Source organism: Streptomyces sp. NPDC004752, assembly GCF_053601275.1.
Genome location: NZ_JBSGBN010000007.1, coordinates 1 through 43087, shown reverse-complemented (window position 1 = coordinate 43087; position 43087 = coordinate 1). Strand labels below are relative to the sequence as shown.

Annotated in this window: 35 protein-coding genes and 2 pseudogenes; 9 read left to right on the top strand and 28 right to left on the bottom strand. The window is 71.6% G+C overall.

The annotated features are described in order from the left end of the window. Nucleotides 1-173: 173 nt before the first annotated feature. The 3 genes from ACWEKM_RS04975 (at nucleotide 174) to ACWEKM_RS04965 (ending at nucleotide 2710) form a co-directional block, all read left to right on the top strand. On the top strand, nucleotides 174-1286 hold the full coding sequence (locus tag ACWEKM_RS04975) for a PP2C family protein-serine/threonine phosphatase (protein WP_451619744.1): 1113 nt from the start codon (nucleotides 174-176) through the stop codon (nucleotides 1284-1286). Between the two features lie 97 nt (nucleotides 1287-1383). Next, a complete protein-coding gene (locus ACWEKM_RS04970) occupies nucleotides 1384-1971 on the top strand; it encodes an RNA polymerase sigma factor (RefSeq protein ID WP_451619806.1) in 588 nt (195 codons plus the stop codon). Beyond that, nucleotides 1961-2710: an anti-sigma factor family protein gene (locus tag ACWEKM_RS04965; RefSeq protein ID WP_451619743.1), complete on the top strand. Its 750-nt coding sequence runs from the start codon at nucleotides 1961-1963 to the stop codon at nucleotides 2708-2710. The genes ACWEKM_RS04970 and ACWEKM_RS04965 overlap by 11 nt, the downstream gene beginning before the upstream one ends. 45 nt (nucleotides 2711-2755) lie before the next feature. Here ACWEKM_RS04965 and ACWEKM_RS04960 read toward each other — a convergent pair whose 3' ends face one another. The 4 genes from ACWEKM_RS04960 to ACWEKM_RS04945 form a co-directional block, all read right to left on the bottom strand. Further along, nucleotides 2756-4657, bottom strand: a complete 1902-nt coding sequence (locus ACWEKM_RS04960) for an ABC transporter ATP-binding protein (protein WP_451619742.1) — start codon at nucleotides 4655-4657, stop codon at nucleotides 2756-2758. A 77-nt stretch (nucleotides 4658-4734) separates the two neighbouring features. Then, complete coding sequence (locus tag ACWEKM_RS04955) at nucleotides 4735-4914, bottom strand: hypothetical protein (RefSeq protein ID WP_451619741.1); 180 nt, start codon at nucleotides 4912-4914, stop codon at nucleotides 4735-4737. A gap of 304 nt (nucleotides 4915-5218) precedes the next feature. Then, nucleotides 5219-5701: a hypothetical protein gene (locus ACWEKM_RS04950; RefSeq protein ID WP_451619740.1), complete on the bottom strand. Its 483-nt coding sequence runs from the start codon at nucleotides 5699-5701 to the stop codon at nucleotides 5219-5221. A 270-nt stretch (nucleotides 5702-5971) separates the two neighbouring features. Beyond that, nucleotides 5972-6118, bottom strand: a complete 147-nt coding sequence (locus ACWEKM_RS04945) for a hypothetical protein (RefSeq protein ID WP_451619739.1) — start codon at nucleotides 6116-6118, stop codon at nucleotides 5972-5974. On the opposite strand from ACWEKM_RS04945, the gene ACWEKM_RS04940 reads away from it, so the two are divergent. Then, entirely contained in the window at nucleotides 6117-6350 is a 234-nt protein-coding gene (locus tag ACWEKM_RS04940) for a hypothetical protein (RefSeq protein ID WP_451619738.1), read from the top strand. The genes ACWEKM_RS04945 and ACWEKM_RS04940 overlap by 2 nt on opposite strands. Nucleotides 6351-6467: 117 nt before the next feature. Here ACWEKM_RS04940 and ACWEKM_RS04935 read toward each other — a convergent pair whose 3' ends face one another. The 4 genes from ACWEKM_RS04935 to ACWEKM_RS04920 form a co-directional block, all read right to left on the bottom strand. Next, nucleotides 6468-6893 (bottom strand): GNAT family N-acetyltransferase, encoded by a 426-nt coding sequence (locus tag ACWEKM_RS04935; RefSeq protein ID WP_451619737.1) that lies wholly within the window; start codon nucleotides 6891-6893, stop codon nucleotides 6468-6470. 178 nt (nucleotides 6894-7071) lie between these two features. Continuing rightward, complete coding sequence (locus ACWEKM_RS04930; protein WP_451619736.1) at nucleotides 7072-7581, bottom strand: O-acetyl-ADP-ribose deacetylase; 510 nt, start codon at nucleotides 7579-7581, stop codon at nucleotides 7072-7074. Further along, nucleotides 7578-8987 (bottom strand): phytoene desaturase family protein, encoded by a 1410-nt coding sequence (locus tag ACWEKM_RS04925; RefSeq protein WP_451619805.1) that lies wholly within the window; start codon nucleotides 8985-8987, stop codon nucleotides 7578-7580. Before ACWEKM_RS04925 ends, ACWEKM_RS04930 begins: the two co-directional genes overlap by 4 nt. A 143-nt stretch (nucleotides 8988-9130) precedes the next feature. Then, entirely contained in the window at nucleotides 9131-10075 is a 945-nt protein-coding gene (locus tag ACWEKM_RS04920; protein WP_451619735.1) for an inositol monophosphatase family protein, read from the bottom strand. A gap of 288 nt (nucleotides 10076-10363) precedes the next feature. Here ACWEKM_RS04920 and ACWEKM_RS04915 point away from each other — a divergent pair, with 288 nt between their 5' ends. Then, nucleotides 10364-11038 carry a hypothetical protein gene (locus tag ACWEKM_RS04915; RefSeq protein WP_451619734.1) on the top strand — a complete coding sequence of 225 codons (675 nt, stop codon included), beginning with the start codon at nucleotides 10364-10366 and terminating at the stop codon, nucleotides 11036-11038. Nucleotides 11039-11295: 257 nt separating this feature from the next. Here the strand turns inward: ACWEKM_RS04915 and ACWEKM_RS04910 are convergent. From ACWEKM_RS04910 to ACWEKM_RS04875, 8 genes and pseudogenes are all read right to left on the bottom strand, one after another. Continuing rightward, nucleotides 11296-11499, bottom strand: a pseudogene (locus ACWEKM_RS04910) (nitrate reductase); the annotation flags it as partial. Between the two features lie 6 nt (nucleotides 11500-11505). Next, complete coding sequence (locus tag ACWEKM_RS04905; protein ID WP_451619733.1) at nucleotides 11506-13023, bottom strand: NCS1 family nucleobase:cation symporter-1; 1518 nt, start codon at nucleotides 13021-13023, stop codon at nucleotides 11506-11508. 104 nt (nucleotides 13024-13127) lie between these two features. Continuing rightward, complete coding sequence (locus ACWEKM_RS04900) at nucleotides 13128-14147, bottom strand: TIGR03842 family LLM class F420-dependent oxidoreductase (protein ID WP_451619732.1); 1020 nt, start codon at nucleotides 14145-14147, stop codon at nucleotides 13128-13130. A gap of 142 nt (nucleotides 14148-14289) precedes the next feature. Continuing rightward, the gene (hydA, locus tag ACWEKM_RS04895; protein WP_451619731.1) at nucleotides 14290-15693 is read right to left on the bottom strand and encodes a dihydropyrimidinase; all 1404 of its coding nucleotides are present in this window, start codon (nucleotides 15691-15693) and stop codon (nucleotides 14290-14292) included. Between the two features lie 133 nt (nucleotides 15694-15826). Next, entirely contained in the window at nucleotides 15827-16669 is an 843-nt protein-coding gene (locus ACWEKM_RS04890) for a nitrilase-related carbon-nitrogen hydrolase (protein ID WP_451619730.1), read from the bottom strand. Between the two features lie 164 nt (nucleotides 16670-16833). Continuing rightward, the gene (locus tag ACWEKM_RS04885; protein WP_451619729.1) at nucleotides 16834-18399 is read right to left on the bottom strand and encodes a PucR family transcriptional regulator; all 1566 of its coding nucleotides are present in this window, start codon (nucleotides 18397-18399) and stop codon (nucleotides 16834-16836) included. Nucleotides 18400-18534: 135 nt separating this feature from the next. Next, nucleotides 18535-19818, bottom strand: a complete 1284-nt coding sequence (locus ACWEKM_RS04880; RefSeq protein ID WP_451619728.1) for an aspartate aminotransferase family protein — start codon at nucleotides 19816-19818, stop codon at nucleotides 18535-18537. Then, on the bottom strand, nucleotides 19815-20657 hold the full coding sequence (locus ACWEKM_RS04875) for a nitrilase-related carbon-nitrogen hydrolase (RefSeq protein ID WP_451619727.1): 843 nt from the start codon (nucleotides 20655-20657) through the stop codon (nucleotides 19815-19817). The genes ACWEKM_RS04880 and ACWEKM_RS04875 overlap by 4 nt, the downstream gene beginning before the upstream one ends. An 823-nt stretch (nucleotides 20658-21480) precedes the next feature. Between ACWEKM_RS04875 and ACWEKM_RS04870 the strand changes: the two are divergent. Next, nucleotides 21481-21879: pseudogene (locus ACWEKM_RS04870) on the top strand (SDR family oxidoreductase); the annotation flags it as partial. 176 nt (nucleotides 21880-22055) lie between these two features. On the opposite strand, the gene ACWEKM_RS04865 reads toward ACWEKM_RS04870, so the two are convergent. Beyond that, complete coding sequence (locus tag ACWEKM_RS04865) at nucleotides 22056-22307, bottom strand: helix-turn-helix domain-containing protein (protein ID WP_451619726.1); 252 nt, start codon at nucleotides 22305-22307, stop codon at nucleotides 22056-22058. A gap of 32 nt (nucleotides 22308-22339) precedes the next feature. Between ACWEKM_RS04865 and map the strand changes: the two genes are divergently transcribed. Both map and ACWEKM_RS04855 read left to right on the top strand, forming a co-directional pair. Continuing rightward, the gene (map, locus tag ACWEKM_RS04860; protein WP_451619725.1) at nucleotides 22340-23107 is read left to right on the top strand and encodes a type I methionyl aminopeptidase; all 768 of its coding nucleotides are present in this window, start codon (nucleotides 22340-22342) and stop codon (nucleotides 23105-23107) included. Nucleotides 23108-23492: 385 nt separating this feature from the next. After that, nucleotides 23493-26147 carry an ATP-dependent Clp protease ATP-binding subunit gene (locus tag ACWEKM_RS04855; protein WP_451619724.1) on the top strand — a complete coding sequence of 885 codons (2655 nt, stop codon included), beginning with the start codon at nucleotides 23493-23495 and terminating at the stop codon, nucleotides 26145-26147. 94 nt (nucleotides 26148-26241) lie between these two features. Here ACWEKM_RS04855 and ggt read toward each other — a convergent pair whose 3' ends face one another. Beyond that, a complete protein-coding gene (gene ggt, locus ACWEKM_RS04850; protein WP_451619723.1) occupies nucleotides 26242-28041 on the bottom strand; it encodes a gamma-glutamyltransferase in 1800 nt (599 codons plus the stop codon). Between the two features lie 105 nt (nucleotides 28042-28146). Here ggt and ACWEKM_RS04845 point away from each other — a divergent pair, with 105 nt between their 5' ends. Then, the gene (locus tag ACWEKM_RS04845) at nucleotides 28147-28902 is read left to right on the top strand and encodes a hypothetical protein (RefSeq protein ID WP_451619722.1); all 756 of its coding nucleotides are present in this window, start codon (nucleotides 28147-28149) and stop codon (nucleotides 28900-28902) included. 271 nt (nucleotides 28903-29173) lie between these two features. On the opposite strand, the gene ACWEKM_RS04840 is transcribed toward ACWEKM_RS04845, so the two are convergent. The 10 genes from ACWEKM_RS04840 to ACWEKM_RS04795 form a co-directional block, all read right to left on the bottom strand. Then, nucleotides 29174-30052 (bottom strand): amino acid ABC transporter permease, encoded by an 879-nt coding sequence (locus tag ACWEKM_RS04840; RefSeq protein WP_451619721.1) that lies wholly within the window; start codon nucleotides 30050-30052, stop codon nucleotides 29174-29176. Continuing rightward, the gene (locus ACWEKM_RS04835) at nucleotides 30049-30693 is read right to left on the bottom strand and encodes an amino acid ABC transporter permease (protein ID WP_451619720.1); all 645 of its coding nucleotides are present in this window, start codon (nucleotides 30691-30693) and stop codon (nucleotides 30049-30051) included. Before ACWEKM_RS04835 ends, ACWEKM_RS04840 begins: the two co-directional genes overlap by 4 nt. Nucleotides 30694-30704: 11 nt before the next feature. Beyond that, nucleotides 30705-31643, bottom strand: a complete 939-nt coding sequence (locus ACWEKM_RS04830) for a glutamate ABC transporter substrate-binding protein (protein WP_451619719.1) — start codon at nucleotides 31641-31643, stop codon at nucleotides 30705-30707. Nucleotides 31644-31661: 18 nt separating this feature from the next. Continuing rightward, the gene (locus tag ACWEKM_RS04825; RefSeq protein ID WP_451619718.1) at nucleotides 31662-32018 is read right to left on the bottom strand and encodes an ATP-binding cassette domain-containing protein; all 357 of its coding nucleotides are present in this window, start codon (nucleotides 32016-32018) and stop codon (nucleotides 31662-31664) included. A gap of 112 nt (nucleotides 32019-32130) precedes the next feature. After that, complete coding sequence (locus tag ACWEKM_RS04820) at nucleotides 32131-32550, bottom strand: DUF6278 family protein (protein WP_451619717.1); 420 nt, start codon at nucleotides 32548-32550, stop codon at nucleotides 32131-32133. A gap of 58 nt (nucleotides 32551-32608) precedes the next feature. After that, nucleotides 32609-33388, bottom strand: a complete 780-nt coding sequence (locus ACWEKM_RS04815) for an exodeoxyribonuclease III (RefSeq protein WP_451619716.1) — start codon at nucleotides 33386-33388, stop codon at nucleotides 32609-32611. 65 nt (nucleotides 33389-33453) lie between these two features. Next, complete coding sequence (locus ACWEKM_RS04810; RefSeq protein ID WP_451619715.1) at nucleotides 33454-34089, bottom strand: MBL fold metallo-hydrolase; 636 nt, start codon at nucleotides 34087-34089, stop codon at nucleotides 33454-33456. Between the two features lie 34 nt (nucleotides 34090-34123). Continuing rightward, nucleotides 34124-35419: a bifunctional 3-oxoadipate enol-lactonase/4-carboxymuconolactone decarboxylase PcaDC gene (gene pcaDC, locus ACWEKM_RS04805; RefSeq protein WP_451619714.1), complete on the bottom strand. Its 1296-nt coding sequence runs from the start codon at nucleotides 35417-35419 to the stop codon at nucleotides 34124-34126. A gap of 283 nt (nucleotides 35420-35702) precedes the next feature. Next, complete coding sequence (locus ACWEKM_RS04800) at nucleotides 35703-42254, bottom strand: thioester reductase domain-containing protein (protein ID WP_451619713.1); 6552 nt, start codon at nucleotides 42252-42254, stop codon at nucleotides 35703-35705. 61 nt (nucleotides 42255-42315) lie between these two features. Further along, the coding region (locus ACWEKM_RS04795) for a phosphopantetheine-binding protein (RefSeq protein WP_451619712.1) at nucleotides 42316-43087 on the bottom strand (772 nt) is incomplete at its 5' end.

Below are 43087 nucleotides of genomic sequence, written 5' to 3'. Positions count from 1 at the left end.
ACCACACCATCGTGGCCGATCGCGCAGTTCCCCGCCCCTACGCGGGCCGCCGTAGGGGGTTTCGGGTGGGGTTTCGGGGTGCTTGGGGGTGGGGTGGGGCGTCACTATGGGAGCGGTGTCGCGATGATTCGGCGCCGTCGGGCAACCCGGCCGGGAGTGAAGCCCGGGAGGTGATGGCGTTGGTCTCAAGGTGCGAACACCCGTGGCTCATCACCGGCGGGCTGATGTCGATGCCCGTCGTACTGCTGGTGGTGGACCAGACGGTGAGCCGGTCCATCGGGCTGGGTTCCCTGATGGTGGGGGCGCCCGCGCTGGCCGCGGTGTTCTGCACACCGCTCGGAGTGGTCGCCGTCGTCGCGATCACCATTCCCTGTGTGGTGCTGGCGGCGGCCGGGAATCTGGCGCTGGGCACCGCGAACTTCTGGGTCCAGCTCACCGCACTGGTGCTGATCTGCATGGGCGCCGTGGGTGCCAGCTGGATCCGGGAGCGCCGCGAGGACGAGCTGGCCCGCACCCGCGCGGTCGCCGAGGTGACCCAGCGGGTGCTGCTGAAACCCCTGCCGCCCAGCATCGGCGACCTCTCCCTCGCCTCGGTCTATCTGGCGGCCAACGAGGACGCCGCCGTCGGCGGAGACCTGTACGCGGTCGCGGATGTCGGCGGGCGGGTCCGGATCCTGATCGGCGACGCGCACGGCAAGGGCCTCGCGGCGGTGGAGACCGCGAGCTACGTGCTGAGCGCGTTCCGCCGCTGCGTCCGCCGGCGCGGACCGCTGCACGCCATGGTCACCGACCTCGAAGAGGACTTCAGGGAGGACCTGCGGGACGCCACGGCGGCCCAGCAGGACAGCGCGAGCGCCGCCCTCGCCCTGGAGGAGTTCGTCACCGCCGTGGTGCTCGAGGTGCCGGAGAAGGGCGACGGACCCACGTTCATGATCAACTTCGGCCACCCGCCGCCCCTTCTCATCGACCACGGGCAGGTCACCGTGCTCGATCCCGGGTCCTGCGCGCCGCCGCTCGGCCTGGGCGATCTCGACAGCGCGTATCCGCCCGTGGAGACGGTGGACTTCCCGCCCGGCGCCACCTTGCTGCTGTACACCGACGGTGTCATCGAGGCCCGCAACCGGGCCGGTGACTTCTACCCCCTCGCGGAGCGGCTTCCCGGTTGGGCGAGGCTGGCGCCCGAGGCGCTGCTCAGCGCCATCCACAGCGACCTGCGGCGGTACGTGGGCCGGGGCCTGAGCGATGACGTGACCATGGTCGCGCTGCACCGCACCCGCTCGTCCTGAGTCACAGAGGGAGACGAGGAATGTGATCTTCCAGGGTGGCCGTGGTCGCCGCGGTGGCCATGCAATCTCTCGCCGAGGGCGCACCGTACGTATGGATATGCAGAGATACCGGTTCTCTGCGGGACGCCTCCCGGACGAGGCCCTGCTGTCCGGGTTGGCCACGGGTGATCCAGAGTTGGCCGTCACCTTCGTACGCAGGTTCCAGCACACGGTCTTCGGTGTCGCCGTCGCCGTCACCGGGGACCCGCAGCTCGCCGAGGACGTCGCCCAGCAGACGTTCGAGCGTGCGTGGCGTCATGCCCAGGTCTATGACGCGCGCCGTGGTTCCGTGTCGACCTGGCTGACCACCATCGCCCGCAACCTGGCCATCGACGCCATCCGGGCGCGGCGGCCGGAGCCGGTGGCGCCCGAGGACCTGGACGCGGTCCTCGGTGCCGTCAGCACGACTCCGGAGCAGTACGCGCTGGCCGACGAGGCGTCGACCCGGCTGCGGGCCGCGGTGGCTCAGCTGCCGCGGGAGCAGGGCCGCGCGCTGGTGATGGCGGGCATCTACGGAATGACGGCCCAGCAGATCGCCGACTGGGAGAGGATCCCGCTGGGTACCGCCAAGACGCGCATCAGGACGGCGATGGGCAAGCTGCGGACCTCACTCGCATCCTCGAAGCGAGGCGACGATGGCCAGTGACGTGACCTGCCAGAAGCTGCGGGAGATCGGCGCCGAGCTGGCTCTGGGCGTACTGCCCGGCCGGGAACGGGCGGATGCGGTCGCCCATCTGGACAGGTGCGCGGAGTGCCGGAAGTACGTCGAGGAACTGACCTCGGTGAGCGACCGGCTGATCGGGCTGCTGCCCGGCAGCGAGCCGCCGGTGGGGTTCGAGGAGCGCGTGGCGCGGAGGCTGACCACGGCGGCGCGGGAGCGGCGTCCGCCGATGCGTGCCGCCGCCGCGTTCCCGGGCGGCCGCAGGCGGATTCGGGTACGGCTCGCCGCCGTCGCGGCCACGCTCGTCCTGGCCGTCGGATTCGGCGGCTGGGCGGTCGGCACGGCGATCGAGGACGTCGTGGTCGGCTCCGCCCCCACGGCCGGGACCAACGGCGGCATGCTGTCGGGAGACCTGTCCTCGGTCGTGGCGCACGGAAAGACGGTCGGCGAGATCTACGCCCACCCGGGCAGGCCCGGCTGGATCTACATGGCCGTCGACCTGGCCGGCGCGGGTGCTCCGCGCGACGGCAAGGTGACCTGTCTGCTGGTGCACAAGGACGGGAGCACCGTACGCGTGGGCACCTTCGCCCTGAAGCACGACGGAACCGGATACTGGGGCAGCCCGGCCATGATCGACCCCGGGAAGGTCTCCGGCGCCCAGCTGACCTCGACCGACGGCACGGTGCTCGCCACCGCGCACGTCACGGCGGGCGACCAGTCGTAGCGACACGGCCCGGCGCGATGCCGAGCAGATCCTGAGCGGGGCGCCTCACAGAACCGGGCCGAGCGGGTGATGCTCGGGGCATGACGGCAGCGCGCCGTGCGGTGCGAGGTCCGGCCGGGCCGGGCTGCGGGCGGCGGTCAGCCGGTGCAGCCGGGCGTATGCGCCGCGACGCGCCAGCAGGTCGTCGTGGGTACCGGACTCGACGACCCGGCCGTGATCGAGGACCACGATCCGGGTGGCGTCACGGACGGTGAGAAGGTTGTGCGAGATGACGACGGTCGTCCGGCCCGCCATGAGGCGCCGCAACGGGCCCATGATCCGCAGCCCGGACTCGACGTCGAGGCCGCTGGTCGGCTCGTCCAGGAGCAGTACCGGCGCGTCCCGGATCATCGCGCGCGCGATCGCCAGGCGCTGCCGCTGACCGCCGGACAGCATCCGGCCGCGCTGTCCGACCAGTGTGTCGTAGCCCTCGGGGAGCGACCGGATGAACTCGTGCGCGTCCGCCGCCCTGGCCGCCGCGACGATCTCCGCGTCCGTCGCCCCCAGCCGTCCATAGGCGATGTTCTCGCGCACCGTGCCGTGCAGGACGAGGGTTTCCTGAAGGACCACCGCGACGTTCTCCCGTACGTCGGTCAGCCGCAGCTCGCCCAGATCGGTCCCGTCCAGCCGGATGGCGCCCCGGTCGGGGGCGTAGAACCGCAGGAGCAGCTTGGCCGCCGTGGACTTGCCGGCCCCGCTGGCCCCGACCAGGGCGAGGATCTCGCCCGGGGCGACATGCAAGGACACGTCGGACAGCGCCTGGCGGGAGGTACCGGGGTAGCGGAAGCAGACGCCGTCGAACTCGATGTCGCCCCGCGCCCGGCCGATCCGCCGGGCGTCGGCGGCGTCGACGACCTGGGGCCGCTGGTCCAGCAGTTCGAGGATCCGTTCCGCGGCGGCGGAGGCCGTGTAGAAGGTGGTGGCGAGGCCGGACAGGTCGCTGACCGGGCCGTAGAGCTTGCCGATCAGCGCCAGGAAGAGCAGCAGCCCGCCCAACGTGAGCTGACCCTGCGCCAGCTTCCAGGTGCCGAGACCGAGCACGGCGAGGATGCCCGACACCTCGATGACCTCGACGAGCGGCGAGTAGAGGGCCCCGATCCGCGCCGACGCCATCGCCGCGTGGAACCTGCCGAGGTTCTCGCGCTCGAAGCGGCGCTCCTCCCAGCCCTGCCGGTTGTACGCCTGGACCAGGGCCACATTGCCCAGCGTCTCCTCGGCGACCGCGCTGAGCGAGCCGCTGCGCCGCCTGCGCTCCCGGGACGCCTCCCCGATCAGCCGGGAGAAGTGCCGGGCCACTCGCCAGAACAGCGGTACGACGGCCAGGGCGAGCAGGGTCAGATCCCAGCGGAGGTAGCAGAGCAGGCCGAGGAAGACGCCCAGCCGGACCATGTGGTAGAGGCCGTCCGCCACGCCCGAGAGCAGCAGCGTCTCGACGGCGTCCACGTCACCCGTCACCCGGGACAGCACATCGCCGAGCCGCCGCCGTTCGAAGAACCCGAGTGACAGCCCCTGGACGTGCCGGAACACATCGCGGCGCAGCGACAGCAGGAAACGTTCGCCGACCCAGGTGGACGTCACATCGTCGGCGAAGCCGAGGATGCCGGAGACGACGATGAGCCCCAGATAGGCGGGCGCGATCCAGAGAAAGGGCCGCGGATCGCGCGGCACGAGCGCATCGTCGATCACCGTCTTGAAGAGCCACAGTTCGGCACCGTCGACGGCCGGACCGATCAGGCTGAGCAGCAGAAGGGGGGCGAGCCAGCGCCTGCGGCCCCGCGTGTAGGGCCAGAAGCGCCGGAACACCTCACGCGGGGACAGCCGCGGCGCGAGCGCGACCACGGCGGCGGGGTCCCGCTCCCCGCTCGCCGAGAGCAGTTCCCGCAGAACCTGCCGGAGGACCCGCGTCATGGCACCGCTCCGTCGCAGTCGGACGGCGAAGCGGGCCGGCTCCCCCGGTCACCGACCCACTCAGCCTTCCCTCACTCTCAGTAATTGGAGCGGTGGTCGTGGTCGCGGCCGTGACCGCGGTCCCTGTCCTCGTCCCGTCGGTCCCGGCCGTGGTCACGGTGGTCGCCGTGACCGCCATGGTCCCCGTGGCCGCCGTGCCCACCGTGCCCGCCGTGGTCCCCGTTCCTGCTGGGGAAGAGATGACCGAAGACTGTCATGGCGTTCCTCCCATCGTTTCTCGTAGGAGGTACGCCGCACACTGAGAGTTGGATTGCGTCCGCCCGGAACTCGCGGTGACGCATCCGGCGGCCCGGATCCGGCGGCGGGGTCACACCCCGAGAAGAGTCGGTGCCGTACGACTTCGTCCGGTCCGCTTCGAGCGGCTCGGCGGCGAACCCGCGATCAGCGCCGTCGTCGGCCGCCCGCTCCGCCCCACCGGTGAGCACCGCAGGTCGATCGGCCCGCTCCGCACGGTCCGTTCCGCGCGGACCGGCGGCTCGGACTTCCCATCGTCCAGCGGCGTCAGGGGTGTTGGCGTGCCGCCCCGGCGGGCCAGAACACCTCCACGTCGATGCCGCTGCTGCGCGCGTAGGCCACCAAGTGGGCGGTGGCGTCACGGCCGTTGGACGGTGAGCCGTCCCATACCGCCACCAGACGGCAGCAGGTGAGCAGCAGACTCTCGTCGGCGCCCACGCACGCGCTGCGGTCGACGGGGTCGTACTCCAGCAGCCGCACCTGATCCGACAGCAACAGCAACTCCCCGGCGGCTCTGCGGTCGTGCTCCTCCAGCACCGCGGGGACCCCGTTCCTGGCGGGCAGGACGGTCACCAGCGCCAGTCCCGCCTTCCGCGCGGCGCGGCCGAAGGCAACGGGCAGCCCCTGCCCCACCCGGACCAGTCCGGTCCGTCCCGCCTGCGCCAGGCCCGCCAGCCGACGGCACAGCGCCTCCTCCAGCATCGTCAGCGTGGGCGCGGTGAGATCGGGGTGTCCCACGACAGCGATCACTTGAGGCTTCCTCTCTGGCCGAGCCGAGCCGACTGCCCGTCACCGTGTGCGTTGCGGCTTCGCCGGGCCATCGCCGGCGAAGGCAGTCAATCCTCTCGGGCAGGAGCGGAGCGGGCCAGGGTCTCGGGGGGCGGATCGGGGGCCGTTCGGCCCTTGCCGAGCGGCTGCCTCACACCGCATCTCACACCCTGTCGCACACCGCGTCTCACACCCTGTCGCACACCACTCGCGGGTGTTTACAGCGCGATGCAACAGGGCTTGTCGCGGCTCTCATTCCGCGCCTGCGCCCGGGAAATAGCGGGTATTTCGCGCCACATATCCGAATTCCACTTCGTGATCGAGATGCGAACCACGGGGAGCGGTGCCAAGAATCGAACCGAGAGGCAGTGACGCCGACAAAGAAAGGCTGCCGATCATGCGAAACAGGATCATACGCGCTCTGGCCGCCAGTGCCGCCGCGGGCATGCTCGCCAGCGGAGCAGCGGTGGCCTCTACGGGTACCGCCTTCGCAGCACCGGCGAACGCCACAGTGGCGGACAGTCACAACGCACCCACACCGCACCCCACGAAGACCCCGAAACACAAGAAGTGCCCCAAGGGTGAGCACTACAAGAAGGTCAACGGCAAGTGGGGCTGCCACAAGAAGTAGCGACCCGAGCGGGCGCCGGGGAGTTCCGGTCCATCATCCGCACGCAAGTGCGCGGTGGGGGTCGATGCGAACTCCCCGGCGCCCGCGGGCTCGCGTGAGCGTTCGTCGGCCCCCTCATCACGACGGCCGCCCGTCGTCGACGGAGTGCAGGTGGATCAGTCCCGCGTCCGTCGCCCGGAAACCGCAGGCATCGAAGTAGAAGTCGCGCAGCTCGGGATCGAAGTCGACGTGCAGCCACTCGCAGCCCGCCGCGCGCGCATGGACCACCGCGAGCCGGACAAGTGCCGTTCCGATACCGCGCCGCTGGTACGAGCCCCGGGTCTTTGTGTCGATCAGGAAGGCGTGGTCCACGCCGTCCCAGGCCACGTTCACGAATCCGACGAGGACTCCCTCGCCGTCACGGGCGCCCACCCAGCCGAGACTGTGTTCCATGACCTTGGGCCACCAGCCCGCCACGGCATTGCCGTTATGGGACCGGACGAGGTCGACCATTTCCTCGTCGGTGATGGGGTCGCGCCACGCGTAAGAGATCGTTCCGCTCATCCTGCCAGCCTTGCCGACCGGCCCCGGCGACGACAACACATTTCCGACGAAGGGGCAGGAATGAACTCCCTCTCGCCGTCCGGTAGATGTCTTTCAGGGGTGCGGACACCGTCAGAACCGTCCGGGCGCTCGCGATTCCGACGCCGAACCGCGGTTCCGACGCCGAACCGCGGTTCCGTCAGCGAGGCTGCGCGGCGAACGCCCCGTACGCCCGCTCGTCGAAGAGCACGAATCGAACCTCCTCGACCGCCGTGTCCGTGGCCCGCACCGTTTCCACCGCGATCCGGGCCGCATCCTCCAACGGCCACCCGTAGATACCGGCGGAGACGGCGGGAAACGCGACCGTACGGGCACCGATCTCGTCCGCGACCCGCAGCGACTCCCGGTAACAGGAGGCCAGCAACTCCGAGCGGTCCTCCTCGTGGGTGAAACGCGGGCCCACCGTGTGAATGACCCAGCGGGCGTCCAGGTCGCCGGCCGTCGTGGCGACCGCGCGGCCGGTGGGCAGGCCCTTGCCGTACCGCGAGGCACGGAGCTTGCGGCACTCTTCGAGGATGGCGGGGCCGCCGCGCCGGTGGATCGCCCCGTCCACGCCTCCGCCGCCCAGGAGCGAGGAGTTGGCCGCGTTGACGATCGCGTCGGCGGTCTGCCGGGTGATGTCCCCCTGCACGAGGGTGATGGTGGTCATGGCTGTCTCAACCTCCGCCACACGGCCTTCGCCGCATTGTGCCCCGACATGCCGTGCACGCCCGGGCCCGGCGGGGTGGCCGACGAGCAGATGAAGACCGCGGGATGCGGGGTGTGGTACGGGAACAGGGACGGTTTCGGACGCAGCAGGAGTTGCAGGCCGGAGACCGCGCCGCAGGCGATGTCACCGCCGATGTAGTTGGCGTTGCGTGCGACCAGTTCGCGCGGGCCGGCGGTGGCGCGGGCGAGGACGCGGTCACGGAAGCCGGGGGCGAACCGCTCCAACTGGCGCTCGATGGCGTCGGTGAGATCACCGGTCCAGCCGCTGGGCACATGTCCGTACGCCCAGAAGACATGCCGGCCGGCCGGTGCCCGGGTCGGGTCGGCGACGCTGGGCTGCACGGTGATCAGGAACGGTCGGTCGGGGGCCCGGCCCTCCCGGGTCGGCGCACGCAGGGCGGTGTCGATCTCCGCGGTGTTCGCGCCGATCTGCACGGTCCCGGCGGAGCGCGCCTCGGGCGCGGTCCAGGGCACCGGCCCGTCGAGGGCATAGTCGATCTTGAAGACGCCGGGGCCGTAGCGGTAGCCCGCGTAGTGGCTGCCGAAGCCGGCGATGCGGGCCAGGGCGGTGGGCGAGGTGTCGAAGACATACGCCCGCGCGGGCGGCAGGTCGTCCAGCCGCTTGATCTCGTAGTCGGTGTGGACGCTGCCGCCGAGGTCCTTCAGGTAAGCGGCGAGGGCGTCGGAGATCGACTGGGATCCGCCGCGGGCCACCGGCCAGCCTCGGGCATGCGCGGCGAGAGCGAAGATCAGGCCGACGGCGCCGGTGGCGAAGCCGTCGAGCGGCGCCATGACATGGGCGACGAGCCCGGCGAAGAGGGTCCGGGCCCGCTCGTCACGGAAGCGGCGCAGCAGCCAGCTCGACGGCGGCAGGCCGACGAGGCCGAAGCGGGCGAGGGTGACCGGGTCACGCGGGAGCGCGGTCAGCGGCAGGGACATGAAGTCACGGGCCAGGGTGTCCCACTTGGACAGGAACGGCGCGACCAGCCTGCGGTACGTGCCCGCGTCACGCGGCCCGAACGAGGCGGCCGTCTGCGCGACGGACCGGGCCAGCACGGCGGCCGTGCCGTCCGGGAACGGGTGGGCCATGGGCAGGGCGGGGTGCAGCCACTCCAGGCCGTACCGCTGCAGGGGGAGGGCGCGGAAGGCGGGTGAGTTGATCCCGAGGGGGTGCGCGGCCGAACAGGGGTCGTGGCGGAAGCCGGGCAGGGTGAGTTCTTCGGTGCGGGCTCCGCCGCCCACCGTGTCACGGGCCTCGAACAGCGCCACGGAGAAACCGCGGCGGGCCAGCTCCACGGCAGCCGTCAATCCGTTCGGCCCCGCTCCCACCACGACCGCATCGAGCATCGACGGCACCTTCGGACTCCTTCGTCAGCCGATGGCCACTCAGGTTCAGCATATGCCGGGGCACTGACAACCCCGACGGCGCGGGGCGGAGACGGGCGGACGCAGGCAGCCCGGCCCGCAGCCTCCGGGGTCCTTCCTGCGGCTCAGCCGACGCCACGCAGCAGCTGGCGTACCCGGTCGGCCGTGGCCGCGTCGCGCGCCGCGGTGAACGGCAGGGCGTTGCCGCCCGTGACGCGGAACGGTTCGCCGCTGAGCGTGCGGTGGGCGCCGCCCGCCTCCTCGACCAGGAGCAGGCCCGCCGCATGGTCCCAGGCCGCCTCCCAGGAGAACGCCGTGGCGTCCAACTCGCCCCGGGCGACCGCGAGATACTCCAGGCCCGCGGAGCCGCAGGGGCGCGGCGCGACGCCGTCCGCCCACAGTCCGAGCAGCGCGCGCTTCTGCTCGTCGGTCGTGTAGTCCGGGTGGGAGGTGGCGATCCGCAGCTCCCGGTCGGCCGCGGGCGAGCCCGCGAGGAGCCGCTCACCGTCGAGGAAGGCACCCCGACCCCGTACGGCGGTGGCGAACCGGTCGAGGGCCGGCGCGTACGTCCATGAGGCGAGCAGGACACCGCGGTGGACGAGCGCGACGAGCGTGCAGAAGCCGGGGTCGCCGTGCACGAACTGGCGGGTGCCGTCGACCGGATCGACGATCCACACCGGCGCTTCGCCGCATATCGCCTCGTACGTCGTCGGGTCGGCGTGGACCGCCTCCTCGCCGACGACGACGGAGCCGGGCAGGAGAGCGGCGAGCACCCCGGTGAGGTAGCGCTCCGCCAGCCGGTCGGCGTCCGTCACCAGGTCGTGCGGCCCGCTCTTCTGGTCGACCTCGTGGTCGGCGAGTCGGCGGAAGCGGGGCAGGATCTCGGTCGCCGCGGCCGTGCGGATCGCGTCCTCCACATCGGCCGCGTGACGGGAGAGGAAATCCGCCGGAAGGGCCGCCCCGAGATCTGCCGCGAGGTCCGCGCCGCGGGCTCCCCCACGGTCTTCGCCGAGGTCGTCGCCGAGGTCTTCGTCCAGGGGGCACTCCCGGGTCTTCGTGTCTTCGATCATGTCTCCATGAGAGCATGCGGCGCTGACATTCCCCACCGGTTCGGTGCATCACGGGTGGAATCCAGACGAATATCCGGTTCCGCCGTCGGCGGCCCGCCGCGTGATCCGCCATCCCGCGCGGCTGTGCGGACCCTGATGCGCACGATTCGTCCGGACCTCTTGGAGCTGCGTCGTCGCGGCGCGGACACGGCGTGAATCGGCACTTCCGCCTCCCAGCCGGTCGTGTGACACTGGCGTCCCGCAGTGTGGGCCCCGTCCGCACTCCCCTCCCCCCACGAGAAGTGCGCCGTGCGTCAACTTCCTCTGCCGCTCACCCTCACCGCACGTCTGTCGCCGGTCGCCGTGCTCGCGGTGGCCGGCTGGGCGCTGACGTCCGGTCCGTTCGCCGCGGCACCGAAGGCGGAGCACCGGACGGAGCAGAAGGCGGCCGACCTGACATCGCCCTCGGTGCCGTCCGCGACGGCCGTGTCGAAGACGTACGCCGCCGCGCCCGCGCCCTGCGGCAGCGTCCCCAAGGGGACCGTCACCTCGCTGGTGCCGGGCGCCAGGACGGCCGGCAAGGAGATCCCGTCGACGGACCCGAAGCTGCGCCGCACCTGCTCCTGGAACGCGCTCAAGGGGTACGACTACCGCTGGCTCGACGTCTCCTACGAGATCACCGAGTCGGGCAAAGCGGCACAGAAGGAATATGAGCAGCGGGTCTCGGAGAAGAGCGGCGGAGGGGATGTTCCGGGTGTCGGCGACGTCGGCTATTCGGTGGTCAACCTCACCACCGAGAACAAGCAGGAGACCCGCGAGGGCATGGTCGTGGTGCGTGCCGCCAACGCCCTGGTGATCGTCACCTACAACGGCAGCGACTTCGAGACGAAGAAGGCGCCCGCCACGGACGAGATCAACAAGGGCGCCATCAAGACGGCGAAGGCGGCCGTGTCCGCGTTGCAGGACGGCACGGGGAAGAGCTGACGGCCCCGGTGCCGCACGACGCGGCCCGGCCGACGGTCGCGGCCGGTGCGGGCCGGACCGCAGATCCAGTCCGGCCGACACCTGTCACTGTCAGCGTAGGTGTACGCGGTGGTCTGCCGGAGCGTTAGCCCGTCGGCACCGCCGACACCTCGTCCCGCACCCGAAAGCACCAACGCCTCGGGCGAGTTCGGTCCGGCAACCCGCGCGAGCCGACGGGCTCAGCCCACGGGCTCGGTCGGCGTTCCCAGCCGACGGGCTCAGTCGACGGGCTCCTCGGGGCGCCTTCCACGCGGCAGCATCAGGGCCAGGCAGACCGCCATCGACGTACCCAGGCCCACCGCCCAGCCGTAGTCGGCCAGCGAGGACAGCGCCGGGACGGGGCGGCCGTCGATCAGCGGTGTGAAGTCGGCGCCGCCGGCCAGGAAGGCCACCACCGCCCGCCAATTCCAGCCGCCCCCGTACGCTCATCAGGTCCGCTTTCGTCCTCCGGCCATCAGTAGGACGTAGACGACGAGCGAGGCTCCCAGTCCCACGGCCCACCCGTAGTCGGCGAGCGGTTTGAGGAAGGGGATGATGCCGTCGGTCGGGAAGGGTCCTGCCTTGTTCCCCTTCTCGTCCAGCGTGGAGTACGAGCCACCGACCGCCAGCACACCGCCGACCGCGAAGGCGACGACGGCCCGCCAGTTCCAGCCGCCCGAGTACCAGTACCGCCCGCCTTCCAGGTATAGGTCGGCGAGGTGCAGCACGGTCCGCCGGATGATCCAGTAGTCCGCGATGAGAATGCCCGCCACCGTGCCGAGCAGTCCGCCCACCACACCCAGCCATGTGAAGATGTACAGCTCGGGCGTGGAGGTCAGCTTCCACGGCATCACCAGGACGCCCACGATGCCCGTGATGATCGCGCCCGTACGGAAGTTGATGATCTTCGGGGCGAGGTTCGCGAGATCGTACGCGGGTGAGACCACGTTCGCCGCGATGTTCACGCTGATCGTCGCCACGAAGACCGTGATGAGCGCGAAGAGCAGGCCGAAGACGTTGTCGGTCTTGCCGGCCAGCTCGACCGGGTCCCAGATCGCCACCCCGTAGACCTTCTCCGAACCGGCCGTCACCAGGACCGACATCAGCGCGAAGAGGGTCATGGTGGTCGGCAGGCCGAGGGCCTGGCCCCAGACCTGTGCCCGCTGCCCCTTTCCGAAGCGGGTGAAGTCCGGGATGTTGAGACTGAGGGTGGACCAGAAGCCGATCATGCCCATCAGGCCCGGGAAGAAGACCTCCCAGAAGTCCGCGCCCCAGCCGACCTTCGACGGCTCGTGCAGCAGCGGACCGAAACCGCCCGCCTTGTTCGCGATCCAGACCAGGAGCACCACCGCGCCGACGAGGACGAACGGTGCCGCCCAGTTCTCGAACCGGCGCAGGGTGTCCATTCCCCGGTAGATGATGGCCAGTTCGAGCACCCAGAAGATCACGAAGCAGAGCCACAGGGTCCACGGGTAGCCGCCGATCTTCGCGGCGTCCGTCCAGCCGCCGAAGATCTTCCCCAGGAGGATGAAGATGCCCTGGCCGCCGATCCACGTCTGGATGCCGAACCAGCAGCAGGCCACCGCCGCCCGCACCATCGCGGGCAGGTTCGCGCCGCGGATGCCGAAGGAGGCGCGGGCCAGGACCGGGAAGGGTATGCCGTACTTGGGTCCCGCGTGGCCGGTGAGCAGCATCGGGAGCAGCACGATCACATTGGCGAGCGCGATCGTGAGGACGGCCTGTTTCCAGTCCATGCCCAGGGCCACCAGTCCGGAAGCGAGCGTCCAGGACGGGATGCAGTGGGCCATGCCGATCCACAGGGCCACGAAGTTGTAGGTGGTCCAGCGGCGTTCGGCGAGGGGGACGGGGCGCAGGTCGTCGTTGGCGTAGCGGCTGCCGGCCGGGTAGGCGTCGCCGGCCAGCTCGATGGCCGGGTCGGGTATGCGGGGTGGGGCGGTGTCGGTCATGGGCAGCAGTCCGTTCTAGGGACGGGAACGAGGGACGACGACTGTGCAGATGCCGTGAACTGCCGTGCCGTGTTGGTGCGTTGCTGTCGGGGCCAAGCCGCGGGTCATGCGTTCAGCACCGGGATCACCGCCCGGCCGTACTGTTCGATCACCTTCTCCTTCGCGTCGTGCATCGCGTACACCGCGAACTGGTCGACGCCCGACTCCCGCAGCGCACGCAGCTTTTCGACATGCGCGGAGGCCGGGCCGATCAGACAGAAGCGGTCGACGATCTCGTCCGGCACGAACGCCGTGTCCGGGTTTCCCGAGCGGCCGTGGTGCGCGTAGTCGTAGCCCTCACGCGCCTTGATGTACTCGGTCAGCTCGTCCGGCACCATCCCCGAGTGGGCGCCGTACTTGGCGACCAGGTCGGCGACGTGGTTGCCGACCATGCCACCGAACCAGCGGCACTGCTCGCGCGCGTGGGCGAGGGCCTCGGGCGAGTCGTCGTCGGTCACGTACGCGGGCGCGGCGACACAGATCTTCACCTCGTCCGCCGAACGGCCCGCCGCCACCGCCGCGTCCCGTACCGCCTTGACCATCCACTCCGTGAGGAACGGGTCGGCGAGTTGCAGGATGAAGCCGTCGGCCTCCTCGCCGGTCATCTTCAGGGCCTTGGGCCCGTACGCGGCCATCCACACCGGGACTTCGGCCCCGGGACGCACCCACGGGAACCGGACGACGGTGCCGCCGAGGTCGGCTTCCTCGCCCCGCCCCAGCGCCCTGATCACCTTCATCGCGCCACTGAGCCGGGCGAGCGTGTTCGGGGTACGGCCCGCGACCCGCATCGCCGAGTCGCCGCGGCCGATGCCGCACACGGTCCGGTTGCCGTACATGTCATTCAGCGTCGCGAAGGTGGAGGCGGTGACCTCCCAGGTCCGGGTGCCCGGGTTGGTCACCATCGGGCCGACGATCAGGCGCTCGGTCTCCGCGAGGATGCGGCTGTAGATGACGAACGGCTCCTGCCACAGCACGCACGAGTCGAACGTCCACCCATGCGTGAAGCCTGCCGCTTCCGCCCGCTTCATCAGGTCCACGACCCCGGAGGCCGGCGGGTCGGTCTGCAGCACAAGTCCAAAGTCCATGATGTTCCCCTTGCTGTTCAAGTGCCCAACACGTGGTCCGCAAGTCCACTGCGAACCGCTGAACGGTCCACACACACCGAGCCTCGCCACGCTGACGCCGCAAGCAGCCGTGCCGCCGACTCCACGCCCATGGCCGGTCCGGCTAGTCCAGGTACTGGCACGTCCCCCGCGGCGTGTACACCCCGTGCCCGGCACGGCCGGTGAACTCCCGCTCCGTGATGACCAGTTCACCGCGCGACAACACCGTCTCCACCCGGCCCGTCACGCGCTTGCCCTCGTAGGCCGAGTAGTCCACATTCATGTGATGCGTCTGCGCCGACAGCGTCTGCGCCGCACGCGGGTCATAGATCACGACGTCCGCATCCGCACCCGGCGCGATCGTCCCCTTCTTCCCGTACAGGCCGAACATCCGCGCCGGCGTCGCGCACGCGATCTCGATCCACCGACGGCGCGAAATATGCCCGTCCACCACACCCTGATGCAGCAGATCCATCCGGTTCTCCACCCCCGGCAGCCCGTTGGGGATCTTCGAGAAGTCACCCCGGCCCAGCTCCTTCTGGCCCACAAAGCAGAAGGGGCAGTGGTCGGTGGAGACGACCTGGAGATCGTTGGTGCGCAGCCCCTTCCACAGCGCCGCCTGGTGCTCCCGGGGGCGCAGCGGGGTGGAGCAGACGTACTTGGCGCCCTCGAAGCCGGGTTCGGCGAGGTTGTCGGTCGACAGGAACAGGTACTGGGGGCAGGTCTCGCCGAAGACGTTCAGCCCCTCGTCGCGGGCCCTGGTCAGTTCCGCGACCGCCTCCTGCGCGGAGACGTGCACGACGTACAGCGGCGCCCCGGCGACCTGGGCGAGCCGGATGGCTCGGTGGGTGGCCTCGGCCTCCAGCAGGGCCTTGCGGACCTCGCCGTGGTAGCGGGGGTCGGTCTCGCCGCGGGCGAGGGCCTGCTCGACCAGGACGTCGATCGCGATGCCGTTCTCGGCGTGCATCATGATCAGCCCGCCGTTGTCGGCGGCGCGCTGCATGGCGCGCAGAATCCGGCCGTCGTCGCTGTAGAAGACGCCCGGGTAGGCCATGAACTGCTTGAAGGAGGTCACGCCCTCCTCCACCAGCAGGTCCATCTCCTTCAGCGTCCTGGGGTTCACATCGGAGACGATCAGATGGAAGCCGTAGTCGATCGCGCAGTTGCCCTCGGCCTTGGCGTGCCAGGCGTCCAGGCCCTCGCGCAGCGTGTGGCCGACGCTCTGCACGGCGAAGTCGACGATCGTCGTCGTACCGCCCCAGGCGGCGGCCCGGGTGCCGGTCTCGAAGGTGTCGGAGGCGTGGGTGCCGCCGAACGGCAGCTCCATGTGGGTGTGGGCGTCGACCCCGCCCGGGATGACGTACTTCCCGGTGGCGTCGATGGTCCGGTCGGCGGTGAAGGCGCGGGCCGCCTCGGTGCCGGAGGCCGCGAGGGCGGCGATGCGGCCGTCCTCGATCAGGACGTCGGCGTGGATCTCGTCGGACGCGGTGACGACGAGTCCGCCGCGGATGACGGTACGGCTGCTCATGGTGCCTCTCCTGGCGTTGACGGCGGTCGTGAAAAGCGCGGGTCGCGGGCGGACGGCCGGGCGCGTGTCCCCGTGGCCGCACCGCGGGCACGGCCCCGCGCCCCTACCGGCACGCGGGGGAGGCCGACGCCCGTTACGGAGCCGTCAGCGGCCCGTAGGCGCCCGGCGCCCGGTCCCGGTAGAACTGCCAGCGGTCGCGGACCTCGCGCAGTTTGGCCAGGTCCAGATCGCGCACGACGAGTTCGGTCTCCTTGTCGCTCGCCACCTCGCCGACGAACTGGGCCTCCGGGTCGACGAAGTACGTCGTCCCGTAGAAGTCGTTGCCGCCGAGGTCCTCGACGCCGACCCGGTTGATCGCGCCGACGAAGTACTCGTTGGCCACCGCCGCGGCCGGCTGCTCCAGCTGCCACAGATAGCGGGACAGGCCGCGCGAGGTGGCCGACGGGTTGAAGACGATCTGGGCACCGCCGAGGCCCAGCGCCCGCCAACCCTCCGGGAAGTGCCGGTCGTAGCAGATATAGACGCCGATCCTGCCGACGGCCGTCTCGAAGACCGGCCAGCCGCTGTTCCCCGGGCGGAAGTAGAACTTCTCCCAGAAGCCCTCGACCTGCGGGATGTGGGTCTTGCGGTACTTGCCGAGGTACTTGCCGTCCGCGTCGATCACGGCCGCGGTGTTGTAGAGGACGCCGGGCTGCTCCTCCTCGTACATGGGCAGGACGAGGACGATGCCGCACTCCCGGGCCAGCGCCTGGAAGCGGCGCACGGTCGGGCCCTCGGGGATTTGCTCGGCGTACTCGTAGAACGCCTTGTCCTGGACCTGGCAGAAGTACGGCCCGTAGAACAGCTCCTGGAAGCACAGGACGCGGGCACCCTGCGCGGCCGCGTCGCGGACCGCCTGCTCGTGGACCTGGATCATCGACTCCTTGTCGCCGGTCCAGGCGGTCTGGAAGAGGGCGGCACGGATCACTTGGCTCATCGGGACCTCCGGTCGCTCGGTGTCCGGTGAGCCTAGGAAGTCCGGGGATGCGGGTTGAGTGGCAGCGTGTCACGTCTGCGAGGGTGTGGCGTGCCACCGTGTCACGTTGCCTCGGGGCCATGTTTCACCGCCGTTTTCGCAGGTCGTTCAGCGTTTTCAGGGTGTCAGCCGTGTTGCGCGTCGTGCGCGAGGAGCGCGATGTGCACCGAGGCCGCCTGTTCGAAGTCGTCGAGGTCGACGCCCAGCCGGGCCTGTATCGCCTCCAGCCGGCGGTAGAGCGCCGGCCGGGAGACATGGTGCAGCTGGGCGGTGCGGGACTTGTTGCGGCCGGTGGCGAGATAGGTCCGCAGGACGTTCAGCAGGTCCCGGTCGGTGCCGCTCAGCAGCCCGTCCAGCTCCCGCTCCGCGAAGGACTGCACCTGTGGATCGTCCCGCAGGAGCCGGATCAGGCCGCGCAGATGGACGTCCCTGAGCCGGACGACGTCCGGGAGGTCGAGGGCGGCCGAGGAGCCGGTCACGGCGTCGGCGACGTGCCGGGCCTCGCGCAGCCCGGCGGGCACCTCGTCCCAGACGGTCCGCGGCCCGGCCGCGGCGACCACGGCCCGGCTGCGGCCGGACTCGGACCGCAGCCGGGCCGCGAAGTGCGCGGTGAGCGCCTGCGCGTCCTGGTCCCGGGCGAGGCTCAGCAGCACCGCGGTGGCCCCGTCGGCGAGTTCGGCGACGAGCCCGGCGAGCCCCAGCATCCGCAGCACCCGGTCGAGTCCCGCGGGCGCGATGTCCCGCACCACCAGCGGGACGAAGGTGCGCCGGTTGACCGGCAGCCCGGCCGCCCGCGCCCGCGGCAGCAGCTGCCGGGCCGGTACGACCCCCGAGACCAGGTCGGTCAGCAGGCTCTGCGCGGACTGCTCCTCCCAGGAGTGGGCGGAGCCGCCGCCGAGCATGCGGTGCAGCACCAGCGCCTCGGCGGCCCGGTCGGCGAGCAGCCGGCCCGCGGCCGTGCCGCCGCGGTACCCGCACAGCATGATCTGCCCCCACCGCTCCCCGCGCCCGCCCAGCTCGGCCCGGATCCAGCCGTCGCCCTCGCCGCCGCCCGCCTGCCGGGCGATCCGCTCCCAGTCACGCAGCACATCGTCCACGGCCGGCCGCTCCCCCGCCGTGGCCAGCACCCGGTGGGCAAGGTTGGTGACGACGACGGGGCAGGCGCTGTGCCCGGCGACCTCGTCGAGCAGGCTCTGCACCGGCGCGCCCGCGGTGATCAGGGCGGTCAGCGCGGTGCGTACCGCCTCGGAGAGGCTGACGGCGGCGAACTTGCGGCGCACCAGCCGGGACTGCACCTCCTCGGTCAACTCGGCGAAGGGGAACGGCCGGTGCAGCACGACCAGGGGCAGCCCGCACCGCTCGGCGGCCCGGCGCATCACGTCCGGCGGTGCCGGGAACGCCCGGCCGAGACCGAGCACGACGGCCGCGGCCTCCGCACGGTACAGCGACCGGATGTACTCGGCCTGTTTGTCCTCGTCGCCGGCGAGCAGCACCCCGGTGGTGAGCACCATCTCCCCGCCGGTGAGCATCACGCCGACGTCGGCGGCCTCGGCCACATGCACCCAGCGCACCGGCCGGTCGAGCTGGGCGGCGCCGGCCACCACCTCGGGCTCCCCGGCCAACACCCGTTCCAGGGCGAGGACCTGACGGACCGACAGCACGGGTTCCAGGGGCTCCAAGGCGATGGTCATGGCGCGCTCCGCATTCTTTCTGCTTTCCTTCTTCTTTCGTTCTTCTGTCCTTCTTCGTCGCTCGGTTCTCCTTCGGGGCGCGGGATGCCGGTGCCGAGTCGTGCTGCCCGTGCCCGGCCGCCGCCGGGCGCGGTGCTACCGGGCGCTCCCGAGGGCGTGTTCGAGGATGGCGGCGCCCTCCTCGGCCTCCGCGACGGTCAGCGACAACGGCGGCGCGATGCGCAGCGCGCTGGTGTTGTGGCCGCCGCCCTTGCCGATCAGCAGCCCGCCCTCGCGGGCCGCCTCCAGGACGGCGGAGGCCGCCTGCGGGTCGGCCTCGTCGGTGCCCGGCCGCACCAGCTCGACGCCGATCATCAGCCCGCGACCGCGCACCTCGCGCACGCCGGGCAGCTGCGCGGCGACGACCCGCAGCCGTTCGATGAGCAGCCCGCCGACCCGCCGGGCGTTGCCCTGGAGATCGTGTTCCAGCAGGTAGGTGAGGTTGGCCAGGCCGGCCGCCATGGTGACCTGGGTGCCGCCGAACGTCGAAATGCTGTTGGCGTCCAGGCAGTTCATGATCTCGGCGCGGGCCACGACGCCGCCGATGGACATGCCGTTGCCGATGCCCTTGGCGAAGGTGACGATGTCGGGCGGACCGCTGCGGGAGTGTGCCTGCCAGCCCCAGAAGTGTTCCCCGGTGCGGCCCCAGCCGGTCTGCACCTCATCGGCGATCCACAGGATGCCGTGCTCCTGGAGGACGTCGCGGAAGGCCGCGTACAGGCCGTCGGGCGGCGAGGTGAAGCCGCCGACGCCCTGGATGGGCTCGGCGATCAGGGCGGCGGGCGGGCGGGTATGACCGAGGAGGTCCTTCAGGTCCTCGACGCAGGCGGCGATGAACTCGGCGTCGTTCAGGCGGGCGTAGGGACCGCGGGTGCGGACGCCGCCGTGCACGTACAGGGTCTGCAACGGGGACAAGGAGGTCGGGGACCAGCCGCGGTTGCCGGTGATGCCGACCGCGCTGAAGGAACGGCCGTGGTAGCTGTTGCGCATCGCCAGGACCGTGTTGCTGCGCCGGTGGGCGGTCGCCAGCAGCAGGGCGGTGTCGTTGGCCTCGGTGCCGGAGGCGGTGAAGAACACCCTGGCGTCCGGGATCTGCGACAACTGGGCGATCCGCTCCGCGAGTTCGACCATCGGCCGGTTGAGGTAGAGGGTCGAGGAGTGGATGATCCGCCCGGCCTGTTCGCTGACCGCCTTCGTCACCTCGGGCAGCGCGTGGGCGGTCATCGTGGTGAGGATGCCGCCGAAGAAGTCCAGGTACCGGTTGCCGTACGCGTCCCAGACGTGGCGTCCCTCGCCGTGGGTGATCTCCAGGGGGTCCTCGTAGTAGAGGGCCAGCCAGTCGGGCAGGACGTTGCGATGGCGGGCGAAGAGGTCGTTCACGGCTGCACCAGACCTTCGTAGGCGTCGGGGCGGCGGTCGCGGTAGAACGCCCACTGCCGCCGCACCTCTTCGATGAGGTCGAGGTCGAGATCGCGGACGAGGAGTTCCTCGTCCTTGTCGCCGGCGACCTCGCCGACGAACTGTCCGCGCGGGTCGACGAAGTAGCTCGTCCCGTAGAAGTCGTTGTCCCCGTACTTCTCCTGCCCGACCCGGTTGATGGCGGCGATGAAGTACTCGTTGGCGACCGCTGCCGCGGGCTGCTCCAGCTGCCACAGATGGGCGGACAGGCCGCGCGAGGTGGCCGACGGGTTGTATACCAACTGGGCTCCGCCCAAGCCCAGTTGGCGCCATCCCTCGGGGAAGTGCCGGTCGTAGCAGATATAGACGCCGACCTTGCCGACGGCGGTGTCGAAGACGGGCCAGCCGGCGTTTCCCGGCCTGAAGTAGTACTTCTCCCAGAAGCCCTCGACCTGCGGGATGTGGTGCTTGCGGTACTTGCCGAGGTAGCCGCCGTCGGCGTCGATCACGGCCGCGGTGTTGTAGTAGAAGCCCGACCGCTCGATCTCGAAGACGGGCACGACGATCACCATGCCGGTCTCCCGGGCCAGCTCCCGCATCCGACGCACGGTCGGCCCGTCCGGCACCGGCTCGGCCCAGCGGTAGTGCTCCGGCTCCTGGACCTGGCAGAAGTAGGGGGCGTTGAAGACCTCCTGGAAGCCGATGATCCGGGCTCCCCGGCGGGCCGCCTCGCGGGCGTGCTCCTCGTGTTTCGCCACCATGGACTCGGTGTCGCCGGTCCAGGTGGCCTGGACCAGAGCGGCGCGTACGACGTTGGCCATGAGCTGCTCCTTCGACGGGACGTCAGAGCCTCTACGCCCGTAGACGCAGGTGGTGGGTGGACGCGGGCGGCGGTAGAGGGACGAACGTAAGCCTCGGCGACGGGCTTGCCAAGACCATCGTCGTGAACCCGCGGAGTCGATCATGTTTCACACTCCAGTGGGTGAGCGCCCGGGCCGGTCAGGCGGCGGATCCGGCCGCCCGCAGGGTGTGCACCGGTCCCAGTGTCGCTCCTGCGGGGCGCTTCGCGTGGCCTCCACCGACGGCGGCGGAGGCGCCGCAGATCGGCGGCGCGGCGGGTCGGCGGCGGCGCGGCGGGCCGCCCCTCGGGGTGCGGACACGGGCATAAGCGGCGAGCCCCGACCGCCCCCCCCCCCCCACCCCGCGGGCGCGTCCCTCGGCCGCCGACCCGAGCACCGCCGTGCCGATCTCCTTGCCGTACCGATCTCCCCGCCGTGCCGATCTTCTCGGCGGGCCGTACGACGCCCTGGCGCAGGACCTGCTCCCCGTCCGCGTCGCCGTGCCCATCGCCGTCCCCATCGCCGGTGCGCCCCGCCGCGACGAGCGCGTCGGCCGCGGCGACCAGGCGGTCGGCCGGCACGGAGACGGCCTCCCACAGCAGGGGCTCAGTCGGCATGAAGCCCGGTGCGGCGCAGTTCGGCAGCGGGCAGTGGGAGCCGGGTGGGGGCCACCGCGCGGCCTCGACCAGCAGGGCGTGCGCCTCGCCGGTGCGGCCCTGGCGGCGCAGCCGTACCCGTGTCCGGACGGCGCCCGCGACGGCCGGTGCCGCCTCGACGGCCGCGAACTCCACCCGCGGTTCGGGCGGTCGTACCGGTCAGCCGGGTCGGCTGCTTCTCCGGTATCAGGACAATCGCGCCCGTGCTGTCAGGAAGGTCGCGCCCGCGCTGGAGGACGGGGGCACCATCGTGAGCACCGCGTCCTGCACGGCGGTGACCGGGATGGCTGCGGTGGGCGCGTACGCCGCCACCCAGCACGCGATCCTCGGGCTCACCCGGGTGGCCGCGCTGGAGTCGGCGCACCGGCGGATCCGGGTCGACGCGGTGTGCCCCGGGGCGATCGACACGGCGATGTCCGACCCGGCGCGGCTGGATCCGACGGCCGACGCGCAGGAGACGGGCCGGGCGCTGGACGCCGTACCGCACGCTGGTGCCGCTGGGACGGATCGGCCGACCGGAGGAGGAGCCCCGGCTGGTGCTGTTCCTCGGCGGCCCCGGTGAACCGGGCCCCGCGCGGGGTGCGGCGCCCGGCGGGGCCGCCGCGGGCAGGTCCGGCCCTGACGGCGGCACGGGGGCGGACCCGGCGTCGTCACGAGCGCCAGACCCGTTGAACGCCTGCGCCTTGCGGTGACCGTTCCCGTTCGGGCGGCGCGGCCGCTCGGCTCACACCTCGACCGGTGCGCAGCGCTCCGCCAGTTCGTCCATCGACAGGCCGAGCGCGCGGGCGAGCGCGGCGACGGTGAAGAAGGCCGGGGTCGGCGCTCGCCCGGTCTCGATCTTGCGGAGTGTCTCTGCGGAGATGCCCGCGTCGGCGGCGACCTCCGTCATGCTCCGATCGCCGCGCTGCTCGCGCAGCAGCCGCCCGAGCCGCTCGCCGCGCTCGCGCTCTTCCGGGGTAAGGGGGGTGCGCACCATGCGACCATTCTAATACCGGTATAGTAATTGGCATGGTGGAGCTGAAGACGGATACATCGATCGACGCGATGCACGCGGCGGGCCAGGTCGTCGGGCGGGCGCTGACGGCCGTACGGGAGGCCGCGCGCGTCGGCGTCACGCTGCTGGAACTGGACGAGGTGGCACACGAGGTGCTGCGCGAGGCGGGCGCCCGCTCCCCCTTCCTGGGCTATCGCCCCACCTTCGCGGCCACCCCCTTCCCCGCGGTGATCTGCGCCTCCGTCAACGACGCGATCGTGCACGGCATCCCCCGCCGCTACCGGCTGCGCGACGGCGACCTGGTCTCCATCGACTGCGGCGCCGAACTGGCGGGCTGGGTAGGCGACTCCGCGATCAGTTTCACCGTGGGCCGGCCCCGGCCCGCCGATGTCCGCCTGATCGAGACCGCCGAGCGGGCCCTGGCGGCGGGCATCGCGGCGGCCGTCGTCGGCAACCGCATCGGCGACATCGCCCACGCGATCGGCACGGTGTGCCGCACTGCCGGTTACGGAATCATGGAGGACTTCGGCGGGCACGGCGTGGGCCGCCGTATGCACGAGGACCCCGCCGTACCGAACGAGGGGCGCCCGGGGCGAGGGCTTCCCCTGCGGCACGGCATGGTCCTGGCGATCGAGCCCATGCTGATCAGCGGGGGCGGCGACAGCTATCACACGGCCCCCGACGGCTGGACCCTGTGCACGAACGACGGCTCGCGCGCGGCCCACGTGGAGCACACGGTGGCCATCACCGCATCGGGGCCCCGCATCCTCACGGAACGCTAGCCGCCCGCCGAGCCGGACCTCCGCCGCGCGGCCGCGTTCCCGGCCGGCTCCCGGTCAGTTCCCGGTCGATGTCCGGTCGATGTCCGGTCGGTTCCCGGCTTCCCGGCTCGGGAGGCCGGGATTCCCGCGCCGGGGTGCTGCCGTCGCCCCGGACCCCAGGCCGTGCGCACGACCCGGGCCTTGGAGATCGTCACCCCGGACGTTCGGCGCGGACCGACGGCGGACGGCCGCCCCGCGGTGAACGCGATCTCCGACCGGCGGGCGGGGCAGCAGCCCCGGAGGGCAGGACGGGCGGGGTCGACTGGACATGCCTCGCCTCGGCGAACGTGCCATCGTGGTGTAGGCCACCCGTACGACCGTACGACCCTTTGGTGAACGGAACGCCATGACCAGCGGCTTCACGGGGCCGGAAGGACAGGGCCCGGACCCCTTCGGTGAATTCCTCTCCCGCTTCTTCGGCGGCGGCCCGCATCCCGGCCCCCGCCCGGTGGACATCGGCCGGCTGCTCAGCCAACCGGCAAGGGAGCTGGTGAAAGGCGCCGCCCAGTACGCCGCCGAGCACGGCAGCCGCGATCTTGACACCCAGCACCTGCTGCGCGCGGCCCTCGCCACCGAACCCACCCGGAGCCTGCTCAGCCGGGCCGGCACCGACCCCGACTCGCTCGCGACGGAGATCGACCAGCGCACCGGTCCGCTCCAGCATCCGCCGGGCGAGGCGCCGCCGCCGACCTCGCTCTCCCTCACCCCCGCGGTCAAGCGGGCGCTGCTGGACGCGCACGACATGGCCCGGTCGAGCGGTGCCGGATACATCGGCCCGGAGCATGTGCTCGGCGCGCTCGCCGCGAATCCGGACTCGGCCGCCGGGCACATCCTGAGCGCGGCCCGGTTCGCGGCCGCCGGGATGCCCCCGGACGCCCCCGAGGCGCCGCCGCGCACCGGCACCGAACGGCAGCGGCCCCCGGCCACCCCGACGTTGGACAAGTACGGCCGTGACCTGACCGACCTGGCCCGCCAGGGCCGCGTCGACCCCGTCATCGGGCGGGACGACGAGATCGAGCAGACCATCGAGGTGCTCTCCCGGCGCGGCAAGAACAACCCGGTGCTGATCGGCGACGCCGGTGTCGGCAAGACGGCGATCGTGGAGGGACTGGCGCAGCGGATCACCGACGGGGACGTGCCCGACGTCCTCATCGGGCGCCGGGTCGTCACCCTGGACCTGACCGGCGTGGTCGCGGGCACCCGCTTCCGCGGGGACTTCGAGGAGCGGCTGAACACCATCGTCACCGAGATCCGCGCGCACTCCGACCGGCTGATCGTCTTCCTCGACGAGCTGCACACCGTCGTGGGCACGGGTTCCGGCGGCGAGGGCGGCGCGCTGGACGCGGGCAACATCCTCAAGCCCGCGCTGGCCCGGGGCGAACTGCACGTCGTGGGCGCGACCACGCTGGAGGAGTACCGCAGGATCGAGAAGGACGCGGCGCTGGCCCGCCGGTTCCAGCCGATCCTGGTGCCCGAGCCGACCGTCCCGGACACCGTCGAGATCCTGCGCGGGCTGCGCGACCGCTACGAGGCCCACCACCAGGTCCGCTACACCGACGAGGCGCTGGTCGCCGCCGTGGAGCTGTCCGACCGCTATCTCACCGACCGGCGGCTGCCGGACAAGGCGATCGACCTGATCGACCAGGCCGGCGCCCGGGTGCGGCTCGGCGCCCGGACCAAGGGCACGGACGTACGCGCCATGGAACGCGAGGTCGAGCAGCTGGTGCGGGACAAGGACCAGGCGGTCGCGGACGAGCGGTACGAGCAGGCCACACAGCTGCGCGACCGGATCTCCGCGGTGAAGGGGCGGATCTTTGAGACCACCGGCGACGACAAGGCCGACGAGGGGCAGGACCTGGAGGTGACGGCGGAGGCCATCGCCGAGGTGGTGTCCCGGCTCACCCACATCCCGGTCAGCAGGCTGACCCAGGAGGAGAAGGAGCGGCTGCTCGGCCTGGCGGAGCAGCTGCACCAGCGGGTGATCGGCCAGGACGAGGCGGTCGCCGTGGTCGCCGAGGCCGTGCTGCGCTCCCGCGCCGGGCTCGCCAGCCCGGACCGGCCGATCGGCAGCTTTCTGTTCCTCGGCCCGACCGGGGTCGGCAAGACGGAGCTGGCCCGGGCGCTCGCGGAGGTCCTGTTCGGCAGCGAGGACCGGATGGTGCGACTGGACATGAGCGAGTACCAGGAGCGGCACACCGTCTCCCGGCTGGTGGGTGCGCCGCCCGGGTACGTCGGCCATGAGGAGGCCGGTCAGCTCACCGAGGTGGTGCGCCGGCACCCGTACTCGCTGCTGCTGCTCGACGAGGTGGAGAAGGCGCACCCGGACGTCTTCAACATCCTGCTCCAGGTCCTGGACGACGGGCGGTTGACCGATGCGCAGGGCCGCACGGTGGACTTCACCAACACGGTCATCGTGATGACGAGCAACCTGGGATCCGAGGTGATCGGCCGGCGCGGCGCGGGCATCGGGTTCGGCGCGGGTGGTGCGGAGGCGGACGAGGAGGCCCGGCGGGAACAGATCCTGCGTCCGCTGCGCGAGCACTTCCGGCCCGAGTTCCTCAACCGCATCGACGAGATCGTGGTGTTCCGCCGACTCACCGCCGAGCAACTACGGCAGATCACCGACCTGTTGCTGGAACGCACCCGGCGGCTGCTGGACGTGCAGGGGGTGACCGTGGACTTCACCGACGCGGCCGTCGGCTGGCTCGCGGAGCGCGGTCACCAGCCCGAGTACGGCGCCCGCCCGCTGCGCCGCACCATCCAGCGCGAGGTCGACAACCGCATCTCCCGCCTCCTCCTGGACGGCCGCCTCCCGGAAGGCAGCCGCGTCACGGTGGACGCCCCCGACGACCAGCTGACCTTCCGGACACAACCGCCGCCACGGCCCACCGCGGATCCGGTGGGCGGCACGGCGCCCGCGTCGGCCTCCGGCCAGGACGCCCGGCCCGGGCCACCGACCGGCGCGGACGCCTCACCACGACCGCCCACTCCCGACACCTGACCGGCCCGGCCCCTTCCCCGCGCCCGGCCACGCCCCGGGAGGGGCGTCACCGGAGCCGGACGTCCGGTCGCCCCGGTCGCCCCGGTCTCCCCGATCACCGGGTCGGGTCGACCACCATGGCCGAGCCACCGCCCCTGCGTACCGTCTCCGCCGCGGCCAGCCACTTGCCGCCCGGGAGGCGTTGGACGCCCGTTGCCGCGCCGATCTCGGGGTTGCGCGAGAAGGCGTGCCCGATGGCTTCGAGCCCGGTGCGCAGGTTGCTGTCGTAGAGGCCGGGTTCGAGTTCGGTCCTGGCCGCGTTGCGCTGGCTGGCGCGGGGCGCGGCGATCGCGTCGACCAGCGGCAGCCGGCGGTCGAGGAACTCGGTCAGGGTCTGCAGCACGGTCGTGATGATGGTCGCGCCGCCGGGCGACCCGAGCGCCACCACCGGCCTGCCGTGTCGGTCGAGCACGATCGTCGGCGAGATCGACGACCGCGGGCGCTTGCCGGGACCGGGCAGGTTCGGGTCGTGCACGGCCGGACTGGCCGGGGCGAAGGAGAAGTCCGTCAGCTCGTTGTTCAGGATGAATCCCCGGCCGGGCACGGTGATCGCGCTGCCGCCGGTCTGCTCGATGGTGAGCGTGTAGGAGACGACGTTGCCCCACTTGTCGGCGACCGTGAGATGGGTGGTGTTCTCGCCCTCGTACGTCGTCGGGGCTGCCGTGCCCCCCGTGGCGCAGGCCGCCGGGTGGCGCGGGTCACCGGGCGCGACCGGGCTGGTCAGCACCGCGTCGTCCTTGATCAGGCAGGCGCGCGAGTCGGCGTACGACGGTGACAGCAACTGCTGCGTCGGCACGTCCTCGAAGGCGGGGTCGCCGACCCAGCGCCCACGGTCCGCGAACGCGATCCGGCTCGCCTCGATGAAGCGGTGCAGGTACTGCGTGTCGGTCGCCTTCGAAAGGTCGGTCTTCTCAAGGATGTTGAGGGCCTCGCCGACCGTGGTGCCACCCGAGGAGGAGGGCGCGCTGGAGTAGACGTCGAGCCCGCGGTACGACGTCTTCGTGGGTGCCTGCGGTTTGGCGCGGTAGGCGGCGAGGTCCTTGACGGACAGTCGGCCGGGACGCGCGTTCCAGCCCGAACCGGGGGCCACCGGCGGGTTGTTGACGGTGGAGACGATGTCCTTGCCGAGGCCGCCGCGGTAGATCGCGCCGACGCCCTTGCGGCCCAACTCCTCGTAGGTGCGGGCCAGATCGGGGTTCTTGAAGGTGGAGCCCACGACCGGCAGCTGCCCGTTCGGCAGGAACAGCGCGGCGGTGTCCGGGAAGTAGCGGAACCGGGTCTCGTTGGACGCCGTCTGCGAGCGGAAGGTGTCGTCGACGGTGAAGCCGTCGCGGGCGAGCCGCTCGGCGGGCCGCAGCACCGTGCCCAGCTTCCGGCTGCCCCAGGCGTTCAGGGCCGTCTGCCAGGTGGCGGGCGTGCCCGGCGTGCCGACGCTCAGTCCGCTGCTGACGGCGTCGGCGAAGGCGAGGGGTTTGCCGTTCTCCACGAACAGGTCGGAGTCGGCACTGAGCGGCGCGGTCTCCCGGCCGTCGATGGTGTGCACGGCATGGGATTTGGCGTCGTAGTAGACGAAGTAGCCGCCCCCGCCGACGCCGGAGGAGTACGGCTCGGTGACCCCCAGGGCGGCGGCCGTGGCGACGGCGGCGTCGACCGCGTTGCCGCCCTTCTTCAGGACCTCGATGCCGGCGGCCGAGGCGTCCGCGTCGACGCTGGCTACGGCGCCGCCGTAGCCGACGGCCACGGGGACCTTCGGCGGGGCGGTGGTCGTGGCGCCGGGCGGCGCTGCCGCCCCCACGGACACGACGGCGGCCGAGACCGCAAGGACCGACAGTTTCCGCGCGACAGGGCGACGCATCCGCACCTCCAGCGAGTGACCGTCCGCGCAGCTTAATGCAACGACATGTCCGCGTCAGGATCATGTCGAACACCGGTTTGCCTTCGCCCGCTAGCATGCGCGCCCATGAGTGACGACGTGCGCAACATCATCCTGGGCCTGGTGGCCACCGGCATCAGCGCCGGCATCGGCTGGCTGGCCCGCACCGCTGTGTGGAAGCGCAGGCTGAGACGCAAGCAGACGTTCTTCGGACTTCCGGAGAACGCGGAGGCGCTGCTCGTCGTCAACCGCGACCCGGCGGCCTCCGAGCCGGCCGTCCACCGGTTCGACGTCTTCGCGCTGCTGGAGCTGGCCGCGCTGATCAAGGACTGCGGCGCGCATCTGCAGATGGTGACCCAGGACGTCGTCCAGCAGGGCTTCGGCGAGCGCACCGAGTTCTGCGTGGGCGGTCCCGGATCGAACCGGCGCATGCTGGCCCACATGTCCGCGATGCTACCCGGGGTACGGGTGAACATCGACCCGGAGCCGGGTCCGGACCGCGGTGCCTTCCAGATCGGCGGCGAACGTTACCGTCTGGAGTCGGGCGTCACGGAATACGTCCTGCTGGCCCGGCTGACCGCCGGCGAGCGGCGCGAGGTCCGCCCGGTGTTCCTGTTCTGCGGCCAGCGCGCGATCACCAACCAGGCCGCGACCCGCTATCTCGCCCGCAACCACGAACGGCTGGCCCGCAAGCACGGTGGGAACCCGTTCGTGCTGCTGCTCAGGGTGGTCAACTCGCAGGCGTACGGCCCGGACGTGGTCGAACTGGTCGCCGATGTGACGCGGGCCGCGCAGGCACCGCTGCCGGCCTCGGAGACACCGCGCTCGCACCGGGCCGCCTAGATCCTGTCGTCACCCGTAGATCCTGTCGTCACCCGCGCGCCGTTCGCCCGGAGGGCGGGCCCTGCGGCGTCACGGGGTCCCTGCTGCTCGAAGAGCCCGGGGGAGCGTGCGGACCGGTCCGGCGGTCCAGTGCGGGCCGGGAACAACCCGTCCGGCGTGCAGCTGACCTTCTCCTCGTCGGCGGACGACCCGTGCTGCGGGTGCGCACCGCCGTGCGAGCAGTGATCTCCGGCTGCCGCCGGGCGGGCCTGGTCCCGTGAGCCGCTGCCCCCTACGGTTTCGGGGCGGTGGGGGGACCCCCACCGGGCAGCAGCGTCCCCGGTCCGGCCGCGGCGACGTCCACGGCCTCGGTCTTGGGACTGCGCTGCTCACGCCGGGACACCCAGCCGGCGAACCACGAGAGCAGCATGCACATCCCGATGTAGATCGGCGAGATCACCATCACCACGGGGATGAACGGCAAATCGTAGTCGAGGTTGGACGCGATCAGCTTCCCGGCATGGAGGAACTCCTCATAGGTGATGAGATATCCCAGCGAGGTGTCCTTCAGGGCCACCACCAACTGGCTGATGACGGCGGGCAGCATCGCCCGCACGGCCTGCGGCGCGAGTACGTACGACATGACCTGGGTCTTGCGCATGCCCAACGCGAACGCAGCTTCCCGCTGGCCGCGTTCGACGGCGTTCACCCCGGAGCGGAACACCTCGGCGAGCACGGAGCCGTTGTAGAGGGTGAGTCCGGCGACCAGCGCGGTCAGTGGCTGCGCCTTGAGCGCCACGAAGATGAAGAAGATCATCACCAGCACCGGCATCGCCCGGAAGAACTCGACGACGACCGTGGCCGGCAGGCGCACCGCCCGGTGGTCCGACAGCCGCCCGGCGGCCAACGCCCCGCCGAGCGCGAGCGACAGGACGGCCGCCAGCGCGAACGCCTTGAGGGTGTTGCCCAGTCCGCGCAGCAGCAGTTCCTGGATGCCCTGGTACTCGAAGGGCAGCCATTTCGCATGGGTGAACTGGCCGGTGGCGAACAGCAGGGACACGATCCAGCCGAGCAGGCAGAGGATCACGGCGACGGAGAGGACTGCCAAGGCGCGGTGGCGCTGTCTGGTCCGCGGCCCCGGGATGTCGTAGAGCGCGGTGGCCTGGCTCATCGGGCCACCCCCCACCTGCGCTCCAGCAGGTGGAACAGGCCGCTGATGGCGAGCGTGACGATCAGGTATCCGACGGCGATCCAGACGAAGGTCCAGACGATGCTGTAGCCGAGTTCGCTGAGCGTCTTGTACGTGCCGAGCAGTTCGGTGACGCTGAACGCGCCCGCGATCGCCGAGTTCTTGGCCAGTGCGATGAGGGTGGAGCCGACCGGCGGGATCACCGACCGGAATGCCTGCGGCAGCACCACCAGGCCGAGGGTCTGTCCGAAGGTCATGCCGAGGCTGCGGGCCGCCTCGCCCTGCCCCTTGGGCACGGTGTTGATGCCGGCGCGCAGCGCCTCGCAGATGAACGCGGACGTGTAGCAGCCGAGCGCGAGGACCGCGAACACCTGGAAGGGCAGCACGAGTCCGAAGCGGGGCAGGCCGAGCAGCACCGCGAAGAACAGCAGGGTCAGTGGGGTGTTGCGCAGGACGGTGACCCAGGCCGCGCCGATGGCGCGCAGCGCCGCGATGGGCGCGATACGGAAGGAGGCCATGACGAAGCCCAGGACGAGGGCCAGCACCGAGGCGTAGACGGTGAGTTCGAGGGTGCCGAGGAAGCCCTGGGCGTAGGTGGAGAAATTGTCTGTCAGTACGTTCAAGCCGTCCTCGCTCAGCTCGCCGGGTAGCGGTCGATCGCGGGCGGGCGGGGCGCCGGCACGCCGGACAGGCCCAGCGTCGCCTCGTACGCCTTCTGCCAGTCACCGTTCTTCTCACGTGCCTCCAACGCGTCGTCGAGTGCGCGGCGCAGGGCGTTGTCGCCGTGCGGGACGCCGATGCCGTACGGCTCCTCGGAGAAGGGCCTGCCGACGACCTTGAGTTCGTCGGGGGCCTTCGCCGCGTAGCCGATGAGGATCGCGTCGTCGGTGGTGACGGCGTCGACCTGGTAGGTGAGCAGGTTGTCGACGCACACCGAGTAGGTGTCGTAGGAGACCAGGACCGCCTTCGGGTAGTCGGCCCTGATGCGCTGGTAGGGGGTCGATCCGGCCGCCGAGCACACGCGTTTTCCGGCCAGGTCCTGGGGGCCGCGGATGTCCTTCTCGTCCTTGCGGACCAGCAGGGACTGGCCCGCCATGTAGTAGGGCCCGGCGAAGCCGACCAGCCGCTTGCGGTTGGCGTTGATGGTGTAGGTGCCGACGTAGAAATCGATCTGCCCGTTCTGCAGGGCGGTTTCGCGGTTGGCGGAGGCGATGGTCTTGAACTCGATCGACTCGGGCGGCAGGCCGAGCGAGGCCGACATCATCTTGGCGATCTCGATGTCGAAGCCGGCGTAGGTGCCGGTCGCCGGGTCCTTCTCACCGAGGTAGGGCTGGTCCTCCTTGACGCCGACGATGAAATAGCCGCGTTCCTTCGCCCGGGTCCAGGTCGGCGAGTCGGGCAGCCGGAAGTCCTCGGCCACCTGGTATTCGGGGAGCGACGAGGCCGCGGGGCCCTTGGTGGGCGGGCTGCCCTCCTTGCCGCAGGCGGTGGCGAGAACCCCGCCGAGTACAGCGAGCACGACGAGCGCGGTGCGCGCGGCACGCGCGAGGGGCACACGGGTGGTACGGAACATGGATCGCACTCCCCCGGCTCAGTGCTTGCGGATGCTGGGCAGCAAGCCCTTGGCGCGCTCGCCGGACGGGCGCCGCAACACCGTCCTGTGCGCGAAGAAGTCGAAGGACCGGACGACCGTGTCGGCTTCGGCGCGCAGCCGCGCCGGTGTCCTGCCCCCCGCGGGCAGCGGCCGGCCGCCCTGTTCGACCGTTCCCGAGCGGAGGTCCGCCAGCCGGTCGACCGTCCTGCACCATGTCGATTTCCCCGACCCCGACGGGCCGATGACGACCACCACCTCCCCCGCGGCGACGGTGCGGTCGATGTCCCGCAGGACAAGCAGCCCACCGCCGTACTCGTTGACGTCACGCAGCTCGATCAAGGGATCGACGGCCATACGCAGCCCTACTCACTCTCAGCCGTGTCGTGGGTGCGCAAACTATCCAGGCAAAGATGAACTTAACGCACGACACGCACTTTTCGGGCATTAGCCGTATTTACTGCGCCGGTCAGGCTTCTGCGACCTCCGCGTACAGCTGCGACAGCTCGGGAACGCCGTTCGCGGCCCACTCGTGACCGGCCTCGGCGACATCGAACTCGCGCCCCGACGCGAGCCGTACGACGGGCTGCCCGCCGGGCCGGAACTCCCAGTACGCGCCGGGCACGGTACGCACGATCACCGTACCCAGATACAGGCCCGCGTCATTGCCCAGCCAGGGCAGGATCTCCGCGTCGTCGCGCCAGCGCGGCAGCAGCTGGTCGAGTGCCTCCAGCGAGGTCACGGAGTCGTCCAGCCGGACGCCCTCCTGGGCCGCCTGGGAGCGCAGCAGATCGCACTCGGACAGCAACTCGGCGACGCCCTCGCGGTCGGCGGGCAGCACCGGGGCATCGCTCTTCTTGCGCCGGCCGCCCAGGAAGGGGATGTTCATGGGCCCAGCGTGTCACCGACCCGGGCCCACACACCACAGGGTGAGCACGGGTGTCGCCCTACACCTCCAGGTCCACCACCACCGGGGCGTGGTCCGAGGCGCCCTTGCCCTTGCGCTCCTCGCGGTCGACGTACGCGTCCTTGACCGCCTTGGCGAAGGGCTCGTTGCCGTAGACCAGGTCGATGCGCATGCCGCGGTTCTTGGGGAAGGCGAGCTGGCGGTAGTCCCAGTACGTGTAGGGGCGGTCGTACTTCAGGGGGCGCGGGACGACGTCCGACAGGCCCGTCTCGCGCAGCGCGGTCAGGGCCGCGCGCTCGGCCGGGGTGACATGGGTGAGGCCCTCGAAGGCGGCCACGTCGAAGACGTCGTCATCGGTCGGCGCCACGTTGTAGTCACCGAGGATCGCAAAGGGGCGGCCACCGGCCGCGTCGCCCGCGACGGCCGCCCGCAGCGCCTCGAACCACTTGAGCTTGTAGGCGTAGTGCGGGTGGTCGACCTCGCGGCCGTTGGGCACGTACACCGACCAGACACGGACCGGGCCGCAGGTCGCGGAGATCGCCCGGGGCTCCTGCACGCCCTCGTACCCGGGGTCGCCGGGCAGGCCCTCGACGACATCCGCCAGGCCGACCCGGGAGAGCACCGCCACGCCGTTCCACCGGCCGGTCGCGTGGACCGCCGCCTCGTAGCCCAGCTCGCGGAGCTGGTCCAGCGGGAACTGCTCCGCCGCGACCTTGGCCTCCTGCACGCACAGCACGTCGGTGCCACTGCTCTCCAGCCAGGCCAGCAACCTCGGCAGGCGGGCGGTGATCGAGTTCACGTTCCAGGTCGCGATGCGCATGCCCCACAACCTACCCGGCGGCACTGACAACGCCCGACCGCGCTCGGCTCGACGCCCGACAGCGCTCAGATCTCGGCGCTGGATCCCGGCGCGAGCCGCAGATGGTCCGAGCCGCCCAGGGCACCGATCTGCCGGTCGTAGATCGGCCGGGCGAGCTCGGTGAGCAGGGCGTCGTGGATGTCGTAGGCGCGCTGCGGCTCGACCTCGCGGACATAGTCGATGACCTCGGAGATCTTGTTCCAGGGGGCCATCACCGGGAGCATCAGCGTCTCGACGGGCCGGTCGGGGACGGTGAGCGCATCGCCGGGGTGGAAGAGCCTGCCGCCGTCGATCAGATAGCCGACGTTGGTGATCCGCGGGATGTCCGGGTGGATCACGGCGTGCAGCTCGCCATGGACCTCGACGTCGAAGCCCGCCGCGGTGAACGTGTCGCCGTGGCCGACGGTGTGGACACGGCCCGGGAAGGCCGCGGCGATCTGGTCCGCGACCGACTTCAGGGTCCAGATCCCGGCCGCCGGGTTCGCCTCCATGGCGGCCCGCAGCCGCCCCTCGTCGAAGTGGTCCGGGTGCTCGTGCGTGATCAGGATCGCGTCCGCGCCGACGGCGGCGTCGGGCTCGCTGAAGCCGCCGGGATCGAGGACGAGCGTCCGCCCGTCCTTCTCCAGCCGGACACAGGAGTGGGACTTCTTCGTGAGCTTCATTCGATCCATCCTCCTCCCCGCCGGTACCGCGCGCTCACTCCGCGGGCGTGGTCTCCTCCCGCACGACCTGCTGGGCCACCCGGAACGCGCTGTTCGCAGCCGGCACACCGCAGTACACGGCCGTCTGCAGCAGCACTTCCTTGATCTCGTCGGGGGTGAGGCCGTTGCGCAGCGCCGCCCGGGTGTGGAAGGCCAGCTCCTCCAGGTGGCCGCCGGCGACAAGCGCGGTGAGCGTGACACAGCTGCGCGAGCGACGGTCGAGGCCGGGGCGGTCCCAGATCTCGCCCCACGCGTACCGGGTGATGAACTCCTGGAAGTCCCCGGAGAAGTCGTCGGACTGCGTCATCGCCCGGTCCACATGGGCGTCACCCAGCACCTCGCGGCGGATCTTGAGGCCCGTCTCGTAGGTGTCGGGCCGCCCCGTCGGCTGCGGGGGCGCCAGGGGCGGGGCTATCTCGGCGATGGGCGCGGCCTGTGGCGCGGCGGCGAGGACCGGCTTGGCGGGGGCCGCCACGATGGCCATCTGGCCGGTCCCCGAGTCGATCGCCGACTGCCAGGCGCTGGAAAAGTGCCGCACCAGCAGGTCGGTGACGGCCGCGGGCTGCTCCACGGGCACGAGGTGGGAGGCGCCGGGGACGACCGCGAGACGGGCGTCCGGTATCCCGGCGACCAGGGTGCGTGCCTCGGCCGGACCGGTGACCTGGTCCTCCGAGCCGACCAGGACGAGGGTGGGGACGCCGATGCGCCCCAGTTCGGGACGGACGTCGAAGCCGGCCAGCGCCTCGCAGGCGGCGATGTAGCAGCCCGGGTCGGTGGTGCGCACCATCTGCACGGCCCACTCGGTGATCGCGGGCTGCGCGGCGGCGAAACCGCCGGTGAACCAGCGGTCGGGCGAGGTGCGGGCGATCGGGTCGAGCCCGTTCGTGCGCACGACCACCCCACGCTGCCGGAACTCGTCGGCGGTGCCGAACCGGGGCGAGGTGGCGACCAGCGTGAGCGAGGCGAGCCGCTCCGGGTGGCGCAGGGCCAGTTCCATACCGATCGCGCCGCCGAGCGCGCAACCCGCGTAGCCGAAGCGCTGCACGCCGAGCGCGTCGAGCGTGGCGAGCAGCCGGGCGGACAGTTCGGCGACGGAGTCCGCCGGGTGGGCGGGCGCGCCGCCGTGCCCCGGCAGGTCGAACCGGAAGACACGCCACTGCCGGGCCAGTTCCGGAACCTGGCGGTCCCACATGTGCCAGGTGGTGCCCAGTGAGGGACCCAGGATCAGGACCGGGGCGTCCTCTGGCCCGTCGAAGCGGTATTGCAGGGTGTTCGGTGGTGTCTCGCTCACTCGTCAGACCCTCTCATCTCTCACGGGATCTCACATGGCCGCCCCCAACCTAACGGCTCTTGTCGCTCTCGCTACGACGGGCCCGGCACGGCCGAAAGCCTCGATTCGAGAGGATCCAGGTACGTGTCACCTGTGGTTGCTCCCCTTGGCTCGGGACTCACCTGAAAGCCTTCCGAGATCTCCCCAACCAGCACCTTGAACACCACACGGTGAACGAGTTGCGGAGCAGGGCAGTACGATCCGCCGCTACATCTGGCGCAACAAGCACACCGCCTACGAACGGCTACGCAGGGTCGTCAGCAGGGCCGACGTTGCCTGACGCGATACTGGCCGACCCGTCTGCCCGCGCTTGCTGCTTCGCCGGGAAGTACCCCTTCTCGGCGAAGAACTCGACGTGCTTGCCGAACAGTTCGCGGGTCGCCTCCGGACAGTGGATTCCGCTGCCCGCCAGTGCCTCGACCGTCTCGCGGTCGTCGATCGGCGGATAGAAGGCATCCGGAGCGGCGGCCATCACCTCGAACGCGTCGAAGAGTGGGATCACCGCGTTCTCCGGGTCGGCGGTCACGCGTTCACGCCAGCTGTCCCAGTCCATTTCGTCGAGCGTGTAGCCGTGCGCCCGCAGCTCCTCCACCATGGTGCCGAGCGTCAGTCCGGTGTGGCTGCACACATGGAACGTCCGGCCATCCCTCCCAGCCTGCCGGGAGATGTGCACAATCGCGGCGCTCGCGTAGTCGACCGGCATCAGACGGAAGCGCACCGGGATGTCACCCGGCACCGCCGCGGCCTGGAGCAGTCCCTTCAGGCTCAGCCACACGAAGTCGCGGGTCTGGCAGGCACCGCTCTCGTGATCCCCGGCGATCAGATCGACCCGGAAGACGGAGACGGGCAGTCCCCGCTCCCTGGCCAGCTCGATGATCTGCTCCGCCACCCACTTGCTCTGGGTATAGCCGGTCGGCAGGGTCTCGCCGGGGCCGCTCGGGTCGGTGACCTTGATGCCCGCGCCGCCGGTGTCCCGCCCGACGTACACGCCGAGGGTGGACACATAGTGCACGGGGACGGTGCGGTGGCGGGCGGCCAACCGGAGGATTTCCTCGGTGCCCGACACGTTGGCCGCCTTGACCGTCGCATACGGCTGGACCCAATTGACCATGGCCCCCGGGTGGTAGACCGCGTCGACCGCCCGGGCCAGCTCGTCGAAGCGCTCAGGAGCGAGTCCGAGGCCCGGCAGGCCGAGGTCGCCGACCACGACCGACAGCCGCTCGCTGTCGACCTGGTCCCAGATTCCGTACCACTGAAGGTTGGCCCGCAGCCGCGCCCGCGCCGCGCTCTCGTCGGCGTCGCGCACCAGGCAGTGCACGATCGCGTCCGTGGTGCGCATCAGATCGCGCAGGAGGTACGCGCCCAAGAACCCGGTGGCGCCGGTCAGGAAGACCTCCCTGGGGTTCTCGACGACGCGGTGCACCTCGGTGGCCGGGCGGATGTCGTCGGAGAGGCGTATCTCCGCGGCGAAGTCGACCGCGGGACGGTCGGCCGACCCGTCGTCGGCACTCGTCTCCCCCACCAGCTCTGCCCACAGGTACTCGGTGAGACCGGCCAGGGTGGGGTGGTCGAAGACGAGCGTGGTGGGCAGCCGCAACCCGGTCAGCGAGCCGAGTCGGTTGCGCAGTTCGACGGCGGTCAGCGAGTCGAAGCCCAGATCGGTGAAGGGGTGGCGCTCGCCGATGGTGTCCGGCGCCGGGTGGCCGAGCACCGCGCCCGCTTCCGCCCGCACGAGGCCGAGCACCCGGACACGCTGCTCCTCCTCCGGCAGGCCGTTGAGGTCGCGGGCCAGGGAACCGACGGGAACATCGCTGTTCCGGGCGGCGGGACGCGACGGTACGCGCACCAACGAACCGAGCACCGCGGGAACCTGCCGTGGCTGTTCGCGGAGCGCCTCGATGTTCAGCGGGGTGGCTACGGTGGTGGCCCGGTCGAGGTCCAGCGCGAGGTCCAGCATCGCCGGGCCGCGCTCGGAGGCGATGGGCGGATAGCCGGCGCGTGCGATGCGCTCCAGGTCGGCCGCCGACAGGTCACCCGTGGTGCCGGTCTGCGCCCACAGTCCCCAGGCGACGGAGGTCGCGGGCAGGCCGAGGCCGGCCCGGTACTCGGCGAGACCGTCGAGGAAGGTGTTCGCAGCGGCGTAACTGGACTGTCCGGCACCGCCGATGACGCCCGCGAGGGACGAGAACAGCACGAACGCGGACAGATCGAGGTCGCGGGTGAGTTCGTGCAGATGCCACGCCGCGTCGACCTTCGGCCGCAGCACTCCGTCCAGGCGCTCCGGGGTCATCGCGGTGATCAGCCCGTCGTCCAGGGTGCCCGCCGCGTGCACCACGCCGGTCAGCGGACGGTCCCGCGGAATCGCGGCCAGGACATGGGCGAGCGCGTCCCGGTCGGCGGCGTCGCAGGCGGCGACGGTGACCTCGGCGCCCAGCTCGGCCAGTTCGGCCGTGAGCTCGGCGGCACCCGGAGCGTCGGGGCCGCGGCGGCTGGTGAGCAGCAGGCGGGTCACGCCGTGCTCGACGACGAGATGGCGGGCGAACAGGCCGCCCAGGGTGCCGGTACCGCCGGTGATGAGCACGGTGCCCTGGGGATCCCAGGCCCCGGAGGGCGATCCCGTGACCGTCAGCGGCACCCGCCGCAGTCGTGGCAGCAGCACCCTGCCCGCGCGCAGGGCCAGTTGGGGCTCGCCGGAGGCGACGACCGCCGACAGGGTCTCGGGCGAGGGCTCGCCGTCGGTTCCTGTGGAGTCCACGAGCACGAACCGGCCCGGGTTCTCCGACTGCGCCGAGCGGATCTGGCCCCATACGGCCGCGGCGCCCAGGTCCCGTATGCCTTCGCCGGGGAGGGCGGCCACCGCTCCTCGGGTCAGCACGAGCAGCGGTTTATCGGCGAGCGAGTCGTCGGCGAGCCACGTCCGGACCAGGGAGAGCACGCGGTGGGTGGCCGCGTGGGCGACGGCGACGGGTTCGTCCGTGTCCCGCGACTCCAGGCGCACGAGGACGGCGTCGACGTCCCCGACCCGCGCCGCAGGGACCTCGTGGTCGCCCCATTCGGTGAAGCGGAGCGGTTCCTCGGGTCGCGCGAGCGCGATCGGGGTCCAGTCGGTGTGGAAGAGCGCGTCGTGGTCGCGGGCCCCGGCGCGTTCGAGTCGGTCGGCGGCCGCGGGTCCCAGGACGAGTGCGCCGACGGCGGCGACCGGCTGCCCGCTCAGGTCGGTGAGCAGCGCGGACAGGCTTCCGTCGGCCTGCCGGGTCAGCCGCGCGCGCAGCGCGGTCGCGCCGGTGGCGTACAGCTGGACGTCGCCCCAGGCGACGGCCGTGCGCGCGGACGGCTCCGCCGGGGCGTCAAACGCCGCGTCCGCGATCTGCGCGGCGTGGGTCAGCGCGTCGAGCAGGACGGGGTGCACGCCGAATCGGTCCGCGTCGCCCACGGACTGCTCGGGCAGCGCAAGCTCCGCATGGACGACGGACTCGTCGGCACGCCACAGCGCGGTCAGCGCCCGGAACCTCGGGCCGTATGCCAGGCCCGCCGCGGCGAGCCCGTCGTAGGCGCCCTCCAGGTCGATCGTGTCCGCTCCCGCCGACGGCCACTGTCCCGTCGTGAACGGGGCGCCTCGGCCGCGGACGCTCAGCCGACCCCGGGCGATCTCGGCCCACCGCACGTCGCCGTCCTCGGGGCGGGCGTGCACGGTGACCTCCCGGCCGCCCTCCTCGTCCGGTGCGCCCACCGCGACCTGGAGCTGCACACCGCCGTGCGCGGGTAGTACGAGCGGTGCGCCGACGCGGAGTTCGTCGACGGCCGTGCAGCCGAGTTCGTCACCGGCTCGCAGGGCGAGTTCCACCAGGGCGGACGACGGCAGGACGACCGCGCCCGCGACGGCGTGATCGGCCAGCCAGGGGTGCGTGTGCAGCGAGAGCCTGCTGGTGAACAGCGTCTGCTCGGTTCCGGCCGGGGCGAGGGCGGCGCCGAGCAGCGGATGCCCGGTCGCGCTCATGCCGAGACCGGTGGCGTCGAGTGTGTCGGAGCCGGACTCGTACCAGTACCGCTCGTGCTGGAAGGCGTACGTCGGCAGCTCCACGCGGCGAGCGCCGGTGCCCGCGAACAGCCGCGCCCAGTCGACGTTCCCGCCACGCACCTGATAGGCGCCCAGGGAGGCGAGGAAGCGGTCGATGCCGCCCTCGTCGCGGCGGAGGGTGCCGGTGATGACGGGGGCGTCCCCGAGGTTCTCCTGAAGGTGCGAGGTGAGCACCGGGTGGGGGCTGACCTCGACGAAGGTTCCGTGTCCCTGCTCGGCCAGGGCCCGGGCGGAGCGGGCGAACTCGACGGTCCCGCGCAGATTCGAGTACCAGTACTCGGCGTCCAGACGGTCGGCGTCCACCCAGTCGCACGTCACCGTCGAGAAGAAGGGTACGGTCCCCTGCTGTGGCCGTAGCGGCGCCAGCGCCTTGAGCAGCTCCTCCCGTACGGCCTCCACCTGCGCCGAGTGCGAGGCGAAGTCCGTCGGGAACCGCTTGGTCCGCGCGCCGTCGGCCTTGCACTGCGCGATGAGCTCCCCGAGCGCGTCGCGGTCTCCCGCGACCAGCACCGAACTGGGGCCGTTCTCCACCGCGATCGACAGCTTGTCGCCCCACTGCTCCAGGCGTGCGGCGACCTTCTCGCGCGGCAGCCCGACGGCGCCCATGCCGCCGGTGCCCTGGAGCTTGAGGGCGATGACGCTGCGCAGGGCGACCACCCGGGCGGCGTCGTCCAGCGACAGCGCTCCCGCGACGCACGCGGCCGCGACCTCGCCCTGCGAGTGTCCGACGACGGCCGCGGGTTCCACACCGTACGAACGCCACAGCTCGGCCAGCGAGACCATGACCGCGAACAGCGCGGGCTGCACCACGTCGAGCCGTTCCAGAGACGCCGCGTCCTCCGCGCCGCGCAGCACGTCCTCCAGCGACCAGTCGATATACGGCTCCAGCGCCTTGGCGCACTCGGCGATCCGCGCGGCGAACACGTCGGAGGTGTCCAGCAGTTCCCGGGCCATCTCGGGCCACTGGCTGCCCTGCCCGGGGAAGACGAACACCGTCTTGCCGCTCTCGCCGGCGATGCCGGTGACGACGTTGCCGGTCTCGGTCCCGTTCGCCAGCGCGTCCAGGCCGCTCAGGAGGTGCTCACGGTCCCGGCCGACGACCAGGGCGCGGTGCTCCATCGCCGTACGGGTGGTGGCGAGCGACAGCGCCACGTCGAGTGTGCCGGGGCCGGTGTCAGGGGCGGCGAAGGTGTGCAGTCGGCGGGCCTGCGCGCGCAGCGCGTCGGGTGTCTTGGCGGACAGCACCCACGGCACGGCGGTCGCGTGGGCGGCGGACGGGCCGGCGGCAGGCGCGTCGGCGACCGTCGGCGGCTCGGGCTCCGATGCGGGCTCGGGCTCCTCCTCGGGCGCCTGTTCGAGGATGACGTGCGCGTTGGTGCCGCTCGCCCCGAACGCCGAGACCGCGCCTCGGCGCGGCGCACCGGTCTCGGGCCACGGACGGGCCTCGCCGAGGAGTTCGATATCACCCGCCGACCAGTCGACGAAGGGTGTGGGCTCGTCGAGATGCAGCAGCTTCGGCAGCACGCCGTGGCGCATGGCCTGGATCATTTTGATCAGGCCGCCGACGCCCGAGGCCGCCTGCGCATGGCCGATGTTGGACTTGAAGGAGCCGACGAGCAGCGGTCGCCCTTCGGGCCTCGCCCTGCCGTACGTGGCCAGCAGCGCCTGGGCCTCGATGGGGTCGCCGAGCCGGGTGCCCGTGCCGTGCGCCTCGACCGCGTCCACGTCGGCCGCCGTCAGCTTGGCGCCGGCCAGCGCCTGGCGGATCACGCGCTCCTGCGAGGGACCGTTGGGCGCGGTCAGGCCGTTCGACGCGCCGTCCTGGTTGACGGCGCTCCCCCGGACGACGGCGAGTACCCGGTGACCGTTGTGCCGTGCGTCCGCGAGCTTCTCGACCACGAGGAGGCCGACGCCCTCGGACCAGCCGATGCCGTCGGCGGCGGCGGAGAACGGCTTGCACCGGCCGTCCTCGGCGAGTCCGCGCTGCCGGGAGCCGTCGATGTACCCGCCGGGATGCGCGGAGATGTACGAGGCGCCCGCGAGCGCCAGCGTCGACTCGCCCGACCGCAGCGACTGCACCGCCAGGTGCAGTGCGACCAGCGATGACGAGCAGGCCGTGTCGACCGACACCGAAGGGCCCTCGAGCCCGAGGGTGTACGAGATGCGGCCCGAGGCCATCGAGCTGAGCTTGCTGGTCATCTGGTAGCCCTCGAACTCCTCGGGACTGTCCAGGTCCAGATAGCTCTGCTCGACAAGACCCGCGAAGACGCCGGTCCTGGTCCCCTTGAGGGTCGTGGGGTCGATGCCGGCTTGTTCGAGGGCCTCCCACGCGGTTTCGAGCAACACCCGCTGCTGCGGGTCCATCGCGAGGGCCTCGCGCGGCGAGATCCCGAAGAAGGCGGCGTCGAACTGCGTCGCGCCGTCGAGGAAACCGCCCTGGCGGATGTAGATCTTCCCGGGTCGGGACGGATCAGGGTCGTAGAGGCTGTCCAGGTCCCAGCCACGGTCGGTGGGGAAGTCCGTGATCGCGTCGCCCTCGTCCATGACGAGCTGCCACAGTTCGTCCGGCGAGGTGACACCCGGGAATCGGCAGGCCATGCCGACGATCGCCACGGGCTCGTCCTGTCCCGCCTCCAGTTCGGCGACCCGTTGGCGCGTCTTCTGGAGATCCGCGGTCACCCACTTGAGGTAATCGACCAGCTTCTCTTCGTTCGGCATGTGGAACCCGCTTCTCCTTGGATGGCTGAGAGGTGGTGGACGCGTCCTGCCGCGGGGGCGGTCAGTTCGCGCCGCGGCCCAGCTCGCTGTCGATGAAGTCGAAGATCTCGTCGGCCGACGCCTCGGCGAGCCTGCTCGCCGAGGCGGGCGCCTGCTCGTCGGCCGTCCGGTCGGGGCCCAGCCTGGCCAGCAGCACCCGCAGACGTTCGGTGATCACGGTCCGGTCCAGACCGTCGGGATCGGCCGACGAGATCGCGGCCTCCAGTCCGTCCAGCTCGGCCAGGACCGACGTCGCGCCGGGCTGCTCGTCGGCCGCCGCCTGCGCGAGGACGAACTGTGTGAGCGCGGCCGGCGAGGGGTGGTCGAAGATCAGCGTCGCGGGCAGCGGAAGCCCGGTCCCCGCCTTCAGCCTGTTGCGCAGATCGACGGCGGTCAGCGAGTCGAAGCCCATGTCCTGGAAGGGCCGTTCCGCGCCCACGGAGGACGGATCCGTACGCCCCAGCGTGTTCGCCACCTGGGTACGCACCAGGTCGAGCACCAGCCTGTACCGCTCGTCGTCGTCGAGTCCGGCGAGACGTCGCACCAGCGGCTCCGCCCCCGCGCCGTGGTGGGTGGCGGCGCGCGCCGGGACCCTGGCGAGCGTCCGGAAGAGCGCCGGTGGGGAGCTGTGGGCGCGCATCGCCGACAGATTCACGGGGGTGGCGACCAGGACGGCCTCGGCGTGTGCGCCGTTCGCGGGTGCGCCGTTCGCGGGTGCGCCGTTCGCGGGTGCGCCGTTCGCGGGTGCGCCGTTCGCGGGTGCGCCGTTCGCGGGTGCGCCGTTCGCGGGTGCG

Bases quoted from the DNA above. Each gene is read 5' to 3' on its own strand.
- ACWEKM_RS04955 (WP_451619741.1), bottom strand. From the start codon at position 4,914: ATGACAGTCTTCGGTCATCTCTTCCCCAGCAGGAACGGGGACCACGGC.
- ACWEKM_RS04965 (WP_451619743.1), top strand. From the start codon at position 1,961: ATGGCCAGTGACGTGACCTGCCAGAAGCTGCGGGAGATCGGCGCCGAG.
- ACWEKM_RS04975 (WP_451619744.1), top strand. From the start codon at position 174: ATGGCGTTGGTCTCAAGGTGCGAACACCCGTGGCTCATCACCGGCGGG.
- ACWEKM_RS04855 (WP_451619724.1), top strand. From the start codon at position 23,493: ATGACCAGCGGCTTCACGGGGCCGGAAGGACAGGGCCCGGACCCCTTC.
- map (WP_451619725.1), top strand. From the start codon at position 22,340: ATGGTGGAGCTGAAGACGGATACATCGATCGACGCGATGCACGCGGCG.
- ACWEKM_RS04890 (WP_451619730.1), bottom strand. From the start codon at position 16,669: ATGAGCCAAGTGATCCGTGCCGCCCTCTTCCAGACCGCCTGGACCGGC.
- ACWEKM_RS04810 (WP_451619715.1), bottom strand. From the start codon at position 34,089: ATGAAGCTCACGAAGAAGTCCCACTCCTGTGTCCGGCTGGAGAAGGAC.
- ACWEKM_RS04830 (WP_451619719.1), bottom strand. From the start codon at position 31,643: ATGTTCCGTACCACCCGTGTGCCCCTCGCGCGTGCCGCGCGCACCGCG.
- ACWEKM_RS04845 (WP_451619722.1), top strand. From the start codon at position 28,147: ATGAGTGACGACGTGCGCAACATCATCCTGGGCCTGGTGGCCACCGGC.
- ACWEKM_RS04815 (WP_451619716.1), bottom strand. From the start codon at position 33,388: ATGCGCATCGCGACCTGGAACGTGAACTCGATCACCGCCCGCCTGCCG.
- ACWEKM_RS04905 (WP_451619733.1), bottom strand. From the start codon at position 13,023: ATGACCGACACCGCCCCACCCCGCATACCCGACCCGGCCATCGAGCTG.
- ACWEKM_RS04945 (WP_451619739.1), bottom strand. From the start codon at position 6,118: ATGATCGGCAGCCTTTCTTTGTCGGCGTCACTGCCTCTCGGTTCGATT.
- ACWEKM_RS04865 (WP_451619726.1), bottom strand. From the start codon at position 22,307: ATGGTGCGCACCCCCCTTACCCCGGAAGAGCGCGAGCGCGGCGAGCGG.
- ACWEKM_RS04825 (WP_451619718.1), bottom strand. From the start codon at position 32,018: ATGGCCGTCGATCCCTTGATCGAGCTGCGTGACGTCAACGAGTACGGC.
- ggt (WP_451619723.1), bottom strand. From the start codon at position 28,041: ATGCGTCGCCCTGTCGCGCGGAAACTGTCGGTCCTTGCGGTCTCGGCC.
- ACWEKM_RS04970 (WP_451619806.1), top strand. From the start codon at position 1,384: ATGCAGAGATACCGGTTCTCTGCGGGACGCCTCCCGGACGAGGCCCTG.
- ACWEKM_RS04940 (WP_451619738.1), top strand. From the start codon at position 6,117: ATGCGAAACAGGATCATACGCGCTCTGGCCGCCAGTGCCGCCGCGGGC.
- ACWEKM_RS04840 (WP_451619721.1), bottom strand. From the start codon at position 30,052: ATGAGCCAGGCCACCGCGCTCTACGACATCCCGGGGCCGCGGACCAGA.
- ACWEKM_RS04875 (WP_451619727.1), bottom strand. From the start codon at position 20,657: ATGGCCAACGTCGTACGCGCCGCTCTGGTCCAGGCCACCTGGACCGGC.
- ACWEKM_RS04820 (WP_451619717.1), bottom strand. From the start codon at position 32,550: ATGAACATCCCCTTCCTGGGCGGCCGGCGCAAGAAGAGCGATGCCCCG.
- ACWEKM_RS04935 (WP_451619737.1), bottom strand. From the start codon at position 6,893: ATGAGCGGAACGATCTCTTACGCGTGGCGCGACCCCATCACCGACGAG.
- ACWEKM_RS04930 (WP_451619736.1), bottom strand. From the start codon at position 7,581: ATGACCACCATCACCCTCGTGCAGGGGGACATCACCCGGCAGACCGCC.
- ACWEKM_RS04800 (WP_451619713.1), bottom strand. From the start codon at position 42,254: ATGCCGAACGAAGAGAAGCTGGTCGATTACCTCAAGTGGGTGACCGCG.
- ACWEKM_RS04885 (WP_451619729.1), bottom strand. From the start codon at position 18,399: ATGACCATCGCCTTGGAGCCCCTGGAACCCGTGCTGTCGGTCCGTCAG.
- ACWEKM_RS04920 (WP_451619735.1), bottom strand. From the start codon at position 10,075: ATGATCGAAGACACGAAGACCCGGGAGTGCCCCCTGGACGAAGACCTC.
- ACWEKM_RS04925 (WP_451619805.1), bottom strand. From the start codon at position 8,987: ATGCTCGATGCGGTCGTGGTGGGAGCGGGGCCGAACGGATTGACGGCT.
- ACWEKM_RS04900 (WP_451619732.1), bottom strand. From the start codon at position 14,147: ATGGACTTTGGACTTGTGCTGCAGACCGACCCGCCGGCCTCCGGGGTC.
- ACWEKM_RS04960 (WP_451619742.1), bottom strand. From the start codon at position 4,657: ATGACGCGGGTCCTCCGGCAGGTTCTGCGGGAACTGCTCTCGGCGAGC.
- hydA (WP_451619731.1), bottom strand. From the start codon at position 15,693: ATGAGCAGCCGTACCGTCATCCGCGGCGGACTCGTCGTCACCGCGTCC.